Origin of the sequence: Pantoea sp. BL1, from assembly GCF_000963985.1 — a bacterium.
Lineage (GTDB): Bacteria > Pseudomonadota > Gammaproteobacteria > Enterobacterales > Enterobacteriaceae > Pantoea > Pantoea rwandensis_B.
Map to the genome: position 1 here is coordinate 1 of NZ_JZRH01000015.1, position 57,671 is coordinate 57,671.

Annotated in this window: 53 protein-coding genes and 1 pseudogene (1 of these 54 running past the window's edge); 27 read left to right on the forward strand and 27 right to left on the reverse strand. The window is 51.7% G+C overall.

Annotated features, from left to right (window positions below; genetic code table 11):
* Positions 1 to 29 precede the first annotated feature (29 nt).
* Complete coding sequence (locus VH86_RS08725; RefSeq protein ID WP_045832637.1) at positions 30 to 1,049, reverse strand: LacI family DNA-binding transcriptional regulator; 1,020 nt, start codon at positions 1,047 to 1,049, stop codon at positions 30 to 32.
* Between the two features lie 424 nt (positions 1,050 to 1,473).
* Between VH86_RS08725 and VH86_RS08730 the strand changes: the two genes are divergently transcribed.
* The 3 genes from VH86_RS08730 to VH86_RS08740 are packed head-to-tail and all read left to right on the forward strand — an operon-like array spanning position 1,474 to position 5,300.
* The gene (locus tag VH86_RS08730; protein WP_045832638.1) at positions 1,474 to 2,193 is read left to right on the forward strand and encodes a gluconate 2-dehydrogenase subunit 3 family protein; all 720 of its coding nucleotides are present in this window, start codon (positions 1,474 to 1,476) and stop codon (positions 2,191 to 2,193) included.
* A 22-nt stretch (positions 2,194 to 2,215) separates the two neighbouring features.
* Complete coding sequence (locus VH86_RS08735) at positions 2,216 to 3,988, forward strand: GMC family oxidoreductase (protein WP_045832639.1); 1,773 nt, start codon at positions 2,216 to 2,218, stop codon at positions 3,986 to 3,988.
* 1 nt (position 3,989) lies between these two features.
* A complete protein-coding gene (locus VH86_RS08740) occupies positions 3,990 to 5,300 on the forward strand; it encodes a c-type cytochrome (protein ID WP_045832640.1) in 1,311 nt (436 codons plus the stop codon).
* 448 nt (positions 5,301 to 5,748) lie between these two features.
* Here the strand turns inward: VH86_RS08740 and VH86_RS08745 are convergent, their stop codons facing one another.
* Positions 5,749 to 5,952, reverse strand: a complete 204-nt coding sequence (locus VH86_RS08745; RefSeq protein WP_034822638.1) for a general stress protein — start codon at positions 5,950 to 5,952, stop codon at positions 5,749 to 5,751.
* A gap of 453 nt (positions 5,953 to 6,405) precedes the next feature.
* Between VH86_RS08745 and VH86_RS08750 the strand changes: the two genes are divergently transcribed.
* Together VH86_RS08750 and VH86_RS08755 are read left to right on the forward strand one after the other, a co-directional pair.
* Positions 6,406 to 6,912: a DUF892 family protein gene (locus tag VH86_RS08750; RefSeq protein ID WP_045832641.1), complete on the forward strand. Its 507-nt coding sequence runs from the start codon at positions 6,406 to 6,408 to the stop codon at positions 6,910 to 6,912.
* A gap of 410 nt (positions 6,913 to 7,322) precedes the next feature.
* Entirely contained in the window at positions 7,323 to 8,888 is a 1,566-nt protein-coding gene (locus VH86_RS08755) for a methyl-accepting chemotaxis protein (protein ID WP_045832642.1), read from the forward strand.
* Between the two features lie 31 nt (positions 8,889 to 8,919).
* On the opposite strand, the gene VH86_RS08760 is transcribed toward VH86_RS08755, so the two are convergent.
* Positions 8,920 to 9,816, reverse strand: a complete 897-nt coding sequence (locus VH86_RS08760; protein ID WP_045832643.1) for a LysR substrate-binding domain-containing protein — start codon at positions 9,814 to 9,816, stop codon at positions 8,920 to 8,922.
* A 114-nt stretch (positions 9,817 to 9,930) separates the two neighbouring features.
* Here VH86_RS08760 and VH86_RS08765 point away from each other — a divergent pair, with 114 nt between their 5' ends.
* The 3 genes and pseudogenes from VH86_RS08765 to VH86_RS26110 form a co-directional block, all read left to right on the forward strand.
* On the forward strand, positions 9,931 to 10,539 hold the full coding sequence (locus VH86_RS08765; RefSeq protein WP_045832736.1) for a LysE family translocator: 609 nt from the start codon (positions 9,931 to 9,933) through the stop codon (positions 10,537 to 10,539).
* Between the two features lie 78 nt (positions 10,540 to 10,617).
* Entirely contained in the window at positions 10,618 to 11,025 is a 408-nt protein-coding gene (locus tag VH86_RS08770) for a hypothetical protein (protein ID WP_045832644.1), read from the forward strand.
* A gap of 71 nt (positions 11,026 to 11,096) precedes the next feature.
* Positions 11,097 to 11,240: pseudogene (locus VH86_RS26110) on the forward strand (LysR family transcriptional regulator); the annotation flags it as partial.
* Here VH86_RS26110 and msrA read toward each other — a convergent pair.
* From msrA to VH86_RS08785, 3 genes are all read right to left on the reverse strand, one after another.
* On the reverse strand, positions 11,237 to 11,773 hold the full coding sequence (gene msrA / locus VH86_RS08775) for a peptide-methionine (S)-S-oxide reductase MsrA (protein ID WP_082082846.1): 537 nt from the start codon (positions 11,771 to 11,773) through the stop codon (positions 11,237 to 11,239). The pseudogene VH86_RS26110 and the gene msrA sit on opposite strands and share 4 nt — an antisense overlap.
* 102 nt (positions 11,774 to 11,875) lie before the next feature.
* Entirely contained in the window at positions 11,876 to 12,664 is a 789-nt protein-coding gene (map, locus tag VH86_RS08780; protein WP_045832645.1) for a type I methionyl aminopeptidase, read from the reverse strand.
* Positions 12,661 to 12,906 (reverse strand): ParD-like family protein, encoded by a 246-nt coding sequence (locus VH86_RS08785; RefSeq protein ID WP_045832646.1) that lies wholly within the window; start codon positions 12,904 to 12,906, stop codon positions 12,661 to 12,663. Before VH86_RS08785 ends, map begins: the two co-directional genes overlap by 4 nt.
* 779 nt (positions 12,907 to 13,685) lie before the next feature.
* Between VH86_RS08785 and VH86_RS08790 the strand changes: the two genes are divergently transcribed.
* Entirely contained in the window at positions 13,686 to 15,458 is a 1,773-nt protein-coding gene (locus VH86_RS08790) for a sensor domain-containing phosphodiesterase (RefSeq protein WP_045832647.1), read from the forward strand.
* Here VH86_RS08790 and VH86_RS08795 read toward each other — a convergent pair.
* Both VH86_RS08795 and VH86_RS08800 read right to left on the reverse strand, forming a co-directional pair.
* Positions 15,450 to 16,238 (reverse strand): hypothetical protein, encoded by a 789-nt coding sequence (locus VH86_RS08795; RefSeq protein ID WP_045814534.1) that lies wholly within the window; start codon positions 16,236 to 16,238, stop codon positions 15,450 to 15,452. The genes VH86_RS08790 and VH86_RS08795 overlap by 9 nt on opposite strands.
* Positions 16,239 to 16,436 (reverse strand): hypothetical protein, encoded by a 198-nt coding sequence (locus VH86_RS08800; RefSeq protein ID WP_045832648.1) that lies wholly within the window; start codon positions 16,434 to 16,436, stop codon positions 16,239 to 16,241.
* 241 nt (positions 16,437 to 16,677) lie between these two features.
* Here VH86_RS08800 and VH86_RS08805 point away from each other — a divergent pair, with 241 nt between their 5' ends.
* Positions 16,678 to 16,878: a hypothetical protein gene (locus VH86_RS08805; protein WP_045832649.1), complete on the forward strand. Its 201-nt coding sequence runs from the start codon at positions 16,678 to 16,680 to the stop codon at positions 16,876 to 16,878.
* Between the two features lie 116 nt (positions 16,879 to 16,994).
* On the opposite strand, the gene VH86_RS08810 is transcribed toward VH86_RS08805, so the two are convergent.
* Positions 16,995 to 17,387, reverse strand: coding sequence for a YgiW/YdeI family stress tolerance OB fold protein (locus VH86_RS08810; RefSeq protein WP_045832650.1), 393 nt, complete (start codon positions 17,385 to 17,387; stop codon positions 16,995 to 16,997).
* 388 nt (positions 17,388 to 17,775) lie between these two features.
* Here VH86_RS08810 and VH86_RS26275 point away from each other — a divergent pair, with 388 nt between their 5' ends.
* A complete protein-coding gene (locus VH86_RS26275; protein WP_255352476.1) occupies positions 17,776 to 17,901 on the forward strand; it encodes a hypothetical protein in 126 nt (41 codons plus the stop codon).
* Positions 17,902 to 17,972: 71 nt separating this feature from the next.
* Here the strand turns inward: VH86_RS26275 and VH86_RS08815 are convergent, their stop codons facing one another.
* Positions 17,973 to 18,224 carry a hypothetical protein gene (locus VH86_RS08815; RefSeq protein WP_045814538.1) on the reverse strand — a complete coding sequence of 84 codons (252 nt, stop codon included), beginning with the start codon at positions 18,222 to 18,224 and terminating at the stop codon, positions 17,973 to 17,975.
* Positions 18,225 to 18,435: 211 nt separating this feature from the next.
* Between VH86_RS08815 and lepB the strand changes: the two genes are divergently transcribed.
* A complete protein-coding gene (gene lepB, locus VH86_RS08820) occupies positions 18,436 to 19,371 on the forward strand; it encodes a signal peptidase I (protein ID WP_045832651.1) in 936 nt (311 codons plus the stop codon).
* 41 nt (positions 19,372 to 19,412) lie between these two features.
* Here lepB and VH86_RS25040 read toward each other — a convergent pair whose 3' ends face one another.
* Positions 19,413 to 19,598, reverse strand: a complete 186-nt coding sequence (locus VH86_RS25040) for a general stress protein (RefSeq protein ID WP_072016973.1) — start codon at positions 19,596 to 19,598, stop codon at positions 19,413 to 19,415.
* A 199-nt stretch (positions 19,599 to 19,797) separates the two neighbouring features.
* Between VH86_RS25040 and VH86_RS08825 the strand changes: the two genes are divergently transcribed.
* The 4 genes from VH86_RS08825 (at position 19,798) to VH86_RS08840 (ending at position 24,734) form a co-directional block, all read left to right on the forward strand.
* A complete protein-coding gene (locus tag VH86_RS08825) occupies positions 19,798 to 20,400 on the forward strand; it encodes a LuxR C-terminal-related transcriptional regulator (RefSeq protein ID WP_045832652.1) in 603 nt (200 codons plus the stop codon).
* Between the two features lie 133 nt (positions 20,401 to 20,533).
* Complete coding sequence (locus tag VH86_RS08830) at positions 20,534 to 21,256, forward strand: YoaK family protein (protein ID WP_045832653.1); 723 nt, start codon at positions 20,534 to 20,536, stop codon at positions 21,254 to 21,256.
* A 205-nt stretch (positions 21,257 to 21,461) separates the two neighbouring features.
* Positions 21,462 to 23,324, forward strand: a complete 1,863-nt coding sequence (gene bglF, locus VH86_RS08835) for a PTS beta-glucoside transporter subunit IIABC (RefSeq protein ID WP_045832654.1) — start codon at positions 21,462 to 21,464, stop codon at positions 23,322 to 23,324.
* Positions 23,325 to 23,339: 15 nt separating this feature from the next.
* Positions 23,340 to 24,734: a glycoside hydrolase family 1 protein gene (locus tag VH86_RS08840; protein WP_045832655.1), complete on the forward strand. Its 1,395-nt coding sequence runs from the start codon at positions 23,340 to 23,342 to the stop codon at positions 24,732 to 24,734.
* 30 nt (positions 24,735 to 24,764) lie between these two features.
* On the opposite strand, the gene licT is transcribed toward VH86_RS08840, so the two are convergent.
* Complete coding sequence (licT, locus tag VH86_RS08845) at positions 24,765 to 25,628, reverse strand: BglG family transcription antiterminator LicT (protein ID WP_045832656.1); 864 nt, start codon at positions 25,626 to 25,628, stop codon at positions 24,765 to 24,767.
* Positions 25,629 to 26,075: 447 nt separating this feature from the next.
* On the opposite strand from licT, the gene fliD reads away from it, so the two are divergent.
* From fliD to VH86_RS08865, 4 genes are all read left to right on the forward strand, one after another.
* Complete coding sequence (fliD, locus tag VH86_RS08850) at positions 26,076 to 27,485, forward strand: flagellar filament capping protein FliD (protein ID WP_045832657.1); 1,410 nt, start codon at positions 26,076 to 26,078, stop codon at positions 27,483 to 27,485.
* Between the two features lie 153 nt (positions 27,486 to 27,638).
* Entirely contained in the window at positions 27,639 to 28,250 is a 612-nt protein-coding gene (locus VH86_RS08855; protein WP_045832658.1) for an ATP-dependent Clp protease proteolytic subunit, read from the forward strand.
* Positions 28,251 to 28,275: 25 nt separating this feature from the next.
* Positions 28,276 to 28,590 carry a helix-turn-helix transcriptional regulator gene (locus tag VH86_RS08860; RefSeq protein ID WP_045832659.1) on the forward strand — a complete coding sequence of 105 codons (315 nt, stop codon included), beginning with the start codon at positions 28,276 to 28,278 and terminating at the stop codon, positions 28,588 to 28,590.
* Positions 28,587 to 28,922 carry an SRPBCC domain-containing protein gene (locus tag VH86_RS08865; RefSeq protein ID WP_045832660.1) on the forward strand — a complete coding sequence of 112 codons (336 nt, stop codon included), beginning with the start codon at positions 28,587 to 28,589 and terminating at the stop codon, positions 28,920 to 28,922. Before VH86_RS08860 ends, VH86_RS08865 begins: the two co-directional genes overlap by 4 nt.
* On the opposite strand, the gene VH86_RS08870 is transcribed toward VH86_RS08865, so the two are convergent.
* Positions 28,919 to 29,326: a MarR family winged helix-turn-helix transcriptional regulator gene (locus VH86_RS08870; RefSeq protein ID WP_082082842.1), complete on the reverse strand. Its 408-nt coding sequence runs from the start codon at positions 29,324 to 29,326 to the stop codon at positions 28,919 to 28,921. The genes VH86_RS08865 and VH86_RS08870 overlap by 4 nt on opposite strands.
* Positions 29,327 to 29,407: 81 nt before the next feature.
* Between VH86_RS08870 and VH86_RS08875 the strand changes: the two genes are divergently transcribed.
* Complete coding sequence (locus VH86_RS08875; protein ID WP_082082843.1) at positions 29,408 to 31,183, forward strand: chloride channel protein; 1,776 nt, start codon at positions 29,408 to 29,410, stop codon at positions 31,181 to 31,183.
* 36 nt (positions 31,184 to 31,219) lie between these two features.
* Here VH86_RS08875 and VH86_RS08880 read toward each other — a convergent pair whose 3' ends face one another.
* From VH86_RS08880 to VH86_RS08910, 7 genes are all read right to left on the reverse strand, one after another.
* A complete protein-coding gene (locus tag VH86_RS08880) occupies positions 31,220 to 32,416 on the reverse strand; it encodes an MFS transporter (protein WP_045832661.1) in 1,197 nt (398 codons plus the stop codon).
* Positions 32,417 to 32,504: 88 nt separating this feature from the next.
* The gene (locus VH86_RS08885) at positions 32,505 to 34,142 is read right to left on the reverse strand and encodes a methyl-accepting chemotaxis protein (RefSeq protein WP_045832662.1); all 1,638 of its coding nucleotides are present in this window, start codon (positions 34,140 to 34,142) and stop codon (positions 32,505 to 32,507) included.
* A 255-nt stretch (positions 34,143 to 34,397) separates the two neighbouring features.
* Positions 34,398 to 36,473 (reverse strand): glycogen debranching protein GlgX, encoded by a 2,076-nt coding sequence (gene glgX, locus VH86_RS08890; RefSeq protein WP_045832663.1) that lies wholly within the window; start codon positions 36,471 to 36,473, stop codon positions 34,398 to 34,400.
* Positions 36,474 to 36,514: 41 nt separating this feature from the next.
* Positions 36,515 to 39,010, reverse strand: a complete 2,496-nt coding sequence (gene treY / locus VH86_RS08895; protein ID WP_045832664.1) for a malto-oligosyltrehalose synthase — start codon at positions 39,008 to 39,010, stop codon at positions 36,515 to 36,517.
* Positions 39,007 to 40,791 carry a malto-oligosyltrehalose trehalohydrolase gene (gene treZ, locus VH86_RS08900; RefSeq protein WP_045832665.1) on the reverse strand — a complete coding sequence of 595 codons (1,785 nt, stop codon included), beginning with the start codon at positions 40,789 to 40,791 and terminating at the stop codon, positions 39,007 to 39,009. The genes treY and treZ overlap by 4 nt, the downstream gene beginning before the upstream one ends.
* 247 nt (positions 40,792 to 41,038) lie before the next feature.
* Entirely contained in the window at positions 41,039 to 42,478 is a 1,440-nt protein-coding gene (gene proP / locus VH86_RS08905) for a glycine betaine/L-proline transporter ProP (RefSeq protein ID WP_045832666.1), read from the reverse strand.
* A gap of 334 nt (positions 42,479 to 42,812) precedes the next feature.
* The gene (locus VH86_RS08910; RefSeq protein ID WP_045832667.1) at positions 42,813 to 43,055 is read right to left on the reverse strand and encodes a hypothetical protein; all 243 of its coding nucleotides are present in this window, start codon (positions 43,053 to 43,055) and stop codon (positions 42,813 to 42,815) included.
* Between the two features lie 199 nt (positions 43,056 to 43,254).
* Between VH86_RS08910 and VH86_RS08915 the strand changes: the two genes are divergently transcribed.
* Positions 43,255 to 43,728, forward strand: a complete 474-nt coding sequence (locus VH86_RS08915; protein ID WP_045832668.1) for a DUF1203 domain-containing protein — start codon at positions 43,255 to 43,257, stop codon at positions 43,726 to 43,728.
* A 1,386-nt stretch (positions 43,729 to 45,114) separates the two neighbouring features.
* Here the strand turns inward: VH86_RS08915 and VH86_RS08920 are convergent.
* The 7 genes from VH86_RS08920 to VH86_RS08950 form a co-directional block, all read right to left on the reverse strand.
* Positions 45,115 to 45,843 carry a fimbrial assembly chaperone gene (locus VH86_RS08920; RefSeq protein ID WP_045832669.1) on the reverse strand — a complete coding sequence of 243 codons (729 nt, stop codon included), beginning with the start codon at positions 45,841 to 45,843 and terminating at the stop codon, positions 45,115 to 45,117.
* Entirely contained in the window at positions 45,809 to 47,095 is a 1,287-nt protein-coding gene (gene stbD, locus VH86_RS08925; RefSeq protein ID WP_045814645.1) for a fimbrial usher protein StbD, read from the reverse strand. The genes VH86_RS08920 and stbD overlap by 35 nt, the downstream gene beginning before the upstream one ends.
* 36 nt (positions 47,096 to 47,131) lie before the next feature.
* On the reverse strand, positions 47,132 to 49,693 hold the full coding sequence (locus VH86_RS08930; protein WP_052696589.1) for a fimbrial outer membrane usher protein: 2,562 nt from the start codon (positions 49,691 to 49,693) through the stop codon (positions 47,132 to 47,134).
* Entirely contained in the window at positions 49,665 to 50,402 is a 738-nt protein-coding gene (locus tag VH86_RS08935) for a fimbria/pilus periplasmic chaperone (protein ID WP_045832671.1), read from the reverse strand. The genes VH86_RS08930 and VH86_RS08935 overlap by 29 nt, the downstream gene beginning before the upstream one ends.
* A 60-nt stretch (positions 50,403 to 50,462) precedes the next feature.
* The gene (locus tag VH86_RS08940; protein WP_045832672.1) at positions 50,463 to 51,005 is read right to left on the reverse strand and encodes a fimbrial protein; all 543 of its coding nucleotides are present in this window, start codon (positions 51,003 to 51,005) and stop codon (positions 50,463 to 50,465) included.
* A gap of 18 nt (positions 51,006 to 51,023) precedes the next feature.
* Entirely contained in the window at positions 51,024 to 51,722 is a 699-nt protein-coding gene (locus tag VH86_RS26115; protein ID WP_231638474.1) for a LuxR family transcriptional regulator, read from the reverse strand.
* A gap of 649 nt (positions 51,723 to 52,371) precedes the next feature.
* Positions 52,372 to 53,271 carry a LysR family transcriptional regulator gene (locus VH86_RS08950; protein ID WP_045832673.1) on the reverse strand — a complete coding sequence of 300 codons (900 nt, stop codon included), beginning with the start codon at positions 53,269 to 53,271 and terminating at the stop codon, positions 52,372 to 52,374.
* A gap of 146 nt (positions 53,272 to 53,417) precedes the next feature.
* Here VH86_RS08950 and VH86_RS08955 point away from each other — a divergent pair, with 146 nt between their 5' ends.
* The 5 genes from VH86_RS08955 to VH86_RS08975 all read left to right on the forward strand — a co-directional run.
* Positions 53,418 to 54,137 carry a CoA transferase subunit A gene (locus tag VH86_RS08955; RefSeq protein ID WP_045832674.1) on the forward strand — a complete coding sequence of 240 codons (720 nt, stop codon included), beginning with the start codon at positions 53,418 to 53,420 and terminating at the stop codon, positions 54,135 to 54,137.
* Entirely contained in the window at positions 54,124 to 54,792 is a 669-nt protein-coding gene (locus tag VH86_RS08960) for a CoA transferase subunit B (protein ID WP_045832675.1), read from the forward strand. Before VH86_RS08955 ends, VH86_RS08960 begins: the two co-directional genes overlap by 14 nt.
* Positions 54,789 to 55,973: an acetyl-CoA C-acetyltransferase gene (locus VH86_RS08965; protein WP_045832676.1), complete on the forward strand. Its 1,185-nt coding sequence runs from the start codon at positions 54,789 to 54,791 to the stop codon at positions 55,971 to 55,973. The genes VH86_RS08960 and VH86_RS08965 overlap by 4 nt, the downstream gene beginning before the upstream one ends.
* Before the next feature lie 66 nt (positions 55,974 to 56,039).
* Entirely contained in the window at positions 56,040 to 57,431 is a 1,392-nt protein-coding gene (locus VH86_RS08970; RefSeq protein ID WP_045832677.1) for a GntP family permease, read from the forward strand.
* Positions 57,432 to 57,445: 14 nt separating this feature from the next.
* Positions 57,446 to 57,671, forward strand: partial view of a 3-hydroxybutyrate dehydrogenase gene (locus tag VH86_RS08975; protein WP_045832678.1) — the start only. It continues 545 nt past the right edge of the window; 226 of the gene's 771 nt are visible here — the first part of the coding sequence; its start codon is at positions 57,446 to 57,448; the stop codon falls past the right edge of the window.

A 57,671-nucleotide genomic window follows, 5' to 3' on the forward strand; every position in this document is an offset into this window, starting at 1 on the left:
ACAGACTCACAGACTCACAGCCTCCCTGGCTAATCCATATTCTCTGCTGTCACAATTCGCAGTTCTACGCGGCCGTCCCGATACAGATCGGGTTCAAATCCCTGTTCCAGATGTCTTATCAACAGGTCGGTGGCCAGCACGGCATGCTGGCGAGCATTCTGATCCAGCGTGTAGGAGAGCGCGCCAGTTTGCAGCAGGTCTTTCGTCACATCATACAATTCGTGTGTGATGTAGCAGCAGCGGCCGAGCAACTGGTGTTGCTGCAATACAGCACTGATATCGCTGTTGTTGTCGCCAGAGTTATACAAACCGACCACATTGCTTGATTGCTGTAACGTGTGATTCAGCAGCGAACGGATTTTGTGCCGTTCATCTTCCCCCGCTAATACTTCACGCAACTGTAACCAGGGAGCACGTTGGGTGATGGCATCACGAAAACCTGAAATACGTTGGATATGTGCGCTGAAATCAAAACGCCCGCTAACCATGATCACATCCCCCTTGTGAGGCATAGTCTGGCTCATTAATAAGCCTGCGGTACGTCCTGCCTGATATTGATTTATTCCAACATGACAGAATCGATGTGAATTGGGTAAATCTGAAACCAGCGAAACCACCGGGACACCTTTATCTTTACACCGGGATAAGGCGTCATGAATAACGGGATAGTCATGCCCATAAACAATAATACCGTCGCGCAACTCACCGCTTTTTTTTATCTTTTCCGCCAGTTTTTCCGGTGGATTTTCCGTCACCAATGTACGAAATAATTTTATTTTACGATAACCCAGTCGATCGGCAATGTTGGCAAATTCATCGGCTAATTGCTGAAAAAACCAGGTGCCATTACTGCTCAGGAATACCTCAATCTGCCAGGGATGCTGTGTATCATCCGGCAGTAAACGCTGCAACCCAGCCTGACGTGCGGCACGCAAGACTTTGCGCACCGTTTCAGGACGAACGCCGCCACGCTCATTCAGTACGCGGTCAACCGTTGCGATCCCAACCCCGGCCAGTTCAGCCACTTTAATCAGGGTGAGTTTTTTCATGATGCTTCAATGCCCCAGTAAAATTCATGTCCAATATTTCAACAACGCAGAGTGCGCTTCAGGTCACAACTGGGCGTCTATTTTCGCCGTATTATGCGCAACATCTCGTGACTGGCAAGATGTTAAATGTTGCGGGACGAAACCATACTCTACATCTTCCAGCGCGGCTTATTAAAAACTTCAATGATGGGAAACCATCAAAAAAAACCTTTCAAAGCGAAGGGGGAGTCATTACTCTTTGCTGCGTTGTTAATATTTAATTAATTACGTAATTTGAATGTAAAAACTTACCTCAGTATTTATCTAATAAAAGCCCACAGGGCAACGTCAGTATTTATCCAATAAACCTTATTTATATGGCTCAATGCCAGGCACAAATACGTCTGTTATTTGACCTGGTTTGCAATGTGAAAGCAGGGAAAACATGAAACGCAGAGAATTTCTCACTTCCATCACCGCATTGGGAGTGGCTTCCACGATCCCGACATTGGCACAAGCCGATGTGGTGACGGGTGGCCAGCCCTGGGAACCCGGCAAAGTCCAAACGCCGCCCGCACCGCCGAGAAAAGGGGGGCTGCAATATCTCACTCAGCATGAATTTGACACGGTAGGCGCCATCGCTGAACGATTTATTCCAGCCGATGAAACCAGCCTGAGTGGCAAAGAGGCAGGGTGCGCCATTTTTATTGATCGGCAACTCGCGGGCGATTACGGCAACGCAGTGGCGATCTACCGTTTAGGCAAATTCGTCAAAGGCACCGCTGAGCAGGGGCCGCAATCTCCGCTGACGCCTGCACAACGCTATCGTCTGGGCATTGCTGCGCTGGATAAAGCCCTCCAGCAACAATATGGCAAAGACTTCCTCTCACTCAGTGGTGATCAGCAGGATCAGGTGCTGACCGCAATGGAGCAGAACAGCCTCGATCTCGGTGAGGAAGTTGAAACCAAAGTGTTCTTTGAACTGTTGCTGCAGAACGTGCGTGAGGGCTTCCTGTCTGACCCGATTTATGGCGGCAACAAAGACATGACCAGTTGGAAAATGATTGGCTTCCCTGGCGCTCGCTACGACTTCCGCGATCTGCTGCCGAAAAAAGGACAGAAGCTCAACATCATTCCTACCAGCCTGATTGATAACACCCTTTAATTTGTTTGCTGAGCAATAAACTATGAATAACGTCCGTCCAAAAGCTGATGTCGCCATCGTCGGCCTGGGGTGGTGCGGCTCTTTGATCGCCGAAGAGCTGACCCGCGCAGGTCTGAATGTCGTTGCCATTGAACGTGGCCCGTGGTTTGAAACCGCGACAGATTTTCCCCCCTCGGTTGATACCGATGAACTGCGTTGGGATACGCGCCGCAGTATGCTGCTGCCGCCCGCCGTCGAAACCACCACTTTCCGTAATAACATCACGCAAACGGCCCTGCCAACGCGCGAGTGGAACCTGAATGAACTGGGTTACAACGTGGGAGGCTCGGGCACTCACTGGGCTGGGATGGCATGGCGTTTTACGCCGTTCGATTTCGAGCCTTACAGCCAGACAGTGAAGCGTTACGGAAAGCAGCAGATTGCCAAAGGGGTGATTCTGCAAGACTGGGGAGTGACTTACGACGAGCTGGAACCGTTTTACGATCGCTTTGAAAAGATCGCCGGCGTGTCAGGCAAGGCCGGTAAGCTGAACGGCGAAGTCATTGAAGGCGGCAACCCTTACGAGGGTAACCGTTCAAGCGAATACCCTTTGCCTGCGCTGGAGAGTATGCGTCTGACGGATATTTTTGCTGAAGGCGCGAAGAAGATCGGCTTGAAACCCTTCATGGTTCCCGCTGGCCAGGCGTCACGCGCTTACGTTAACCCACTGGGTGTGCGTATGGGGCCTTGCACCTATTGCGGTTACTGCCTCTACTACGGCTGCGGTAACTTCTCAAAATCCAGCCCTAACGCCTGTGTCATCCCAGCGTTAATGCAACGTGATAACTTCACGGTGTTAACGGACTCCGCGGTGGTTCGCGTCAATAAAGCGGAAGACGGTAAAACCGCCACCGGCGTGACCTACCTCGATAAGAACAAGAAAGAGTGGGTACAGCCTGCAGACATCGTGATCTTGTCCGCCTTCCAGATGCAAAACGTGCGCCTGCTGCTGCTGTCCAAAATTGGCGTGCCTTACAATCCGGTGACCAAAACCGGCGTGGTAGGGCGTGCCTATAGCTTCCAGACGGTATCGGGTGCAGCGATCCACTTCAAAGATGAAAATCTGAATCAGTATATCGGTGCCGGAGCCCTCTCTTCGCAGGTGGACGACTGGAACGGCGATAACTTTGACCATAGCGGTCTGGGCTTTATCGGTGGCGCAGGGATCCTGGTGGTGGCGCGTGGCGCGCGTCCTATCGGCAATGCCGATGCACTGCCACCGGGCTCGCCACGCTGGGGTAAAGATTGGAAGAAGGCTTATACCCACGCGTTCCAAAACACGACCTTTATCTTCGGCCAGGGCACCAGCTTCTCGCACGAAGATTACTATCTTGACCTCGATCCTGAGTACAAAGATGACAACGGCAATGCATTGTTGCGTGTCACTTTTGACTACAACGACAATGACCGCCGCTCGGCGAAATTTATCGAAGAGAAGAGTGTGGAGATCGGTAAGGCCATGGGCGCTGAAATCGTCATTGGCACTAACTCTGCCTCGGGCGCGTACTCACCGTACAACTTTGCCAGCGACCACACCATTGGCGGAGCGGTCATGGGCAGCGATCCAAAAACCTCGGTGCTTAACCGCTACCAACAGTGCTGGGATGCACACAACGTGTTTGTACTGGGGGCTTCCTCTTTCCCAAACAACGCCGGTTATAACCCAACAGGCACCATTGGGGCGCTGAGTCTGTGGACGGCGAAAGCCATTATTGAACAGTACCTGAAAAACCCAGGTCCGTTGGTGAAGGTGTGAGATGAAGAAAACCAAACTGATTGCGGGCGTAGCAGTGATCGCTGCGGCCGTGGCAGCGGGCATGCTGTGGATGAACGGCGACACCTCTGCGGATGATGTCGCCAGCAACAACGTACTCACCAGCCAACCGCCAACTGCGACAGACAGTGCCGCGATTGAACGTGGACGTTATGTGGCGATTGCCAGTGACTGCACGGCTTGTCATACCATGCCGGAAAGCAAACTGCCGCTGGCCGGGGGCTACTCCATCAGCACCCCCTTCGGCGGCATTTATGCCAGCAACATCACGCCGGATAGCGAAACCGGCATCGGTAGCTGGACGGAGCGTGATTTCTTCCGCGCAGTGCGTCACGGTAAGGGTAAAGAAGGGGAGCACCTTTATCCTGCGATGCCCTACAACGCTTATGTGAAGCTGACGGATCAGGATATGCACGATCTGTGGATGTACCTGCGCTCGGTGAAGCCGATTCACTATCAGGTGCCGGAAACCAACCTGGGCTTCCCGTATAACATTCGTCTGGCGATGATGGGCTGGAACCTGCTGTTTTTCCGCAACGCAGGTTTCCAGATAGACAGCAGTAAAAGTGCTGAATGGAACCGAGGCGCTTATTTGGTGGAAGGGCCAGAACACTGTGCCGCCTGCCATACCGCGAAGAATCTTATTGGCGGTGACAGCAGTGATTATCTGCAAGGCGGCAATCTGGGTGAATGGCATGCCCCCGATATCACACCAAACCCGCACACCGGTATCGGAAGTTGGTCTGAGCAGCAGGTGGTGGATTACCTCAAGCTCGGCAGTAACCATGTGGCGGTCGCTTCAGGCCCGATGGCGGAAGCTGTGACTAACTCCACACAACACTTAACCGACGCTGATTTGCGCGCAATTGCGGTGTATCTCAAGCAAGTGCCGGCATCGACCACGGCGTTGCCGCAACCGTTACCGATGGATAATGGGCAAATGAAGATGGGTGAAAATGTCTATTCAGCCAACTGCACTGCCTGCCATAACAGCGACGGCAAAGGGATCCCCAACCTTGCCGCCAGCCTGGCAAATAACCCTGGCCTGCTAGCGGATGATGCCTCTTCCATCATCACGACGGTGTTGCAGGGCGGGCGCGGCGCGGTGACTACGGGAAATCCAACCAGTGGAGCCATGCCTTCATTTGCGTGGAAACTCTCGGACGAGCAGGTGGCCGCAGTGGCGACTTACCTGCGTAACAGTTGGGGCAATGCGGCTAAACCGGTGACAACGGATGAAGTGGCAAAAGCACGTGCGCAATTGAAGTTACCCGCGCAGATGCCAGCACGTTAAGTTAACTCACTCACCAGGGCTGCTATTTCTCAAAGAATAGCAGCCCTTTTTGTTGCCTGATGTTCAGCAGGACAGCCATTAACAACAGGGTAATTGCATCTGAGGCATGTCAAATTCAAGTTTTGTAATTAACTTAATCACGTCCGATTTTAATTTCTACTAAGGTGTACAACTTAAATTTCCGTGTACAAATATGTTGGTTAATTCGTGTTTAGTTATTTATTTTAGAATCTAAATTGATCATTAATATATAAAGGAAAAATGCCGGATAAGCGAAGCGGCAAATGGCGCACGATTGATCAAGAAGTGATCGATTTTTTGTAGTTAGCAACGAAAATAACCCTCCTGACGTAGCGAATTTTGCATTTAAGCGAAGCGCTAATACGCGTCAGGAGAGTGTTGTGATAAAGGCTAGCGAACGTAACCCTGTGTTGAATTAATGATAGTGTTATTTCCGGCGGCTGATCTTTCCTCCCTTCCGGCCTGCTTCAACGGCGCGGTTCGGATCGTTTTTAAAATTGCCGCCACTTACCTGACCGCCTTTGCGGCCTGCTTCAGCGGCACGCTCCTTGTCCTCGGCGAAGTTCCCTGTGCCCCCACGACGTTGCGTCTTTTTCTCTTCCTCTTCAGGATGCTTGTTAGGGTCCGTCATGCGTTCTCCTCATTATATTTGTACCAACATAAAGCAAAAATAAATGTAGCGTTGTTTTTACCATAATCAAGTCAGGATTAATCTTAAGTTTTATTATTTTGCAGACTGATTGTTTAAGGATAAGTCGATTTTTGTTTATAAGCAGATGAAACTCACATGAATGATGATTGTTAGCGCACTTTAGATGTTGAGTAAAGCGTGGCGTGCGGTTAAATATAAGCGAAGCGGTAAGGTCGTGATATTAATCATCCCTCTCAGTTTTGAGTTGAGCGGCTTGCGCCAGGGGGCTTACTTGCTACGTTTAATTAAGGTGATTGTTAGGTCGTTAATTAACGCTTCGCTTATTTCCAGATAATTCCATGAGCGAAGGTGTTGAATCGGTTAGCTTGCTAAGCAACTGCATACCATCCCCAAAGGTAGTTCATTAACAGCACATCAACCAGGAGTGAATGAATGACGAGGGAATCTGTTTATCTGGATTGGCTACGTGATGCACACGCGATGGAGAAACACGGTGAAATGTTATTAAAACAGGCGATGGAGCGTCTCGACAGTGATTCTGCAATCGGGAGTCACATCGCGCATTATCTTGCGCAATCACGCGCACAGCAGTTGCAGGTGAAAGACGTTCTGAAATGCCATGACGAGGGTTGGTCGGCATTAAAAGAGGCATTAGGTCGCCTGTCTGTGGTGGGGCAGGCCGCAAGCGATATGCTGCGTGTTGAGCAGGGCGCGCGGATGGCCGTCAGCGTCTATGTCTTTTGTAGTTATAAACTTGCCACTTATACCACGTTAATTGCTGCCGCCAGACAGGCTGGTGACAGTGAAGGCGTGGATATTTTTCAGCGCATCTTGCAACAGGAAGGGCAAATGGCGGACAGGCTGCTTGCAGACTTGCCTGAAGCGGCCAATGAATCGATAGACTTACTCGCGATTAGTGAAGCATCAAGCGTGGTGTAGCGTTTTCTCTGGGTGGCCTGCTGGCTGCCCGCAGAGAAAATATTTTGCCTTATTAATGTTTGCACGTTAACAGCAATTGCATAAGCTGCATTAAAAAGCCGTTACGTTTATCCAAACGTAAGATCAACCTGCCCAAAGTCAGTTTAATAAGTAAAGCACATTGATCACTCATGTGACTATTATTGCCAACAATTTAATATAACTGATCAAATTGTCTATTTTCGCTATTCCACAGGAAGTGAATTGTCTTTCACGAGTAAGTTATATTTAAGTAAAAGCATTAAGGTTAGTGAGCATGCTGACGATAACAGCAGGGATGCTGCCGATGAGAACGCGGAGCGTCTCCATTTCTTTGTTTTAATAACACCTGGATTTCATGACTCACTAATAAAAATCATTGAGGTTTCTAAATGGACATAGTTCAAGGATTTTCACGTAATATTAAATTGCGCAGCAAACTCATTATTTCTTCACTCATCAATATCGGTATGCTGCTTTTGGTTGCGGTACTGGGTTTAAATTCGCTGTTTATGGCACAAACCGGCGTCAACGGTATGATGAAAGATGATTACCCAACCATTGCGTTGGGCAATCAGTTGATCGATGAGATTAACACCACCATTCAGCGACAGGCTTTGCTGCTCAGCCCAATCAATGCGGAGCGCCGCAGCACCATCATGAATGAGCTTCAGGGGGCGACCGGGCAAATTACGGAGATTTATCGTCAACTGCATGCACTGGCAACAGATGACGATTCTATTGCTTATCTCAAAATTCTGGATGATAAACGCAAAGCTTATTTAGAGGGCCGCAATGAATTTTTGCAACTTGCGAGCCAGGACCCTAATAAAGCGCTGGATTATTATCTGACAGCATTGGCGAGTAAACAGAAGGACTACACGGGTGAAGTGCAGCGTTTTATTGCACTGCAAGAGCAGCAGATGAACGGCTCCTACACACATTTTATGGATTCCTACCACACCACTAAAATTTCAATGGTGGTGATCTTTTTTGCGGCGGTTATTCTTTCTGCATTGATTGGCTGGATTATTATCCAATCCATTACTGTGCCATTAAATAATGTGATTGCGTTTTTAGGCCGCGTTGCTGATGGCGATCTCAGTACGAATTTCTATGAAAAACGTAAAGACGAAATGGGCCAGTTAATAAACGCTATTCAGCAGATGCAGGATAAAATGTCGACCATTGTCAGTCATATTCGTATCAGCGCAGAGCAAATCTCAGGAGGTGCCAGCGAAATTATGTCGGGGACGCATGATTTGGCCGCGCGCACTGAAGAACAAGCCAGTTCGGTTGAGCAAACGGCAGCATCGGTTGAAGAATTTACCGCCACCATTAGCAACACGCGCAATAACACCCACTTTGCTGCCGATCTGTCTGAAAAGGCGGAAAGCGCCGTGGGGCAGAATGCCACCATGATGAACAATGTGTCGACCAAAATGGCTGAGATCCATGATTCCGCAGGCCGCATGGCAGACATTATCAATCTGATAGATTCGATTGCTTTCCAGACCAATATCCTGGCGCTCAATGCGGCTGTTGAGGCGGCACGAGCAGGGGAGCACGGTCGCGGTTTTGCGGTCGTCGCGCAGGAAGTGCGTGCGCTGGCACAGAAAACCGCCACCTCATCGCATGAGATTCGTCATCTGATTGAGGAGTCCTCCACGCGCATCGTTGATGGCCGTGACATGGTGGCGGATGCCAACAAACTGATGTCGGAAATGATGAACAACGTGGTGAACATGAAGGAAGTGCTGTCACAGATTAACCAGGCCAGTACCGAACAGGCCGATGGCATCAGTCAGATCAACACCGCCATCAGCCAAATCGACATCACGACACAACAAAATGCCTCGCTGGTGGAGCAATCCCTGGCCGCTTCCGCCATGCTCAGCGAGCAAGCGACAAATATGGTGAACAGCGTCAGTGTGTTTACCTTGCGTCATAGCGCATAACAACAAGTGACAGGCGGCCTGAAGGTCGCCACTACGGTAGATTCTCACTATTTAAGACGGGCGCCTGATCAAGCAACCATTGAAGCAATAGCTTGATGTTGGGCGCTTCCTGCCGGGTTTTCGGCCACACCAGATAATAACCGTCACCTGTCGCCACCGGCTGGTTAAATGGCAGCACCAGTAAGCCGTTGTTGATCGCCTGATGGCTGAGCAGCAGGTCACCTATTGAAACGCCGTGTCCGCTGATCGCCGCCATCGAGCCCTGTTCCAGAGTATCGAACAGTTTGCCTTGCCACAGATTGATAATCGGTGCATCAGCTACCCCCTGTGACCATCGCAGCCAGTCGCGGCGATCGTGTGAAGGGTGAATCAATTCACAGCTTGCCAGTTGCGTTTGTGCTTGTCGTTTCAGCGCGGGGGCGCAAATCGGAATTAACCACTCCTGAAACAGCAAATGGCACTCGGTGTCTGCACCAAAATGACCGTCACCCAACAAGATGGCGCAGTCAAAAGGTTCACGGGCAAAATCGACTTTGTCGGTGTCCATCCAAACGCTGGTAATCTGCACTTCTGGTGTTGAGTTTTGCTCACGATATGCTTGGAGTACATCCAGCAACCAACGCATGGTCAGTGTCGAAGGAGCCTTGAGACGGAGTTGATGACCCTGCTGCGCGAAGGCGGCGCAAGCTTGCTCTAAAGAGGCAAATCCGACCTGTAATTGTGCCGCGAATACGCTACCCGCAGCGCTGATTACGACCCTGGGCCCTTTACGGATAAACAATTGGCAATCGAACCACTCTTCCAGGGTACGGATGTGACGGCTAATCGCGCCAGGAGTGACGTTGAGTGCGGCGGCGGCCTGGCTAAAAGACCCCAACTGCGCCGCACTGGCAAAGGCGCGCAACGCATAAAGTGGTGGAAGCGTCATAAGGCAAACTCAATGTTGAGTAAAACTCACATTCAACGTCATTTTAAAGCGTTTTTCAACGAACAAACGAAAGGCAATACTGGCGACCTTCGCGTGCGTTTACAGGTCGATGCCATGAATCTCTCACTGCTGCTGGCATATATGCTGGCAATTTTATTGCTGTTAATGACGCCAGGCCCGGTGGTGGCGCTGGTTACGGGCACGGCCGCACGTCACGGTTATCGCCGCGCTTTTGCCACCGTGGTGGGCACTAACGCGGCATCACTGGTGTTGATCGCGCTGGCTGCGCTGATGTTGACGGGGTTGGTTTCGATCAATCCTCGGAGTTTGCAAGTCGCCGGGTTGCTGGGTTCCCTATTTATTGGCGTGATTGCATGGCAAGGCTTACGTGCTGCGACCAGTGCAATCGCCCACCGGCCCGCAGCACAGGGTGGATTGCTGAAAGGCTTTGTGGTGGGCATCTCTAATCCAAAAGATATTCTGTTCTTTGCCGCGCTGTTTCCACAGTTTATCGCCATTACGCCCGATCTTAGCAGCAGCCTGATCACTCTGGCGCTGGTGTGGATGGCCTTCGATTTTGCGGTGCTGGCGTTTTACATCATCACCGTAAAACGCTGGCTGCCGGGTGCACAACAGCTACGCATGGAGCGGGTATCAATGCTGATATTATTGCTGATCGCGCTGGCGGGCGCGTTCTACAACCTGAGGCAGCTGTTGTTGTAGCGTGGTATTGAAGATTTTACCCACAACGCCGATAACGCATAGCGAATTGCTGCATGGAGCAACTTAAAGGGAAAAATAATGAAAAAAGCATTGATAGCGTTAGCGGTTTTAACCCTGGCAGGGTGCGCCAGACCTTATGGATCAGCCGATACCATCATCAATCAGCAAATGGTGACACCGGATGCCAGCAAGAAGCAGACACCGGTTACCGTTACGCGCCTTAAGCAGTTTATTGGTAGTGCCAGCGGCGGATCCTGCAAATTCGTGGTGAACGTGGATGGTCAGGATGTCGCGATGTTGCGTCAAAACCAGTTTGTCACTGCGTATCTGGAAAATGGTCTGCACAAGTTGCGCGTCAGTAATGACTGTTCAGTGATGAGTCTGGGGATGCGCAAGTCGCTGGATATTGTGGCTGACGGCACGCCACAGGAGTACGCCACAGAAGTGGGCTTCTGGGGACAGTACCGCATGTGGCGCACTAAATAAGTTATAAAGCGGAGTGATGCCAATGCCAGCGGCCATCAGGAGCACTTTGTCTGCGGGTATTAGTTGAGCAGCAACTGTGCTTTGTGCCGCTGAAAAACAGCGTGATGCGTCCGCTGACGTAGGCTCTGTGTACTGCGCCATCCCGACAGTTATCGCGGGCGGCGCAGAGGGTGATTCAGCGCATCACTCAGGTTATCGATGAGATGGCGCGTTAAGCATCTGATGCCTGTTTCGGAAATTTATTGCGCAGTTTCTGCAATTTTGCCGGGATATTCATCATACAGAAGGCGTTTTCCTGTCCTTCTTTCTCCCAGAAGTTTTGATGATAGTCTTCGGCTGCGTACCACTCAGCTAGCGGTTCCAGCTTTGTCACCAGCGGCTTGCTGAGTTCGGCAGCGGCACGCGCTATCCCTTGTTCAGCGGCAATACGTTGTGCATCGCTGGTCGGAAACAGTGCGGAACGATAACGTGAACGCACCACGCCGTCTTTGATGTTTTCCTGCGTGGCATCATGCGTAGCGAAGTGGATGTCGAGCAGATCGTCGTAACTGACGAGCGCGGGATCGAACTCGATTTTCACCGCCTCGGCGTGACCCGTGGTGTCGCTGTAAACCTGATCGTAAGTGGGTGACGAGACATGGCCGCCGATATAACCACTTTCCACGCTCAATACACCATGGATGGATTGGAAAATCGCTTCAGTACACCAAAAGCAGCCGCCGGCAAAAATGGCTTGTTCACGCATCAGTCTAAGTTCCGGATAAAAAAGTGACGTTACCTTACACGGCGGTGAAAAGTAACGCCACTGCATTGGCGCATCCTGAATGACTATCAGCGCGGTGAGCCGCACTCAGGCTTCTATTGCTGCGTAATCCCCTGTGCCTTCGGGCCATGGCGTGAGCAAATCGAAGCCGGTCTCGGTCACAGCAATGGTGTGTTCCCACTGCGCCGACAGCGAGCGATCTTTTGTCACCACCGTCCAGCCATCAGATAAAACACTGGTGCCTGCTTTACCAGCATTGATCATGGGCTCGATGGTGAAGATCATGCCTGCCTGCAGCGCAATCCCTGTGCCCGGCGTACCGTAGTGCAGAATCTGAGGCTCGCCGTGATAAATCTCACCGACACCGTGACCGCAATATTCACGCACCACTGAAAATCCGGCTTTCTCCGCCACCTGTTGGATCGCGGCGCCGATATCACCCAAAGTTGCACCGGGTTTGACGACTTTAATGCCCGCCACCATGGATTCGTAGGTGATATCGACCAGACGTTTAGCGCGCACCGACGGCTCACCCACGTAATACATGCGGCTGGTATCACCGTACCAGCCATCTTTGATGATGCCGATGTCGATGTTGACGATATCGCCATTCTTGAGCTTTTTCTCACCAGGAATCCCATGGCACACCACGTGGTTTACCGACGTACAGGTGGTGCGCGTATAGCCGTGATAGCCAATATTGGCGGGAACAACCTTCAGTTCATTGACAATATAGTCATGGCAAATGGCGTCCAGTTCATCTGTGGTCACGCCGGGTTTGACGTAAGGGGTGATGATTTCCAGCACTTTTGCCGCGGCGTGTCCGGCAGCGCGTGCCAGTTCGATTTCTTCAGCAGTATGCAGTTTGATGGTCATTGCGCGATTCCCTGCGTGGTTAATGTAGGCTGGTCAAGCAGCTGCGCTAAATCTGCGCCGCCGTCACGTTCGACACGCATCAACAGGCGTGTTAGTTCCTGAAGGTTGAGGTCAGGATAAAGCTCAGCCAGCATGCCAATCTTCATCCAGTGTTCTGCCTGCGCATTGATGGAACGGCTTAATGCCGTGCTCGCGATACGCAGATTCTCATGCATCAGATCAGAAATTTTTACGATACCCATTATGCGATCCGTATATGAAACATAGACGTTTTGCATATAGGTTACGCTGCGTCCGGATAAGATGGAAGGGGAAATATTGGGAAGTTTGCCGTGACCATGAACAGCATCCCTACCTTTTAGCCGTCTAAGCCTGCTACGGCGTGACAGGATGGCGTGATGTGTGGAGGAAAAGAGGGCAGAGGAAAATAGGGCAGAGGAAAAGATAGACTAAAGGAAAATACCCTGCGAAGCGGCTTAACACTCGTTGCAGAGTAATATCTCTGGATTTCCCCAGAGCAGGGTGCTGAATGTTCGGGATTTGAAACCTTAGCTAAAATAAAATAATCCACGATAGAGGGATTAAGCTAATAATCGAGTCGTATCATTAAGAGAAAATCGGCAGCAACTTAGCGATACGGCAGAAATATATTTTCCGTGACGCATCGCTTATTTGATGGTTTTCTGTGTTTGTTGAAGTTCTGGCAACAGACTGAATTTAATACGCTAATTATTAAACCCTATTAATGAGTGTGCCATTGATAAGATGTCTGGGCAGCCGTAATCCTTGTTTTCAATTAACGCTTCGCTTGAATCAGGTGAAAGATCCCTTTACTCAGTTTTCATGTAAGCTTTTTGTAAAGATATTTCAGCATGACAAAACGTGATGGCGGGCATAGTATGGTGATATTCACCGGTAAATAATGAGCAAAATAGACGCAAAATGGCGGATATTCTCCTTAATGATAATGAAGTTATTCTTTTGAGTTCAGCATTGCTATCCGTACCAATGGAATGGGCGAGTGCAAATGAGCATAACTAACGAATTTAAGCCAGACTGCATCACGCTCCAGGCACTTCGGACGCCGGATATCTGCCGTGACGATGTACTGAGCAAATTCACTGATTTGGTCAGTAAAACGCTGGATGTTCCCAGCAGTTTCATCTCAGTCCTTGACGATGATTTCCAATACATCAAAGCTGCTCACAACTTTAACGTCGGTGAAACGTTGCGTGCCGATTCTTTGTGTCAGTACGTGGTAGAAGGGGATCAACCGCTGGTGGTGCCCGATACCCAACTGGACGCCTGTTTTTCCGTCAATCCTTTTGTTATTGGCGAACCTTTTGTTCGTTTTTATGCGGGCGTGCCACTGAAGAGCCAGGAAGGGCTGGTCTTAGGCACGCTGTGCGTGGTTGATAGCAAACCACACACCTTTAGCGCTGAAAAGCTGGCGACGATGACATTGCTATCACAACTGGTGATTTCCTTTCTGGAAGCCTGGCATTCTGTCGGTTTTACCGATCTGGTTACAGGATTGCCTAACCGACAGCAACTGATTCGAGACCTGCAATCCTTGCGTAATGCGGGTGATAACACACGGTATCGATTGGTGTTGATCGACTGCATCGATATGCCGCGAGCCTATGAGTTGGCGCGTTCGTTGGGCATGGCGCCAGTCGAAGGGCTGCTCAAAGATATGGCAACGTTACTGCCGCTACGTTTGCGTCCCGGCAAAAATGAACTGCTCTATACCGTGGCAACCGGGCGGTTCGCGCTATTAACCCAACAAGAAAGTCCATTGTGCGCCGAGTGGATTGCGCGACGCATGGAAGGCGTACGCGCCGAGATTGGCGAAGGTTTATCGGTCGATTTAGCGACGCATACCGGTGAAACCCTCTTTTCGCCGTCAGAAATTTCCGCTCAGGAAGCGCTGCGTCGAGCCGTTAGTGCCTTGCATGAAGCCATTTGTCGCGGGATCCCGTGTATGAGCTTCAGTGAGAAAAACGATGAGCGGCGTACGGATGACTTTACTCTCGTCAACGATTTGGCCACTGCTGTACGGCACAATCATGGCTTGTATCTGGTGTTCCAGCCGAAAATCTGTCTGAGCAGCGGTTTACCGATTGGTCTTGAAGCGCTGATTCGATGGCGCCATCCCACCCGAGGCGAGCTTTCTCCTTCAGTCTTCATCCCGCTCGCGGAACAAACCACTCTGCTGCAAGAGATCACCGAATGGGTCATTGATAAAACCATTGAGCGTTTGAAGCGGCTCAACGGACAAGGTATCCAGTTGCCTGTCACGGTGAATGTTAGCGTACGCGACTTTAGTCAAGAAAGTTTTGCCGACAGACTCGAAAGTAAGATGATCAAGGCACGCCTGCCGACGAACCTGCTCGGCATTGAGTGCCTGGAAACCGAGCGCATCATCGAAAGCACGGCAGCAATCATTGGCCTGGAAATGTTGAAACTGCGCGGTTTCGGTATTGCGCTGGACGATTTCGGCACCGGCTATAGCAATATCAGTTATCTGCGAAAAATGCCTTTGGATGTGGTCAAACTCGACCGTTCGATTGTCGGCGGACTTGCCACGGACACCGCGTCACGCATCATCACTCGCAGTATCATCGCCATGCTTAAAGAACTGGATTACGTGGTGTTAGCTGAAGGCGTGGAAAATCTTGAGACGCTTGAAGCGTTAAAAGAATTCGGTTGCGATCAGGCGCAGGGGTTCTTTCATTCCCGCCCATTACCTGAAAGCGAACTGGATAATTGGTTGCGCTGGAAATTAGGGTGATACCTCTGTCCTGACGTCATCGGTTCCTGCTTCACCCATTGCCAGTGCACTGGCGCTGGCGGGGTCAAACAGCGACAGACTCTCGATTTGATCAACCATAATGACTTTGCGAAACTCTAAAGCCGATTTGGGTTTTGACATAAAATCAATATCGTGTTCGTGGTACCAGCGGCTGTAATTGTGTTCAACAGCGAGGTTGAGCGTGCGCGCATCGCGATAACCGCTGAGCATCGGTATTAATACAATGTTAGCCGTGCTGGCATATTCGAAAGTGGCGGCATGAATCATGCCAATGTAGATGCGTCGGGATTTTAGCGTTACCCAGGCTAACTCACCTTCTTCCATACACTGCAACAACATCTGCTCAATGCCGTTCGAACGCGACAATCGCTGATAGAGGTCGCGGCGGCTGCTGGCGGTTAATCGCGCGCTACCAGCCCAGTTAGAACGATACACACAAAACAGCAGGGCAAAGGCGAGCATAATCACTACCGGTGCCTGAATACCCAGAAAGCTCCATGTCATAAAATCCACATGCCAGCGGGCGTGTACGAGACTGCTAAGTGCAAACGTGTTGTTGAGTGCTGAAGCGGCGAGTAAGATCAGCCAAACGATCCCCGTTGCAAGCACACCCTGCAAGACGAAAATACAGCCATAAAGCGCAATGAGAAAATAGACATCCCAGCCAAATGACCGTTTTATTTTTAAGCGACTCGACATGTCGCGGCTGGTATACCAATAACCACACACCATCAGCACCATAAATATTGCCGTTCCCATTTAAATACCCTTCAACGTTTTGACATGATGGGAAAAATCGCGTTGCACCTTTGGGCTTAAAGGATTAACCGAAGCGTTACCATCTTCATCAATAATGATTCTGTCGCCTTCCTGAATAGATTCTTTCATATCTTCCTGACTCATGACCTGGAGCAATGACTCTGGGCTGCTAAAGAGGGAAGTAACAAAGTTAATCATGTTAATTTCCATTTTTCTGGGATGAAAACAGTATGGCACAGAGCCAGTTGTTGTTCTGGCTTCTCTCATCATCAAAGGGGATGTTTTTGAGCTTTACAGATTAATCCGGTCATCTAATGTATTTAAGCGAGGCCGCAATCTGGGAAGAGATATTATTACCTGATGTTAATCCCTGATAAAAATTGATTTGTATTGCAAATAATAGACTATAGTTATTAAGAAACTATTAATGAGGTAATTTATGAAAAATCATAACGAAAATGAGCAACGTAATAGTGAAGGTAATACGCACAAAAAGCTACCTGAGGCGGACCTTTATGCAGTGAATGCTCATGAAAAAGCTGATCATCCTGCCAAAGATAATCCTAAAGATCATGGAGAGATCCCTCGTACACGCGATGACAGTAAAGATCACAAACATGATCCTTTTCAGGACAAATAACATGTTTGAAACGGGATTGGATGTTTGCGTACAGCAATAAACCACAGAGTATTAAATAATGTGAGAGGGAGTTACCTCAGCCAGTATGGCATGGCTGAGGTGTGCCTATGATCGGATCAAGGTTCATCTATTCTTGAGACTTTTAGATGAGCATTATCTCCTTTACCAAAGACTTTACCGCTGACTCGCACTTTATCCTCAGCATTGAAGGTTTTTCCCTTAAAAGTAGTGATCGGTGCATCGATATTTACCGTGCCGGAACTGTCTCGGAATTGATAGGTATCGCCTTTAATCTTATGGGTGATGTAGCCTTCAAGCGTGACATACCCACCCTGACGAAAGTCTTTTATCAGCGTCACTGGGGTTTCTGCCGTATCTTCAGAGCCTTTATAACCGGCATCCTCCTTATTTTGTGGCGGTGGCGTTTTACCGGGCTCAAAACCTCCCTTTTCAGCGTGAGCCCCGAAACTCAATGACAACATTAATGCAACCCATGCAGCTTTATGCATATCTCATCTCCTGAGATGAATGTCTAATACTTAAGCCTGGCACAAATGAGGGAGAGTAAACGCAGCCGCAGAGTAATAATTTCATTTTTAAATCTTCTTTAAACGGCGAAAACTGTGGATAAGCAGTAGCTTGAAAGAAAATACCTCGTTTTAATGTGAGGGACATTGTGCACTAAGATTTTAAAACGAGCGATTGATTAGATTTCGTTTTTCAAACTGAGGGCCAGTGATAAACGAAGCATGTAGTTTAGAAAACTCACTTTACTAGTCGCGGTTAGTTTTTAAAAAATATTTTACGCTTGTTTCACATAATCGGTTATTTAGTGCATCGCTTTAATCATCACCTAACTAAACTACCTATACCCAATCAGGGTGAATGGAGGTATGTATGTCAGAACGTCCAGATCCAGATGATGTGAAGCCACTGCCTGGCGACGATTTGCCTTTACCCGATGAAGAAGACGATGAGACTGACGATCGTGGCTTACCTGATGATCAAAAACCCATTATCTGATTCTCAATACAGAGCCGCTGCTGCGGCTCTTTCGTTCTATCTGAAGGTAAGTTTTGTTACAGAACAAAGGTTCAATCATTGGATGATGTATCATCTTTGATGTATTGCCGCATCGCTTCATGCATAGCACGATTACGATCTACCTCAAGTCCGCGCTCTTCATACTCTTTAGCCATGTTAATAATGACTTCATCGTACTTACCTTTGAAGCTAATGTTATTCAACGCAACCTGTTTAATCATCAGTTCGCGCAATACATCGGTTTCAATTTTTAACCGCTGCACGGTTTCCTCAAGTTCCTTTATTCTCTCTTCAGCTGACATCATCGCTCCCTATTAAAGTATGTTGATTAAGCAAGCCACGGTATTGAAATGAATATCGCATTGAAATGCTTATAACTCAAGCCTCTGCTCCTCAGTTTGAATAAGCGAGCCGTAAAGCACAGATGGGAGAGCAATAGCTTATTGTTTGGTTTATATTCACGGCGCATATTTACGACCCGCCTTGATGACGCTGTAGCGCTGGAACCTTTTTATGATGAACATCTTCGCCCTGATTCTGGCCATTGCTGTGATTTTTAGCGGCCTGAGTTGGGCATATAGGCTTTGCGTTGTCTCTCGCGTCAACGTTGAGAAGAAAAAAGCAGAGTCCTCGCTCATGCAGCAGAGCCTATCCAAACGTCTTCCGGGCTGGCTGGATACGCCCGCATCGCTCTTTCCGTTGCTTGTCATCGTGTTACTGGTTCGGGCTTTTGGCTGGGAGCCTTTTCGCATTCCTTCTGGCTCCATGATGCCAACCCTACTCACCGGCGACTGGGTGCTGGCAGACAAGTATTCATACGGGCTGCGAAATCCATTCAATCAGAAAACGCTGCTTTCCACCGGACACCCTCAACGCGGTGACATTGCGATATTTACGTTTCCTCAGGACGAAACGCAGTTGTTCATTAAAAGAGTCATCGGTTTGCCCGGCGACAAAGTGATATTCAATCCAGCCACACAACAGCTCACTGTTTTCCCTTTTTACGAGGACAATCAATCTTGTGCACCTGCGCTAGCCATTGACTATAGTGCGCTCAAAGCGGGCGAATTCGTCGAGACTGCCGGAGCGCATCCGGGCTTCTATGCCAGGCCCATTGGCAAGGAAAAGCCCTCTGAACAGCGTTTACTGATGGGCACTGAAACGCTGGCGGGGGTGACGCATCGCATTTTGCAGAAACCTGAATTTACTGTTTCAGCATCGACGTTTTTCCATCAATCAGGCCATCAGCCTGGAGAGTGGGTGGTGCCGGCGGATAGCTATTTTATGATGGGTGATAATCGTAACAACAGCTATGACAGCCGCTATTGGGGTTTTGTCCCTGAGCCTAATCTGGTGGGCAAAGCGGTGGCGATTGGATTCAGCATGGAAAAACAGGAAGGGCAGTGGCCGACAGGGTTGCGGTTAGCTCGCATCGGGCGGATCCATTAAGAGGAGATGCCAGTCCCTGGCAGAACAAATCCTAAAGCGCTTTACTCAGACTTTGTTGGAGGACGGCGACTTATCTTGCCTCCTTTCCGACCCGCTTCAACGGCGCGTTCAGGATCGTTTCTGAAGTTGCCTCCACTGGCTTTGCCTCCCGCTTTGCCAGCTTCTCTTGCCCGTGCCGGATCGTTAGCAAAATTCCCTGCACCGCCTCTGTAGCTCTGTTGTTTCATAGGAAGACCTCATATCAATGTTCCGTGAGAGATAAGGACTAGCTAGTCACTCCATAATTTTAGTGCGCGACTGCGGCTTCGCCAGCGCGGGATAATTAATATTTTGTAGTCTTTATCGCACAAAAAAAGAAATGTTATCCGATTTAAAATAGCCACTAATCACGATTAAATGATTTTTTAAATTGTTTAAGTAATAAATATGAAAATATTAAATGTTGAAGCCAATTTCTGGGCCGCGCTTGGCTTAGAAAAGCTATTGATATCTGCTGGTTACCAATTCTTATCCTGCACATCTTTATGTGATGCAAAAAAAATATTAATCGATCAATCAATCGAAGTGATGATTATTGAGTTAAAAACCGAAGCGGATGATATTGAATCTTCCTATACGTTTTTACGCCTGTTGCAGGCACTTTATCCTTGTATCCGCGTGTTGGTATTGACTGACATTAAAGATGCCGCGCTGCTTAATTTTCTTGCCCATGAATTTCATTCGGTTTTATTTCTGACAAAAAAAGCCTCATTAGCCAGCATTGTTCAAAACGTCAATATACTCGCTGAGAAGAGACCTCATACCTCAACACGAAGCCGTGTGCCTTCGCTCTCGCTGCAGGAATTTCACATGCTGAAATGGCTTGCCCGATACAGCAGTCAGCAGGACATTGCCTTGCGTGTCAGACTGAATAACAAAACCATCAGTCACTATAAGCGATCGATTTACGCTAAACTGAATTGTGAGAATAATGTTGAGTTTCATCATCGGCTTACGCAATACGGGTTTAATCGAACTCATGTCGATTAATACTTCCACTGACGTTGTCCCTCTCTCATGACACCTGTTATGCCCGGTCAGTAAATGGCGTCTTTTGCCTGAGGCTTGAGAATTCCGGCCCGCAGGAGGAAGATATTCCCCTTTGCCAGGGCCGGGAATAGCCATGCTGATCACTTCCGAAAACACGCGCACTTTTAATACGGATACCCGACTCGCCTGTACGCTGGCGGCCGTGGCGGGCGCGCTGAACACTGCTGCATTTGAAACCGTCGGTTTTTTCTCAGCCAACATGACGGGCAACGTCTCGTCACTGTCCGACCATTTGGCGAAAGCGAATCTGCACGTTGGATTGTTCTTCCTGCTGATCGTGCTGCTTTTTATCGCCGGTTCTTCAGTTTCGACCCTGATCATCAACTCCGGCCGCAGACGACAAATTCGCGGGATTTATGCCATCAATATCCTGCTGGAAGGCGTGGCATTATTAGCGCTAGGCGTCATTGAGAGTTGGTTCAGCTTTAGTGAATCGGGAGTACTGCTGGTTCTCAGTTTGAGTTTTTTGATGGGATTACAAAACGCCGTGGTGACAAGAATTTCCAACGCACGCGTGCGCACCACCCATGTCTCCGGTACCGCCACCGATATTGGTATTGAACTGGCCATGTTGTTTGATGTGCTACGCCGTAAAGAGTCCCCGAAAGATGCACCGCTCTATATCGAACGTTTAAAACTGCATTTCTTCACGGTGATGGCATTTCTGTTCGGCGGCGTGCTGGGTATTCTGCTGCTCAACGCACTGAGCTATAAACTATTAATTTTGATTGGCGTGATGCTATCTGCACTCGCTTTGTCTGCATTACAACGTGCCGGACATCTACTGCACTCCTGAACAATAATTGACGTCCCTCACATTTCTCAGCGTGTTTTTAGAAAACTGCTTGCTACTTTTTGGCAATGCTCAGCATGATAACCGGCGTTAAGGATTGTTACTGTTCGGCAGGCAAAACCTGAGGCGCGCCCTTTCTCGATAGCAGAGGGCGCGCCTCAGGTTTTTTTTTGCGCGAAATTCGGGGCGTTTTGCAGGAGAAAGGAAGATGCAATATCAGGAACTGGCAGATGACATTGTGGCAGGCGTGGGGGGAAAAGAGAACATTATCAGCGTGATGCATTGCGCAACGCGCCTGCGCTTCAAATTAAAAGAGCGTCAAAAAGCGCATACCGCCGAGTTAAAAAATAATCCTGGCGTCATTATGGTGGTAGAAAGCGGTGGACAATATCAGGTCGTCATCGGCAACCAGGTTGCGGAGGTCTATCGCGCGTTAACGGCACGCTATGCACTCGATCGTGCCGACAACGTGGAGGACACTACGCCACAAAACCTGTTTGCCCGTTTTATCGATCTGGTTTCCGGCATTTTTACACCGTTTATTGGTGTGATGATTGCGACAGGCATCATCAAGGGACTGCTGGCGTTGGCGCTGGTGCTCGGTGTGATGGAATCGAGCAGCGGTAGCTACAAAGTGTTGTTTGTCGCCAGCGATGGCCTGTTCTATTTCTTGCCAATTCTGCTCGGCTATAGCGCCGGGAAAAAATTTGGCGGTAACCCCTTTGTCAGCATGGCGATTGCCGCAGCGCTGGTGCATCCATTAATTCTGGAAGCGATGCAACAGCAGCAGGCAGGAAAGCCACTGACCTTTGTGGGTATCCCGCTGGAAATCCTCAATTACAGCTCCTCGGTGATCCCGATTATCTTTGCTGCGTGGGTCTCAAGCCTGATTGAGCGTTGGGTACATCCGCGTTCACCCGGCGCGGTGCGCAACTTCACGACGCCGCTGGTGTGCTTGTTAATCACCGTGCCGCTCACCTTTCTGGCCATTGGCCCAGCCGCGACCTGGCTCAGCCGCTTGCTGGCAGAAGGCTATCTGTGGATTTACAGCCTCAGTCCGATGATGGCGGGGGCGGTGATGGGCGCGATCTGGCAAATCTGTGTGATATTCGGCTTGCACTGGGGCCTGGTGCCGATCATGCTTAACAATCTGGCTAACTTCGGTCACGACACCTTACTGCCATTACTGATGCCGGCGGTATTAGGGCAGGCGGGCGCGACATTAGGGATCTTCCTGCGCACGCGTGATATCAAACTGAAAGCGATGGCGGGTTCGGCGTTCACCGCCAGTATTTTTGGCATCACCGAACCGGCGGTGTATGGCGTCACGCTGCCGCGTCGTCGTCCGTTTATTTTCGGCTGTATCGGTGGCGCGCTGGGTGCCGCCATTCTGGGCTTCTGGCACACCACCATTTACTCCTTTGGTTTCCCCAGCATTTTCACCTTCATCCAGGTTGTGCCCTCGACAGGTCTTGATGCCAGTGTGATGGCATCCTTTGCCGGTGCCCTGGTGGCGCTGATTTTTGCCTGTGTCATGACCTATGTGTTTGGGTTGCAGGAGTCCGCGCCTCCGTCCGCTGTGGCGGAACCCGTAGCCGCACCCGCAACATTGACGCGTCGTGAAAGCGTCGTCAGCCCGATGGCGGGGGAAGTGTTATCACTGGAAAAAGTCAAAGATGAGACCTTCGCGAGCGGTTTACTCGGCAAAGGCGCGGCCATTCTGCCGCAAGTGGGCCGCGTGGTGTCGCCGGTCAATGGCGTGGTTTCTTCGATGTTCCGCACCGGACATGCCATTGGACTGACGTCAGATCAAGGCGCGGAAGTGCTGATCCATGTTGGACTCGATACCGTAAAACTCGATGGGCAATATTTCCATCCTCAGGTGCAAAACGATCAGCCGGTGAAAATAGGTGACGTGCTGCTGGAGTTTGATATTGAGGCGATCAAAAGCGCTGGGTTTGACCTCACCACACCGGTGCTGGTGAGTAACAGTGATGATTTTATTGATGTGTTAACCCTGAATAACAGCGTGGTGAGTGAAGGCTCGCCGCTGCTGGCCGTGCTGAAATAACCAAGGAGCAAGTAAATGACTACACGTTTCCCGGATGCATTTTTATGGGGTGGCGCCGTTGCCGCCAATCAGGTGGAAGGTGCCTGGCAGGAGGGCGGTAAAGGGTTATCGACCTCGGATCTGCAACCTAAAGGGATTTTCGGCGCGCGCGTTGAACGCAGCGGCGACGATTTTGGCATCAAAGACACGGCGATAGATTTCTATCATCGCTTCCCGGAAGACATCAAGCTGTTCGCGGAAATGGGCTTTACCGTGCTGCGCACCTCGATTGCCTGGACGCGTATCTTCCCGCAGGGCGACGAAGCACAACCCAACGAAGAGGGGCTGGCCTTTTACGATCGTTTATTCGATGAGATGGCAAAGTACAACATTACGCCATTAGTGACATTGTCACATTACGAAATGCCGTATGGCTTGATAAAAAAATACGGTGGCTGGGGCAATCGCATCACTATTGATTGTTTCGAACGCTATGCGCGCGCGGTGTTAACTCGCTTTCAGCATAAAGTGAAGCTGTGGCTGACGTTCAATGAAATCAACATGTCGTTACACGCGCCCTTTACCGGCGTCGGCTTGCCGGAAGAGAGCGATCAACAGGCGATCTATCAGGCCATCCACCATCAGTTGGTGGCGAGCGGTCGCGCCGTGCGAGCCTGCCATGAGATTGTGCAGGACGGTAAGATCGGCAACATGCTGCTGGGGGCGCTGCTCTATCCGCTCAGCTGCCGTCCGGCCGATGTGCTGGAAACCCTGCAGCAGAATCGTGAGTGGTTATTCTTTGGTGATGTGCAGGTGCGCGGCGCCTATCCGGCATACATGAAACGCTTCTTTGCCGATCGCGGAATCACGGTCTCCATCATCGATGAAGACAAACGTGACCTGCAGAACACCGTGGATTACATCTCCTTCAGTTATTATATGACCGGTTGCGTCACCACAAATGAAGAAGAGAACCAGAAAGCGCAGGGCAATATCTTGTCGATGGTGCCTAATCCGCATCTGGCCAGTTCAGAATGGGGCTGGCAGATTGATCCAGAAGGGCTGCGTATCCTGCTTAACATCTTGTATGACCGCTATCAGAAGCCACTGTTTATTGTGGAAAACGGATTGGGTGCCAAAGATGTGGTTGAGGCCGATGGCAGTATTAATGACGATTACCGTATCCAGTATCTGAATGATCACTTAGTCCAGGTGCGGGAAGCCATTGAGGATGGTGTGGAAGTAATGGGCTACACCTGCTGGGGACCGATTGACCTGGTCAGCGCCTCCAAAGCCGAGTTCTCTAAACGTTACGGATTTATCCATGTTGATCGCGATGATGCAGGCAACGGTACGCTAGAGCGTTCGCGTAAAAAGAGCTTTTTCTGGTATCAGGACGTCATTCGCAGCCACGGCGCGGTCTTGAAATAACTTCTTTAACGGGCGCGCAGGCGCCCGTTTTCACGCCTCGTCGGCATCTTCCTGCAACGCTAAGGTCTCTTTGCGTACCCGCTCAATATGGATGGTGAGAAACATGCGCTCTTCAGCAGACAGGGCATAGCGGTATTTTTGCTGGATGTGGCTGTCGATCTTCAGCGCGCATTGATAGGCAATGGGATATTTATCGCGCACCACATCGTGCAAAGACTCATCTTCACTGCATACGCCGCGTTTTCCGAGCATGCGCTGGGCAAAAAACTTCAGGTGGTTGACGAAGCGGTTGTAGCTCAGGCTGTCGGTGCGGTAATCCAGCTGCAACCGGTACTTCACGATATGCAAAATCTCCTGCATAAATTGCGTCACGTGAGAGACATCGGCAAAATCACTGCCCAATTGTGCATTGACCAAATGCAGGGCGATAAAGCCCGCTTCATCGTCAGGCAAGGCCACATTGAGACGTTTGTCTATCAATGCCAGTGCTTCCATGCCAATCGCGAACTCTTTTGGATAGAGCGTTTTGATCTCCCACTTCAGTACATTGCGAATCGGCATGCCCTGCTGATGGCGCTCAATGGCGAAATGACAGTGGTCGCAAAGCGCAATCGAAAGGCTCTCATGCAGCGGCTGACCCAGCTGTTGACGTGCATTGGCGATGATTAACTCGCTGGTGGTGATGACTTCCAGCGGGATGTCGGAAAGCAGTTCGCTGAGCCTGCCTGTCAGAGTGTCACTTTGCAGAGCGAAGACTTTCTCAATCTGTTGCGTATCCAGCGCATCACCCACGCGCTTCTGAAAAGCCAGCCCGCGCCCCATGACGACCTGTTCTTTGCCTTTTTCGCCCAGTACGACCACGACGTTGTTATTGAGGATCTTCGCGATTTTCATGTTTTATCTGCCCTGAAAAAGAAAAAACCTGACCCACCGGGAGGGCGGCGTGTCAGGTTTTGCCTGCGTTTGCACGCAGTAACAATCTGGCGAGATCATAAGCGGCTGCGTGATTCCGACAAGCGAGAGAGCGGTGATATGTGAGTTACGTCATGTTTTTGCGCCGCTGGAGACTCGTCACACGGGAGACCCTTCCGTCGCTATCTCGGTTTTTGCCAAAACGCGCCGATTGATGATGCGCAAAAGCCTGTGCGAAAGCGAAACGTAAAGAAACAATCGGCATCGCTGATCCTCTGGAACGGGCGCTGGATGGGCGTTTTGCACCAATTCCGGGCGCCAGGTAAGGATATTCGTAAGGATAGCGTAAAGAAATGATCTGGTTTTCATTAAAGGTTTGCCTTAAGTCGCCGATAGTACCGTAACGTCAAAATAACAGGAGTGAGTGGGATGACCGGGATATCAAGTTTAGGCGTCGGTTCTGGCATGAAGTTGAGTGACACGCTAACGGCCCTGAGCAGCGCAGAAAAGCAAGCTTTGGTGCCGATTTCAAAACAGCAATCGGCCGCAACAGCAAAGCTTTCTGCTTACGGCACGCTGAAAACAGCCATTCAAGCTTTCCAGACGGCGAACACCAAATTAAAAGACGCCGCCTTGTATACCGCCACCAGCACCACGGCGAGTTCGACCGCTTTCAGTGCCGATACCAATGGCAAAGCGTTAACCGGCAAATACACCATCGCTGTCGATCATTTGGCGCAGTCGCAGACGTTAACCAGTGCGGCCAAAACCGATATCAAAGCGGCCATCGGCAGCGATGACGCCTCACGGACCCTGAAATTTGTCACGGCGGAGGGGAAAGAGAAAAGCATTACACTGACCAAAGATCAGACCTCTTTGTCCGCGATTCGCGACACGATTAACAAATCGGATGCAGGTATCAGTGCCAGCCTGATCAAGGTTTCCAGTACCGAGTACCGACTGTCATTAACGTCCACGGCGACGGGCACCGACCATGCCCTGAAATCCCTGAGCGTGACCGGCGATGACACGCTGCACAGCTTCATCGGTTTCGATGCGGCAGATAAAGACCACAGCGGCATGACACAGAGTGTGGAAGCCCAGAATGCCAGTTTGACGGTTAACAATGTGGCGATTGTCAGCAGCAGCAATACCATTACCGATGCGGTGGAAGGGATTACGCTCAAGCTGAATGATCAAACCAGCGGCAACCAAACGCTGACGGTGAGCAGTGATACCAGCAAAGCGAAGACGGCGATTACCGAATGGGTAACCGCCTATAACTCGCTGCAGGACACCATGGCGAGCCTGACCAAATACACTGCGGTCGATGCAGGTGCGGATCCGGACAGCAAAAACGGCGCATTGCTGGGCGATGGCACCTTACGCAACATTCAGACGCAGCTGAAAAGCATTCTGGCGAATGCCTCAGGGTCGGCAGTGTATAAGACGCTGAGCCAGGCGGGTATCACCACTGACCCAACCAATGGTCAGTTAAAGCTGGATGCGACGAAGCTGGCGAATGCGCTGCAGGTAAAACCAGAAGCAATCCGGGATATGTACACTGGTGATGGTAAGAAAACCGGTGTCACTACGGTGCTGGATACCACACTCAGTACTTTCCTGAGCAGCAAAGGGGTCTTGCAGGGGGCGACTGATACCATCAGTAAAAAGCTCAATCACCTGACCGAGCAATACAACACGGCGAGTAAGCGTATTGATGACAAGATTGCGCGTTACAAAACCCAGTTCACTAATCTGGATAAGATGGTCAGCGTGTTGAACAACACCAGTAATTACCTCACCCAGCAGTTTGATAACACCAGCAGCAAGAAGTAATTAGCCAGCTAATCTGCCTAAGTCAGGGCGCACTCTGCGCCCTGAAACTCTTTTTCATCTCTGCAAAACGCCTCTGCTAACACCTGTTTTCTCGCCAAATAGATAAGTGAGTGCTAATGTATTTGGTGTCTATTCCTTTTGCGGAGCTACGCTATGCGCTACAGCGATACCGAAACCCCTCAGCCGCCTTCTGCTGCGCCGCTGAATCCCTCGTTGATGGAACATCTGATCAACGCCCGTAAGATCTTCATTACCGGCACCGTGGATGAAAAGATGGCGAAAGAGGTGGTGCAGCACTTACACATCCTGGCAGCGATTAATCACCAGCCGATTACCGTATTTATTAACTCTCCTGGCGGACATGCGGAATCCGGCGACATGATCTTTGATGCCATCCGATTTATCGCGCCGGAGGTCATCATGATCGGTTCGGGGTGCGTCGCCAGCGCCGGTGCGCTCATCTATGCGGCGGCCAAAAAGGCGCATCGTTACGCGTTGCCCAACACGCGTTTCCTGCTGCATCAGCCGTCTGGTGGCATGCAAGGCCCCGCCAGCAATATGCAAATCTACAGCAATGAGATCGTGCGTATGAAAAACCGTCTTAACCTCATCTTCGCTGATGCCACCGGGCAGCCAATCGAAAAAATCGAGCAGGATACCCAGCGCGATTTCTGGTTGAGTGCGGAGCAGGCGCTGGAATACGGTTTGGTAAACAAAGTGATCATCACCGAGCAGGAAATTGCGGCAGATTATCTTGCTGCTTAAATAAGCCAGTGCTAATGTCATCGACATGATTGAAAATGCGATATTCAAAGCACTGGCGGATCCGACCCGTCGTGCCATATTTGAAAAGCTGTCGGTGGGGCGCATGAATGCCACGACGTTGCGCGACGGGATGGAGATCAGCCAATCGGCGATGTCTCAGCATCTCGCGGTGTTACGGGGTGCGGGGCTGGTGCGTGAAGAGCGGCAAGGGCGCTTTGTGAACTATGAAGTCGACCCGGTTGGCATGACGTTTCTGGTCAACTGGATAGCCAGGTATCGTGCGTTTTGGCCGACACGCATTGATGCCTTGAAAAGTTTGCTGAAGGAAATGGACCAATGAGTGAAGCCGAGACAGCGATCGAACGTGTTGAAGAGTATCAACTGGACGCGCCACCGGAGAAAGTGTGGCGCGCCATCAGTATCGCCGAATACCGGGAAGCCTGGCTGCCCGATGCGGTATTAGCTGACGCTGAACCCCTTGCCTGTGAACCTGGCAAAGCGGTTCATTATCGTATGCGCGATGACACGTCCCCCTATCTGGAGAGCGAGGTGTCGTTTATGATCGCGCCAGATAATGCCGGTGGCACCTTGTTGACCATTGTGCATCGCCTGAGCGACCCGCGCCTGCAAGCAGCCAACGATGGATTCAGTCCACTCATGCTGGCCGCCTAGCAAAATTGGTTAATCATCGACAGCAGCATCGGTTTTAAGTTGCTTAACTCCTCCAGATGCGCCAGCGAGAGCGACTCCAGAAGTTGCTCCGCTTCCGCCGTCAACCGCAAAAAGGTTTTGCGCTGGTCAGCTTGATCCGGCTCGCGTAACACCAGTCCCGCCTCTTCTAAACGACTTAATAAACCTGAAGCACTGTGCGGTTTTAACATCAAACGCTCTGCCACATAACCTACAGTGGCGTTACCCAACGCGGTACCGCGAATGGTCAGCAGGGCCTGGTGCTGTTGCGGCGTTAACCCTACGCTGCGTGCCTGCGTTTCACTGAAGGCCATAAAGGTGCGCAAGGTGGCGCGGAAGTCCGCCAGCAGCGCGTAATCGGCATCTTTCATTTTGGGTTGTGACATGTTGAAAACCTTTCTGCATTGAATTTATATCGTATTGCGATGTAAATTGCGCGTTTCGATAACGTAACCAGGAGCAACAAGATGCGGGACACGTTGTCCGATTCCCCACATCGGCCCAAACTTTCTGACCACACCGTGACGAAGCGAGTGATTATACTCGCGCTGATGGGCATTCTGATAGGAACCGGCGGCGCGTTCGGTGCCATTGTGCTGCTGCACCTGATCGCCTTGATGACCAATCTGTTCTGGTATCACCAATTTTCGTTCGCCGAGCACGTGATGCCGGGCAACGCTGGCGCGCTTCACATTCTTGCGGCGCCGGTGCTGGGCAGCTTAATCATTGGCATCATGGCGCGTTTTGGTTCGGAGAAAATTCGCGGCCACGGTATTCCAGAAGCGATTGAGGCAATTCTCTACAGCGAAAGCCGCATGTCACCCAAGGTGGCGGTGCTTAAGCCGCTCTCCTCGGCGGTGTCGATTGGTAGCGGTGGCCCGTTTGGTGCTGAAGGGCCGATTATCATGACCGGTGGCGCAATCGGTTCTTTGTTTGCTCAGTTATTTCATCTCAGTGCAGCCGAACGTAAAACCCTGCTGGTGGCGGGCGCGGCTGCGGGCATGACCGCCATCTTCAATGCTCCTGTTGCGGCAGTTCTGCTGGCGCTGGAAGTGCTGTTGTTTGAGTGGAAGCCACGCAGCTTTATTCCGGTGGTCAGTGCGGTGTTGGTTTCCTGGTGTTGGCGCAACGCGCTGATTGGCACCGGCGCGATTTTCCCTTTCCAGTGGCTGGCTCATCTGCAACCGATGCAACTCATCGTGGCGGTAGGGATTGGCGCTCTGACTGGCGTGATCGCCGTTGTGCTGTCGAAAAGCCTGTATCGGCTGGAAGAGTGGTTCCATCAGTTGCCCTTCCACTGGATGTGGTGGCCCGCGCTGGGTTCCGTGGCGGTGGGTATTGGGGGCATTCTTCAGCCACGCGTTCTGGGTGCGGGTTATGTCAGTATCCAGAATTTGTTAGAGGGCTCGCTGGCAATCAACATCATCATTTCGCTGCTGCTGGTAAAAAGTATCGTGTGGCTGATCTCGCTGGGTTCGGGGACTTCTGGAGGCGTAGTCGCTCCGTTGCTGATTATTGGTGGTGCGGTGGGCGCGGTGGTGGCGCATCTGCTGCCCGGCTACGGCGGGATGTTGGTGATGGCGGGTATGGCCGGTATTCTCAGCGGTGCTATGCGAGCACCGCTAACGGGCACACTGTTCGCGGTGGAAGTGACAGGGCATTTTGACCTGCTGCCCGTGGCATTAGGGGCGGCAGTGGCCTCTTATGCGGTGAGCGTCTTGATGATGCCGCGATCCATCTTCACGGAACGACTGGCGCGCCGTGGACATCACATCGTGCAGGAGTATGCCACCGACACGCTGGAGACCACCAAAGCGCGACAAATTATGACCGCCGCTCCAGCGACGCTATCGGGCTCAATGCCTTTGCAAGAGGTGATTGCTGTGATGAGCGATTTACATGCGCATCACCATTATCCGGTGGTGGATGCGCAGGGCAGATTTGTTGCGGTGGTGTCACGTAAGGAGATGATCCACTGGCAGCTCCAGCAGCGTGCGATGGATATCAGCTTGCAGGCGTTGCTCTGCGACCCACCACAAATGAGCGCCCATCCCGACACCTTGTGCAGCCATATCGCGGATCACTTATTCAGCGAAGAGGTGGGCATGGTGGTGGTCACCGATGTTGATTCAGGTGAGGTGAAAGGGGTGATCACCCGCCATGATATTTTCCGCGTGCGCTATCTGGCGCAAAAAGCGGATAACTTTAAGGTGCGCTATTTAGGTTTGCGCAAGTCAGCTTAGTGCCAGCGACGTAAGGCGGCCTGAGGGCCGCCGGATCTAAACGGATTGCTCAGCCTTTTTGAGGTCTCGGGAACCCGCCGCACCTGCACACACCAACGCCAGCAGCACCATGATCAGTACCGGCAACATCGCCATGCGCAGACCCGCGTGTTCACCAATAAAGCCCAGGCCTGGCGGTCCCACCAGAAAGGCCAGATAGCCAAGCGTGGCGGCGATGGTCACGCGAACCGCGCTGTTTTGGCCGTCGCCCGCAGCGGAGACGGTCAGTGGGAAGCCAAGCGATGCGCCAATTCCCCAGAACAACACCGCCGCTGCCGCCAGCCATTGGTTGTTGGAGAAAATGACCATCGCCAGACCCAGGGCAGCTGAGAATGCGCTGGCACGTAATACCAGCACACGGCCCACGCGATCCACGACATATCCGCCAAGGAAACGTCCCACCGTCATCCCCGCGGTGAAACCTGCGTACACCAGGGTGCTTTGCGTGTGATTGAGATGATGACCATCGATCATCAATAACGGCAGCCAGTCATTGGCAGAGCCTTCCGCCAGCGCCATGGCCAAAATCACCACCCCAAGGATGAGCAGTTGGCGGTCGCGCAGCTCTCGTCCAACTTGCGCCAGAAACCCCCCGCTGTGAGCCTGATCATGTCGTTCGCTGTCGCTGGTGGCGGGTAAATGACGCAGTGCAGTGGCGACGATCAGCAGGTTCACCAGCACCACGGCGGCAAAGTGCCAGCTAATGCTGATATCCGCTGCCGTCATCGCAAGACCTGACAGAGCACCAATCAGCGTACCAAAGCTGAAGAAGCCGTGAATGGTGGTCATAATTGACTTGCCGATCAGCCGCTCAAAGGCTGCGCCTTCAACATTTATTACCACATCGATTAGCGCTGTCCCTCCGCCCAGTAACACCAGGCTGGCGAACACCCCGTAAGCGTTATGCAGCAGTAGGGCAGCTAACATGACGGCGACGCCACTCAGCAGCAGCACAAAGCCATAGCGCATGACACGGCTGGTGCCACATTGCGCGATGAATTTTCCTGCCAGCAACACGCACAGCATGGAACCACAGGAAAAGCCGAACAGGATAAGGCCCATCATCTCGGTGGAGGCATGCAAAATATCGCGCATAAAGGGCGTGCGACTAACCCATGAAGCCCAGGTGAAACCGGGTAAAAACATCAGGCCGTAAATCGCCCATTTGCCGCGTAGCTGTTGCTGTAAATTCATCACTGTCCCTTAAGTGCCTGCAGGCATTGCCTGCGGCCAAGGGTAACAGAAAGCCTTCCTGCGCGCGCGGCGCAGGAAGGGGCAGGGCTTAAAAACTCTGCCAATCGGCGTCGTTCACCACGGTTAAACGCTGAGGTTTTGGCTGAGCGATTTTACGCAGAACAGGCTGTGGCTCATCCATCGCATCGCTGACATGGAATTTGCCCACCAGTTGATTTAGAGTTCCCGCTTGTTCCTGCAGTGACTGCGAGGCTGACGCGGCTTGCTCGACCAGCGCGGCGTTTTGCTGGGTGACATCATCCATCTGATTCACGGCTTGTTGAACCTGCACAATGCCTTGACTCTGCTCAACAGCCGCCGCTGCAATTTCACCGACCAACTGGCTGACCTGATGAATGGCCTCGTTCATGACTTCCATATTGCGGCCTACATCGGCAGCTTGTGTGGCACCCGATTCGGTCAATCGGTGCGACGCTTCAATCAACACTTTGATCTCGCGTGCCGCATTGCTTGAACGCTGCGACAGGCTGCGCACTTCACCCGCGACCACGGCAAAGCCTTTACCGTGCTCCCCGGCACGAGCTGCCTCAACGGCTGCGTTGAGCGCCAGAATGTTGGTCTGGAAGGCGATACCTTCAATAATTGAGACGATCTCCGTGACTTTGCGCGAGCTGCCACGGATGTCATCCATCGTCGATAACATGGTGGTGAGCGATGTACCGCTCTTCTCTGATAAATCGCTGGCGTTGGCCGCTAACTGGCTCGCCTGGCGGGTGTTGTCCGCTGTCTGACGCACGGTCTCACTCAGCTCCGTCATACTGGCAGCGGTTTGCTCCAGCGATGCCGCTTGTTGTTCGGTGCGCGAAGAGAGATCTTCGTTGCCAGCCGAGATCTGCACCGACGCGCTGCTCACCGACTGCGACGCTTTACGCACGGAAGAGAGCGCCTCTGACACGCGCTGCATCAGAATATTGAACGCGTGCGCCATGTTACCCACTTCATCGCGGCGACTTTCATCGGCGCTCAGTGTCAGGTCGAGATTTTCACTGGCGGTCATCATCACCTGGCCCACCGCGCTCAAACTGCGACGAATACGCATCACGGTAAATAGGGAGAACAGACCGAAGATCACCACCGTTGCTGCTACACCCGCAACGGTGGTCCAGAAGACAAAATGGAAGGTGCTTTGATTGGTGGCGCGCAATACGTCGCCTGCACGAATGTTAAGTGCCAGCTGGGTCTGGTAATCACTGATTAACTGACGAATGGCGGCACCTACACCACTGTTACCTTCCAGCAAACCCAGGCTCACTTCATTCTGGTGTGCACGTGAAGCCGCGAGGAAAGCAGGTAACTGCGACACAACGCGCTGAATGTTATCCAAAGCGACATTCGTCAGGCGCTTGTCCTCTTCATTCGAAATATCGTTTGCCATGTAGTCATCGGTCAGCGCTTTCAGTCCATTGATTTGCTCATCGATTTGCTTCTCAACTGCGGGCATGTTGCTGTCATGCAGTTGGCTTTGGTGTTTGTACAGCGTAATGGCTAACTGGTTACTTTGGTCGATCAGTTTACCAATGTCTTTAATCGAAGGAATGGCGTTGGTTTGCACAAATTCAAATCGGTCCTGAAATCCTGACAGCAGCGAGAGCGCAAGAATGGCCTGCAGGATGATGGCGCCAAACAACATGGAAAGGGTCAGCAGGAGACGCTGGGAGATGTTCATCTAATTATCCTTAATCTAAAAGCACCCCTGGTTCAGGAAAATCAGGGAATAGGGCAGATTAATAACCATCGGCAGATTGCGAGATTTAGTTAATTATTTTTTAGCGAGGAGTGATGGGGATCGGAAAATCCGCGGTGAAAGTGCAACATTTCTAACCGGTTCGGCACTATTAAATAGAACCAGTGAAAAGTAGTTAAAATTGCTAACCTCATCATCGTGCCGCTGTGAGGACTTCACAGCGGCACCAGATGGATCTTAAGGCCTTCTAAACAGCGCCATGCTGCGGCCTTCCAGTTCGAAATCCTTCTCTTTGGTGATCACCAACCCCTTGTTAGCCGTATCGGAGGTAGTGAGTTCCAGCACCCAACCGCCTTCGCCAAATTGCGGGATGCGGAAGGGCACATTGCCTTCAAACGGATTGAACAGCATCAGCACATCGTGCCAGATGCCCTCTTCGGTTTGCAGATCGGGACGACCAATATAGACGCCAAGCGTGCTGCCCTCATCCCATTGATCTTCCTGCTGGAAGCCGCCTCCGGCGTTAAACCACTTAATATCCATGCCGTCACGCCAGTTTTCACGGCGCAGCAACGGCTGTTTCGCCCTTAACGCCAGCAAATGACGGGTGAATTCGCGTAAGGCATCCGCCGATTCCGGCAGATTTTCCCAATGCAGCCAGGAAATTTCACTGTCCTGACAGTAACCGTTGTTGTTGCCCATCTGGCTGCGGCCAAACTCGTCACCGGCTAGCAGCATCGGGGTGCCGTGTGAGAACAGCAGCGTCGCGAGGAAGTTACGCTTTTGCCGTTCGCGAACCGCGTTGATGCCTTCATCATCAGTCGGACCTTCTGCACCGTAATTGTACGAACGATTATCGTTATGACCGTCATTGTTATCTTCACCGTTCGCGTCGTTGTGCTTCTCGTTGTACGACACCAAATCATTTAGCGTGAAGCCATCATGCGCGGTGAGGAAATTGATGCTGGCCCATGGACGACGGCCGCGTTGATCATAGAGATCGCCGGAGCCGAGCAGACGCGCGGCAAAGTCGGTGGAGACGTTGTCGCCTTTCCAGTATTCGCGCACCGTATCGCGGTATTTATCGTTCCATTCTGCCCAGCCTGGCGGGAAGCCCCCGACCTGATAGCCGCCCGGGCCGATATCCCAGGGTTCGCCAATCAGTTTCAATTTCGACAGCACCGGATCCTGCGTCATGGCATCAAAAAAGCCGCCACGCTGGTCGAAACCCTCCGGTTCGCGCCCGAGAATGGTGCCCAAATCAAAGCGAAAACCGTCGATATGCATCGATTCCGCCCAGTAACGCAAAGAATCCATGACCATCTGCAATACGCGCGGATGCGAGGTGTTCACCGTATTACCGGTACCGGTATCGTTAATGTAGTAGCGATGCTGATCCGGCAAAGTGCGGTAATAGGAGAAGTTATCAATGCCTTTGAACGACAGCGTCGGACCCAGTTCATTGCCTTCAGCCGTGTGGTTGTAAACCACATCAAGGATCACCTCGATACCGGCATCGTGGAAGGCGCGGACCATATCACGGAAGCCCTGAATGCCACGTGGGCCAAAGTAGCGCGAGGCCGGAGCAAAAAACGCCAGTGAGTTATAGCCCCAAAAGTTTTTCAGCCCTTTATCGAGCAAATGCTGATCGTCCGGGAACCAGTGCACCGGTAGCAACTCAACCGACGTGACACCGAGACTTTTGATGTATTCGACGGTGGCTTTGTTGCTCATGCCATCGTAAGTGCCGCGCATTTCAGGGGGCACTGCCGGGTTCAACTGGCTGAAGCCCTTAACGTGTGTCTCATAGATGACGGTCTGTGACCACGGGATAACCGGACGATTGCGGTCCTGCCAGTCAAATTCATTGGGATCGATCACCCGGCATTTTGGTGTAAAGGGCGCGCTGTCACGTTCATCGAAAGTCAGGTCTTTATCTTCATGCAGCAGGTCATAGGCAAAATGCGCATCGTTCCACTGGATATCACCCCGCAGCTCACGCGCATACGGGTCGAGCAACAGTTTGTTGGCGTTAAATCGGTGGCCGTTTTCTGGCTCAAACGGGCCATGCACCCGATAGCCGTAAAGTGCGCCGGGCTGCAGACCGGGAATGTAGCCATGCCAGACTTCATGAGTATTTTCCGGCAGATCAAAACGCGCGATTTCGTGCTGACCGCTCTCATCGTAAAGACACAATTCCACACGCTCGGCGAACGCTGAAAACAGGGCAAAATTGACGCCCTCGCCATCATAATTTGCGCCAAGCGTTTGACCCGAACCCGCGATAATTTCTAAAGGCTTTGCGTTAGACATTCATTCCTCTCCATCCCATGAACAGAAATACAGGCTTGTTATTAAGTGGCAATCAGCACCAGTGGCGCGTAAGGCGGTAAGTTATCTAAAGAAAGTTGTTCGTTAAGCGCTAAGGTTGCACCACTTAACAGATTGCGATAGTGCCGGTGGGCCAGTGACTCAGGTAAGGGAATGGACGTTTCAGCCCAGGAAGTGCCCTCCAGCATTAAACGAGGCGCCACAACGATGAGGCTGTTTTCACTGTCCTGTCGCGCATAGGCAATCAGGTGCTCTGGATGCGCGCCTGTGGCGTACAACGGTTGATAATCGCCGAAACGGAATAGCTGCGGCTTATCCAGGCGCAGGTGTAATAAGCATGCGATGACCTGCTGTTTGAGTTTGCCGCTGCGCCAGTCAGAGGGCTGAGTGAAATCAGGACGGCTGCGATCAACAAGTTGCGCCTCCAGCACGGCGTAATCGGGCTCACGGCGGTTATCGGGATCGACGAGGCTGAAATCCAGCGCTTCGCTGCCCTGATAAATATCCGGGACGCCTGGTGCGGTGAGCTTAATCACGGTCTGTGACAGGCTGTTAACCAGGCCGGCATCAACGAAAGGTTGAATGGCTGTGACGAAGTCCGTCAGGAATGCTGGGTTTTCTGCGGATAGCAGATGTTTTGCATATTCCAGCACCGCCTGTTCGTAAGTTTCGTCGCCATCCGCCCAGTCAGTACGAAGCTTGGCTTCACGCAGCGCTTTCTCCACAAACGGTATAAAGCGTGCCTCAAGGGTACGCAACCCGTCGTGGTCATCTGGTCGTAAGGTCGTGGGCCACGCACCGGCCAGCGCCTGATACAGCATCCATTCTACCGCCGGTTCGGGGGCCGGGCCTTCGTTCATAGTGAGCACTTTGGATTGATTCAGCTCCCGCCAGCGCGTGACGTTCTCTGCCCAGAGTGCGGGTGCTTCGCTCAGTGAATAGAGTCGGGCACGGGCATCTTCCCCACGTTTGGTATCGTGGGTTGACGTCGTCGAAAGTGCGTCGGGTTGATGATGTAACCGGGTTTGCATCTGCTGGTGGAAGTGTTCCACCGAGAAGGGATGCGGCAGCGGTTCCGCGCCGACTTCGTTGATGGCAAGGATGGCGTGATTGCGGAAGAACAGGGTGTCTTCCACCGATTTCGCCATCAACGGGCCGGTGAGCTGCTGGAAGCGCGTGCGGAAATCAGCGGCATCCGGTTCGCTTTGTTCCGAGACCGCACCGAGTAATATGGCCTGCAGGAAACTGAGTGCAGACGGGGACGCACTAAACTTCACCGTTTCCAGCACTTGCTGGAGAAGTGCTTCACCGGCCAGCGGCATGCCTGCCGGGCGACCATAGGTGCGGTAAACCGGGAAGGCGATCAGCATCTCGCGCAGGGCGACATGCAACTCCGCTTCGCCAAAATTGCGCTGTTCTAAATGTGCCACCCCGGTCGCTATCGCCAGCAGACGTGAAAATTCACCGGCGAAGTTACGGTCAACCATCAATTCACGGGCGGCGCGCAGACCAGCACTGACATCATTCCGCTCTTCGGTGACGGCTTCATAGGCCAGATGCAATGCATCAATCTGGCTATCGTCGATCAACGCATGTGAAAGCGCAGCAATAAACTCATAGCCGGTGGTGCCGGAAATGGGCCATTCAGCCGGAATCTGCTCTTCTTCTGCCAGAATCTTCTCTACCGTGATGTAGCAATCCGCACCCGCAGCCTGGCGCAAGCGCTGAAGATAACCCTGCGGATCGGCCAGACCATCAACGTGATCGACACGCAAACCACTCACAGCACCGCTATGAACCAGCTCCAGAATCAGTCCGTGTGAGGCGTTGAACACGGCTTCATCCTCGACCCGCACGCCGACCAGCCCGGTGATTTCAAAGAAGCGTCGGTAGGAGAGATCTTTTCGTGCGTCACGCCAGTTAATCAGCTGCCAGGGCTGCTGCTGATGCAACTCGGCAATGGCTGCGCGATCGTTGATGGCCAGCACCTCGTCGGCGCGACCTTGCCAGCTGGCGGGCGTCAGGGGATAAAAGCTGTCGTAATAAGCCAGCGCCGGATGGCCGGTTTGCGGATGAGGTTGAATGCTCAATTCGTCGTTTTGCAGAACGCGTTCAAAATCTTCGCCGAGGAAGGGTAGCGTCAGGCGGCGCGACCAATCGATATCAAAATAGCGCGCATACTGGCTGTTTTCGCCATGCTCAATCACATCGCGCCACCAGGCATTTTCCAGTGATGCCGCCATATGGTTTGGCACGATATCCAGAATTAAGCCGAGGCCTGCCTGCTGTAGCGCCGCCGACAGTCGATTAAAGCCGTCACGTCCGCCCAGAACGGGATCGATCTCATTGGCATCGGTAACATCATAGCCGTGCGTGGAATCGGTGGTGGCAGTGAAGATAGGTGAGGCGTAAAGATGGCTGATACCGAGCCGCTGCAAATAAGGCAGCAGGGTAATGGCGCGATCGAAGGTCATGCCGTTGCGGAACTGAAGACGGTAGGTTGCTGAAGGAATCATCATGCTTTTTCTCCCTGTGCCAGGCGCACCACAATGGCATGTTGCGGCAACACATCATTCTCCTGCGGCCAGGCAAAAAGGGTTTTGCCTGCCATGGTCGGTAAGGGTTGTGCCTGCTTACTGATATTCAGCGCCAATGAGAGCTCGCCCTGCGGGAACTGCCAGCTCACCGCGATAAAACCTTTGGCCGTTTTCAGCACCTTGCCACTGTGACCGCCCGCTTTATCCAGCAGCGGCACAATGTGGCGCTGACGCAATGCCAGCAATTGCCGGGTGAATGCCAGCCAGGCTTTGCCTTTTTCACTCTCCAGCTTGCTCCAGTCGAGTTTTGACCGATTGAAAGTCTCTTGCGCATTGGGATCGGGCACGCTGTCGTCATGCCCCGCATGGCCGGTAAACTCGCGCGCGCGTCCTTCACGCACTGCTTTGGCCAGATCGCCGTGGAAATCGGTGAAGAACAGGAATGGGTTGGTTTCCCCATACTCCTCGCCCATAAACATCAGAGGGATATGCGGTGACAATAACAGCGTGGCCAGCAGCACTTTGGTGCGATCGGCGCCGGCCAGCGTAATCAAGCGATCACCCTGCGCACGGTTGCCAACTTGATCGTGGTTTTGAATGAAGTCAACGAAGGCAACCGGGGGCTGTGCCGCACTGGGTACGCCGCGCCGTTGACCACTCTGCGGCGAGATTTCTCCCTGATAGGCAAAACCTTCCGTCAAAATGCGCGCGATCTGCTTTTCAGGTACGTCGGCGAAATCCTGGTAGTAGGCATGGGTTTCACCGGTGGCAAATACATGGATGGCATTGTGGAAATCGTCATTCCATTCACCGGTAAACAGCGGTGCATGGCCTTGCTTGTCGCGTGGATGCAGGAAGGTGACATTGCGTGAATCTTCAGTGGTGAGGTGGATAGGGCGGTCCGTTATCTCACGACGAATGCGTTCAGCGATCTCGATCAACGCATGTTGGCTGGAGTTATCTTCGATCTGATCGATGGCATCAAAGCGCAGGCCATCGAGGTGATACTCCTGCAACCAGTACAGTGGCGCTTCAACGATGTAACGACGTGCGGCATCAACATCATAAGCGATGCCTGCGCCCCAGGGTGTCATGCGTTCTTTGTGGAAGAAATCAGGGGCCAGCAGCGGCAGATAATTCCCTTCAGGGCCAAAGTGATTGAGCACAATGTCGAGCACCACCGACAGGCCGTGTCCATGTGCGGCATCTACGAAGGCTTTGAAATCATCCGGCGAGCCGTAAGCGGAATGCGGCGCATACAACAGCACGCCGTCGTAACCCCAACCGCGATTACCACCGAACTGCGATACCGGCAGCACCTCGATCATGGTGATGCCGAGCGTTTGCAAATAGGGCAAGCGGGCAATGGCGGCCTGAAAGGTACCTTCGGGTGTGAAAGTCCCGATATGCAGTTCATACACCACCGTTTCTTGCCAGGCGTGTCCGCGCCAATCGGTGTGTTGCCACGCATAGTGACGAGGGTCGATCACCACTGAAGGGCCATTCACCTCGGATTGCTGTGCGCGCGCGGCAGGATCGGGCACCTCCGTGCCATCCGCCAGGACAAAGTGGTAAGTCGCACCGGGTTGTATGCCACTCAGTTGCCGTTGATACCAGCCGTCGTCGGAGGCTGACATAGGGTGATCGCCATCGGCGAGACGCAAGGTAATCTGTTGCTGACCCGGTGCCCACAAGCGAAATAGCACGCTGCCATCTGCCTGAATCTCAGCTCCCCAGGATTTTTCAAATGATCTGAATTCCATTCAATTGCCTCGTTTAACCCTCGCAAGGGCAATGTACGACATCAGCGGTCTACGTTCCGTTTAAAGATGCTGGCTGAGTACGATTTACAGCGGGACGACACGAAATGACTGAGAACAGATCATAGTCGATATTTTGCGCTTTTCTGGCGCGAACAGATGGGTTTAGGAAATTATCGACGCCTTGCGCTTCGCTAATCGGGGGGGAGATAAAGAAGAAAAAAAGGCGACCTGATGGTCGCCCTGACGTTTACGCCGGTTTATGTTGCTGGACTTTACGACCGCGCTGCTGACGCAATTTATCAATCAGCTTATGGGCTTCCGCTTTGGTGGCGACAGCGGGTGATGAACCTTTAAGCGGTTTACGTGCGGTTTCACTCAGCGTTAATACCGTTATCAGGCCGACAATCCCGGCTCCCATCATGTAATAAGCGGGCATCATTGCATTATGCGTGGTGTCCACCAGCCAGGCGGTAATCAACGGTGTGGTGCCGCCAAACAGTGACACGGACAAGTTAAAGCCAATGGCTAATGCGCTATAGCGAATGTCGGTAACAAACAGTGCCGGTAGCGTCGCGGGCATCGTGCCGCTAAAACAGGTATGTAATAAACCTAATATGGCCAGGCCGGCAAATACCAGCATCATATTACCTGAGCCAATCAGCATATAGCTGGGAATAGCCAGCAGGATTAATCCCAATGCCCCTAAGCCAATGACCGGCTTACGGCCCATGCGGTCGGTTAAATGTCCCCACATCAACGTTAAGGGCATCATAATAAACATAATGACCATCACCAGCATCAGCCCGGATAATTCACTCATACCCAATACGCCGGTTAAATAGCTAGGCATATAGGCAGTTAACATATAATTGGACACGTTAAATAACAGTACCAGACCAATACATTTCAATAACGGTTTACTCTGTACACGCAGCATCTGCAACAAGCTCATTTGTGGCTTATTGTGCTCAAGCTCTTCGCGCTTATCCATATGCTCTTTAAATGCCGGCGTCTCTTCCAGTTTCAGGCGAATATAGAGACCAAATAAGCCTAAAGGTGCGGCGAGGAAAAACGGAATACGCCAGCCCCAATCCATCATGGCCTGATGAGGTAATAGTGCAATCATGCCGGTGACCAGGCTTGCACCGAGCAGATAACCCGCCAGTGTGCCGAATTCCAGGAAGCTGCCCATAAAACCACGGCGCTTATCGGTGGAGTATTCCGCGATAAAGGTCGCTGCGCCACCGTATTCGCCGCCGGTGGAGAAACCCTGCACCAGACGCGCCACCAGCAACAGAATCGGCGCGGCAATACCAATACTGGCATAGCTGGGAATCAGGCCGATGCAGAAGGTGCCGATCGACATCATGATCATGGTGAAGGCGAGGACTTTCTGCCGCCCAAAGCGATCGCCCAACGGCCCAAATACCATGCCTCCGATCGGACGGACTAAAAACGCGGCGGCAAAGGTACCGAAAGAGGCGATTAACTGCGCAGTGTTACTGGCACCGGGAAAAAAGACCTGGCCAATAATCACGGCAAGATAGCTATATACGCCAAAATCGAACCATTCCATGGTATTGCCTAGCGCAGCAGCGCTCACAGCGCGTTTGAGTAATTTGTTATCAATAACCGTAATATCATCTACGGTTAAGTCAGATTGTTTAGAAATCGTTCCGGTGCTCATAAACCTCCATGAGTAAAATTAGAGCGATCTTATAGCTTTCGCAGCCGAATAATTCACCAATGGAAATGAAAGCTATAAGAGGCTGAAAGGCGGACACCTTAGGAAAATTTTTTAAGATGTGCAAGTTTGAGAAATGTGTCCTTTCATAAAAGCGTAGCGATGAAGGTATATTCTGTCAAAGTTCTCTCGGGATGAAATAATTGATTGTGTTGTGGATGAAGGTGTGGGTTTTATTCTGCACTATATTATGCGGTGACACTATGCTAGTGAGTTAATTATGCTGCAGTTATTCACGTCGCATAAGATTCAGCGGCACAAAGCAGGTGAAGGAAAATCATTTGAACAGCGCATTTACGATGTAGGTAAATACTGACCCTGTAACGAAAGCATGATGAGTAATATTGTCTTGGTTTTGGACATCCGCTAACCGCTTTAACGCCGCTTCTGGCGTCGCTGCTTCGATCTCTTCATCTAACTTTTTATAGCCTTGTGAAATGAGTAAGACGGCGCTCTCAACATCGGATCTCTCGACGGTGGCTACGACCTCATCTTTTTTATAGAAGATGTAATCTGGCATGGTCAAATTCCCGTGTAAACATGCAAATGCAGCGTTTTCATGATTGATGTCGACTACTTTAGCAAACACAGGCTGATTGAGCTAAGTCGGTTAATGCAGTTGCGGGTGTAATCAATAATTCTCTGACCGTTTCCAGCGAGCAAGAGAGGGCTCGATAACGTTTACTGCTGATGAACCCATGTTATGAGCAGGAGGCAGTATGCATTACATTATCAGCGGATTGAATAGCAGCGATTTCGCCCATTTATACGGGCAGGATGATGAATATCTGGCGCAGTACAACGCACGCAGAGTGTTAGCTAGCCACAACTCGGCTTTGCCAGACCGTATTGGCTTGAAGGATGTTCCATCGGGCGAGAATGCAATCTTACTCAATCACACATATCAACCCGCACAATCACCCTATCAGGGGAAGCACGCTATTTTTATTCATGAAGGCTGTACTCATTCTGGTCTATTCCATAACGAGATCCCGGAATATCTTGCTAAGCGTCAACTCTCATTGCGAGCCTTCAATCATGAGCACTGTATTATCGCCGCAGAGTTGGTGACGGACGATGCAGTGGAGCAAACAGTTTTAGCGTTGCTGCAGCGGCCTGAAACCGTTTATGTCCACGCCCATAGTGCGCGATTCGGCTGCTATCTGGCGGCAATTCATCAGCAGCAAGGTTAACTCACTCTCTTACGGCCTGCACCAAAGCGATAGCGCTGACCCTGGTACGCTGGTGTGGTGTAGCCGACAGCAAATAGCGTCTTACCACTCATCCCGCAGTGCCGACCTGCTGAGCATCTTGATGGAGCGAAGCAGGTTTTTTCGTTTTAAAGACCCGCCTGCGATCACAATTCAATTCAATTCAATTCAATTCAATTCAATTCAATTCAATTCACCTTCACCTTCACCATCAGCATTTACACTACTGCGAGCGGCCAACGAAATATTAGCCGCGTGTCTTCGTAACAAGTGCAATGGGCTGCGGACTAACCAATGAGGTGGTACTCGCTGATGCACTGCGTTATTTTCCTGTGACGACTATCAAGCTCAATTAACAACTTCATTAAAATATTGTCGTAACGCCCACATAAATGAGCGCTGCTAATAGGGTGATTGAAATATAAAAATGAATTTCATTCGGCTATTGCAATCGCCGCTTATTACATTGAAAGGGTTTCGCAATACCAGATATTCTTACTGATGCCTGTAAGGGTAATCGGTAAATATAATGTGGAATTTCTTACATTGAACTGTTTTCGTGAAATATTGCGTCGTCATTGAGCAGAAGGTTTTGTGATATGATTCCAAAAAACGGAAAAATCACCCCAGTGAACAGTTAATAATAAAATCAATTTAAAACAATGAATTGACAATTTTATTGTAAGGTCTTCGGTGGCATTTCATACAAAATGGAAGCATTGTGTAAAATATGAATTTGCAAGAGCTTATTAAATGATGTTTTACTGTTGCTGCTGAATCTTTCTCACTGAGAATGATGGAAGTGACAACTCGTCTGGAAACTGTCATTCCAGCGAATTGGACGATTCCTGTTATCGATAGCTGTTATTTGCCCACTCATTAGCCTTGAGTGGGTGCTGATAGGTGAACTATGTATATATTAACAAAATGCTTTATTTTATCTGTGCTTATTATGATTGGGAATTGGTTTTTGAGTGGGGCCTGCATTGTTCCTGGCTTTATTGATTACACGCCACAATATGAACTCTCTAAGATGATTGTCATGATAACATCGTTAACGACATTTATTACGCTAGGTCTTAAGTTGAATAAATATATCGCGCGTAAATTTGATCTGACACGCTGATTGATTACCACTATGGATGATGGCTTGATGAACACGGCCAAACCTTTGGCATGTAGTCGTAAATATATCCCTTTTCGTACTAATGTTTTTATCTACAGCTTTACCGCTAGATTTCCCCGATCGTGTCGAATGATAAACGAAGCAAGTGTGAACCGTGCAATTCGGGCACTCAACATCACGCGCATCATTGTTGCGCACCGAAAAAGCACGATAGAGTCTGCGGACAGAATTATTACCCTTGATTAATGGTCCTGTTCAAATGTGCGGGTAGTGAAACTCACTGGATTGCCCCTATCGTCAATAACTTCATACTGGACCGTCTCGCTGGGAAGTAAGGCGTGTGCTGATAATAGGGTTTGCTTTGTAAAAGGCGCCACCAGCACATCATCCACTTTGAGCTTATTGGTAATCTGTAAGCGTAAGCTCATATACCACGCGGTTGGATTTTCAAGTGTTAGCTGACGATCGTGCACGACAAATCGCAGCTTCTGCACATCTTCAGGCTGAGGCGCACCTAGCGCCGCCGGTCGGATAAAAACCTTAAGCCGCAATCGCAACGGCAACAGGATTTTTTGTTCGGCGCTGCCGGTTTGCCTGCTCAGCGCGGGAATCTGATAAATATTCAGCCAGTAAAGGCTCTCACGATCCTCCGGCAGTGACTGGCGTGAAGTAAGCACCAGACGAATCGCACGCTGCTCATCGGGTGCGAGTTTCATCATCGGCGGCATGGCAAAAATGGGCGCAGTACTCAATTCCGGGGACTGCATCACATCACCGTCATCGCTCCAGATCTGCACCACGGAGGGGGTATCAGCACCGTTTTTTATATTTAGCGTCTGGCTGCTCTCATCGGCATTAAAAATGATGCGTGTTCTATCCACATTCACCACGGCTATGGCGTGAACGGCGAATAACAGGCTGCTCAACGCCAATGTGTTACTGAAAACTGACCACCACTTGCAACTGCGCATTGACTGTCCCTGCTGTCACTGTTTGTCCACTTAAGGCTTCGAGCGAAGCCAAAAAATCACCGCTGTAAATATTGCTGCTGCCGGAAGAGACCAGCGAGGTGAGATCGGTATAGGCATACCAGCCGCGCGTATTCCCGCTGCCAGTGCTGGCGAGGTTGGGCAATAAATTAATGGCAGAACCACTGGCGTTATAAATTTTAATGCCCACACCCGAGGCCACGCCGCTGCTGCCATATTGATTATCCAGCAGCCAGGTTAATCCGCCGCCGCTGGTGGTCAAACCTAACTGTGTCGCCTGTGTCACCGCATTGGGCTGATTCACCAGCAAGCCCATCGCGACATTGGCGGCAGTGCTGGTGGAGGTACTGGTGCTGGATCGCGCGCCCGTTTCGCACTGCAATGAGATGGAAAACGGTACCTGGCTGCTGCCGCCCGCCTTGAGCGCATTCACGCTGATGGTCGGCAACAGCACTACAGAAGGGTAGTTTTGTACTTCACACAGCGCGCCACGCACATAGGTCACGTTGCGATAAGTGCTCCAGGCGGCGGGCCAGTTGCCGTAAAATCCGTACCAATAGCTGGCGCTGTCCTGGCCTACCGCCAGACTGTTGGTGTCCAGACCTGGGCCTTTAAACGCAATGTAGCCGCGCGGCTGCGTCCACAGATCGCTATAGCGGTTATCGCCATTGGCGTAATAGCTGGTTGAACTGATTTTGAACATCTCGTACAGCACGTTGCTAAACGCACTGGCCGGAATGTAAATGTAGGTGCCGTCGGAGTACCAACTGTCAGCGGTAAACTGGCGTGACTTCCAGTAACGACTGTAGTACTCGCCGGTGGTCAGATTGGTCATGCGCACCGCCACGTTTTTCGCCACGTCGTAATAAGCCCCGCTGACCTCGCTGCTGGCGTACATGCCGGCATAGGCGCTGTCGCCGTTGGTGGCGTACATCTCATACAGACTGCCTGCATCCGCCACCGCACAGCGGTAGAGGATTTGATTGGGGCTGTAAGCGGTGTTGCTGGCGGCGCTGAGAAACGAGCCCACTGAACTCGCCAGCAATGCCCCTGCGGGCTGAAATGAGGTGCCGCTGTTAATACTGATTACTGAAGGCAATCCTACGTTGCCAGAGCAGGTGTCACAGGCACCTGTCCAGGAGGCTGCGGTATAGCCCGCAGCTTTAGCGGCGGCAGAGAGTGATGAAGCACTGGTGACTTTGATGCAATTAGCCCATGACGTCAGGGGCAGCATCAGCAGCACAACCAGGAGGGAGTTAATTTTCACTTGTTATAGCGTCCTGCAAATACCATTGAGAAGGATAAGCGCCTGTTGCGCCTTTCCGGTGATTTGATAATTGACGGCGCAGCGTTGAGTTTTGCCATCCCAGCTGATTTGCAGACTGCCGGAGTCATGCGGTACGCGCGCGTAAAGTTGGCTTCCCTGACCGACAACGCCAATCACGGTGTTGGAGGCATCACGCACTTCGGCGCCCATCGGCGGTGCCATCCCCTCGGTGGTATTCAGTGAAATCAACACTGCGGTGCCGCGTAAGGTGGCAAAACTAACCTGACTCACGGCACCAGCGTAAGGAACCACACGCTGGCTTCCGCCGTTTAACTCGGCATCGGCGCGCATGTGCAACGTATCAAGGCTGACCGTGTTTTCACGATAAGGAGTGAGTGAAGGCAACAGCGCATATCCGTTGCGGTCGATAATTGCACCTTGCCCGTTTTGAACCGCCGCACCTTGCGCGCCCTCTGCTTGGATCAACGCGAACGTATCGCTGGTGTAAGGCCCAGCGGTGAGACCGCCACGATGCAGCAGTAAAGTGCCAGACGTACCCAAACCGACCTGGCGATAGTGATCACCCTGGCCGTAATTGGCGCGGACTGCGCCAAAACGGGTGTTTTGCTGCAGGTTGCCCCCAAAAGAGCTTGCTTCTCCGTTGACGCCATTGCGGTAATGCTCAGTTCCTCCGTAGAGCGAATAGGAGAAATCGCGCTGTTCGCCTGCTGAACCGGTCAGTGACACCATCGAAGACTGGCTCTGTTTTGACTGGTTGTAGTTGTAGGCCACAGACGAAAGCCCCGCGCCCCAGTTAAGCGGCACTGAAATATTCACTGACAGGGTATTTTCGCTGTATCGCTGCTGGCGGCTGCTGTCGAGGTTATCGTTGACGCTCACGTTGAATTGCTGGGTATTCCACCAGGTGCGTTGACGCGCCACGTTGATACCGTAACTGATATTGCGCCAGCTGTTGCTATAGCCGAACTGCAACTGGGTAATGCGTGACTGATTGTTATAATAGTCGGCCGTGCTGGCGCTTAAACTGACCAGGCCATACGCATCCATTGACTGGCTGAGTGTCGCCGATAAGCGATTACGCTGGTTAAGCGAGTCTGAGTAGTAGCTGATGTCCGCTTGTTGCTGGCGCCGAACCCCTAGCACATCCTGCAAATCGCGAAATCCTCGAGTCGAATATCGATAGGCGGCGAGTACCAGGTTAGTGCCAGTTTGAAAGGTTTTGCTGTAGCTCAACTCTGCACGCCAGCCCGAGGTGCGCTGGTCATTTTCTGCCTTTGCCTGGGAAAACGTGGTGTTGAGACCTAATGCACCGGCGCCGGTTGCCCAGACACCGCCCAGAAGCCACGCCTGGTAATCTTCCGCCAGCCGTGAACCGAACGTTGCCGTCAAACTATTGCTCACGCCGTGCTGCATCACGCCTTCAAAGAAAGCATTATTAACGGCGTAATATTGGCGGACACGGCCCAGGGCCAGCGAGTAATGCCAGTTGCCCGGACGCACCGAATCAGGAACCGAGGAGTAGGGCACCGTGAAGGTGGCGATTTTACCGTTGGCTTCAATCACCTCAACCTCAAAATCTCCCTGGCTGCGAGTGTTGTTGAGATCATCAATAATAAACGGGCCAGGCGGCACCACCGTCTCATAGATCACTTTGTTCAACTGTTTCACGACCACCCGGGCGTTAGTGGTGGCGATGCCGCGGATTTCAGGAGCGTAACCGCGCCTGCCTTGCGGCCACATACGTTCGTCAGTGGCGAGTTTCAGGCCATTAAATGGCAGACTGCCAAACAGCGAACTGTCAGTGTAACTATCGCCAAGGGAGATCTGGCTATTGATCGACGCTAACGGCCGTTGTACCCAGGTTCGCACCTTGTTGTAGCGATAGCTGCTGCCACCCAGACTGCTGCTGAGGTAGCGAAGATTGCCCTGATGACGCAACTGCCAGGTGGCGATGTTGGTGCCTGCGGTGATCCCGCTCCACAGGTATTGATAGCGGTAGGCGGCAGCACTGTTTTCTGTCCAGGTGTAATTGGTGTTATGGCGCAGGAACAACGCCGTCATCCCGGCATCCCACTGTTCGGGTGGAATATAGCCACGTGGCGTGCGGTTAAGCGCTGACAGGGGCAAGGTGATATTCAGGCGTAATGCGGCGGCATCAAAATCCCAGTTGCCTTGCGGCGTCCAGTCGCTAAGGGGAGCGCATTGATGAGCTATTTGCCGCGTGCTGTTTTTTAACTGCATCTGCTTAATCAACGCAAAGGGCAAGCACGGCTCTACCGCTTTCCCTGGTGCGGAGGGCAAAAATTCCAGCTTCACGCTGGATGACACGAGTCTATTATTTAAATAAACGTCGACCAGATAATGGCCCGCTGGCAACTCGCTTTGGTTGAATTGCGCGATGTTTTGACCGAAAGCCGAGCCTTTAAACAGCGACGGGTCAAAATAATATTCATCGCTATAGACGGGCGTTGAACAATAGAATGAAACGGTCAGCACGAATAAGGGGAGTTTCAATTCACTGGGAGTTGATGGGGTAACTTTCACTTATTCTGGCTCCCTGATCGTTAATCGCGTCGAGTTTGACGCTGCCTACACCTTGTAAGCGTTGTTTGGTATGACTGAACCAGCAGGTATGTGTGGAAAAGGGGGCAACCATCACGGGTTCGCACTCAACGTTTTTCCCCATCATGCGTATCGAAATAGCGACGAATGAAGCATGCCAGGGCTGCGCATTATCGATCTGCAGTCCGCTGCCTTTATGAGGATCAGAAAGAGCACGGACTTTTATGCCGTTTAAAATATTTCCCGGTTTGCCTATAGCCGCAGGGCGATAAAAAAATTTCACCCGATTGCGCAGCATCACCGTCATGGCATTTTTATCTGCGGCAGCCTGTGATGTGGGCGGAATTTGCAGCATGTTAAACCAGTAAACGGACTCTCTGTCCTGCGGCAGTTTCTCTGACTGGCTCAGGACAATACGCGCGACCTGCCCTGATTTCGGCTGAATACGAAATACCGGTGGAGTGGTAATAAAGGGTACGCGATTAATCTGCTGTGGTTCGGCATCCATATCGCCATCATCAAACCAGGTCTGAATAACATAGGGAATGTTATCGTCATTTTTAAATTGAATATTGATGGAGCTGGCTGGCGCCGGATAAATAATCCGACTGCCCAACAGCGTGACGCTTGCAGTCGCCGTCGCTGACATTGTGCTAAGCAATAAAGCACCAAAAATATTTCGTAAATACATACGCAGGGTCTCGTGGAAATCTACGTACGCCCGAATAGCCGGGCGCACGCTGAGGATTTATTATTGGTAAGTCACCGCGTATTGTAATGAAGCAGCCACGGTACCCGCGGCCGCGACGCCATTGGCATAATATTGTGCGTTATAGGTCGCTGAAGATTCGGTTTCATCGGCGGCAAGGGTCAGGTCGCCATCGCCGGTATAGCCTCCCGTCAGGTTGATCACGGCGTCTTTGCTATCCACCAGCTGGACTTCAACATTCTGCGCAGTACCGGTGTTCGCCAGGTTGCCATTGGCCGTCACGTTATTACCGACAAATACTGTTGAAATTTTTGTCGATGAAGCGGAGTTAGCGGTGCATCCGGTCAAACCGACGGTGAAGGCCGTCTGTCCGGCAACATTGCCACTGGCCGCCAGATCGGATTTGCTCACGGTGGGCATCAGCACCACCGGTGAGGCCGCATTGCCATTCACCGATATGGAACAGGTTTCATCAGAGACTTCACCCTGGAAGTTAATGGTGTTATCGGAAGCTGCACCCGCAGAGGCCGAGAACAGTACACTGGTGATAACCAGTGAAAGCAGTGTTTTATGTGTTTGCGTCATTTCGTTTAATCCTTTTACTTAGTGACCCGAGATCAGCTGATTAAGGCTGGTACCGGTCTTCCGTCGAATCGAATCTTTGATGTTGTAGATCTTTTTCATCTCATGGTTCATTGCTATCGAAATGGCAGAAAGTGAATTCCCTTTTAAGGCTAAATCCAGAAAGGTGACTTCCTCATTCGACAGTGCATTAACTCTCCTTGTTGTGCCTCCTTTTAAACCATAATAGGTACTGTTAATCACCTTCTTGATATCCTCTAACCGATCTTCACAATAAATAACCGAGTGGATTCCCTCTCTCTTTATCCAATGTGCAGCCAGAGCAGCCAGTGGACGATCGGAGACTAAAATGATTGTGAGTCCGGTGGATTTCAAATAATCAATCCAGTTTTTATTGGTGAGATAACGTAAGTTTTCTCGCGAAAAATCAACGAATATACATCCCCGGCAAAACACACTTTCATAGCGACCGGCCACTAATGACAACACACCTTTAATCAGGTAATGGTTGTTCCCCGGCCAAATCGCAATTTTCTGTATCGGGCAGCGATTAAGAATATCGTTGTTTCGGTTCGTCAGCTGGCAGCCATATTTACAACTGGCACAGCGTAAGTCCTCTCGTGTTGTATTTTTCATAACAAACTCATCCGCTCCTGTAAGAGCTGCGGATATCCTGGCAGGATAGTTGTTCTTATTCAACGAGTTAAGAAATTCAGTCATTTCCTGTCCTCAGAAAAGTCTTAGGTTGTACGGGATAGCGTTTCTTTAAAATGTCATTGTCTTTTCTTCACTTGGCATGCAAGTCATCGCTTCATACCTCTATCGAGTTAAGAACTTTCTAATTCCTCCAGGATTAATGGAGAAAATCAGTGGTTAAGATCAAAAATCAGATAGCATTAATTGCTAAATAATTTAATCTTCGGCAGTGATTAACCGAGGCATTTTCAATGTGATAAGTGGTTTTTTAGGGCTTTTAATTGGTGTTTAAGTAATGGAAACTGCCTCAAATCTATGAAGTGTGATGCAGCGAGGTAATGGAGTAATGAAGTTCACCTTGCGGAAGGGGATATTTATCTCTATTAAGAATATTCTTACACCTAATGCGTGGCGGATTTGATCCTAAAATGTCCAGATGGATGTATTCTTTGACATGCGATTAGCAGACCTGCGACTGCTTTGGTTAATGTAATTAATCAAAGCGGATGAATGCTCTGACCCTTAACCCTGATTTATCGATGAATTATTTTGCTTTTTTAAATCAATTGTTAATCGCGGGTGTTCATATCAATCATAATGAATAACCTGTTTTCCTGGCAGGAAAACGAAACAAATATTGTCTGGTTGAGGCTATGTTGTGAATTAAACGACATTACAAGTCGGGCCAGCGACATTCGTCACGCATGGTTTGCGCTAATGCGGAGGCAGCGTGGGAAAGCTGGTGTTGCTTCAATCGCAAAATACCTACTCGTCGCTCAATGTGTGGCGCGACCAGCGGTACACAAACCGCGCCGAGTTCTCGCATCTGCTGAATGCAGAGTGCAGGTACGGCGCTGGCCCCCAAACCATTGGCGACCATTTTTCCCACGGTGACCAATTGATGACTCTCGTAAGCAACGTCGAGTCTTCTGCCTGCCTGAGCCAGTGACTGCTCAAGCAGCAGACGCACCGCTGAAGGGCGTTGCAACGTAATGAAATCCAGATGCAGCAGTTCACGCCAGCTCAGCTGTGGCTTATCCGCTAACGGGCTATCAGCGGGCACCACGGCAACAAAGCGGTCGCTGCCCAGCGGGGTGAAGTGCAGCGCATCGGCCAGTTCGGGTTCAAAGGCGACGCCCATCTCTACACGCCCCTCCTGCACCATCTCCAGCACTGTCTCATTTATTACGTCATGCACCGAGATATTGACGCCTGGATAGCGCTGACGAAAGGCCTTCAGCACCGCAGGCAGCAAGTTGCCAGCGAACGAGGGCATGGCGGCAATCGACACTTTTCCCAGCTGCAGCGTGAAACGCAGATGCATTGCCTCTTCGGCGTTTTCCCAGTCTGCCAGCAGTCGTCGCGCCATCGGGAAAAAAATCTCACCTTCCGGGGTCAACGAAACATGGCGCGTGGTACGCATAAATAACGGTCCGCCCAACGCTTCTTCAAGTCCGCTGATCGCCAGGCTTAACGCCGGTTGCGAAATCGCCAGGCGTTCGCTGGCTTGGGCAAAACTCAAAGTGTGAGCGACCGCTAAGAATGCACGTAACTGCTTGATAGTCATTTTCATTTTTTAATTTGTTAACTTTATGTAAAACAACGATTAATGGAATATTAATAAAAAAAATAAATGAAAGGCCAATAAAAACAAAATTAACAAATCATTATTGTGACGCGAGGATGGCTTTATTCAGTGAGCTGAGGAGATGTACAGCAATGGCAGGATTGGATAAACGCGTCACCAGTTATCAGCAGGCGCTGGCCGGATTGCAAGATGGCATGACACTGCTGGCGGGGGGATTTGGCCTGTGCGGTATTCCAGAAAATCTCATCGCCCAGATCCGCCAGCAGGGGATAACGGGACTGACCGTGGTCTCGAACAACTGTGGTGTCGATGGATTTGGCCTCGGCCTGTTGCTGGAAAATCAGCAGATTAAAACCATGATCGCCTCTTACGTCGGCGAAAACGCGCTGTTTGAACAGCAGATGCTCAGTGGTGAGCTGGAGGTGATTCTCACGCCGCAGGGCACGCTGGCAGAAAAAGTGCGCGCAGGCGGCGCCGGGATACCGGCATTTTACACCGCCACCGGCTACGGCACGCCCGTGGCGGAAGGCAAAGAAGTCAGAGAATTCGATGGACGACATTACATCCTTGAGCAGGCAATTCGCGGAGATTTCGCCATTGTGAAAGGTTGGAAAGCGGATTGGTATGGCAATGTCATCTATCGTCACACCGCGCAGAATTTCAACCCACTGATGGCGATGGCCGCTCGCGTCACCGTGGTTGAAGTTGAAGAGATTGTGGCGCCGGGTGAGCTGGACCCGGCCGCGATCCATACGCCGGGCATTTATGTTGATCGCCTGATTCAGGGCAGCTTCGAAAAACGCATCGAGAAACGCACCCTGAGTGAAGGAGGCGCACATGCTCACGCGTGAACAAATGGCGCAGCGCGTGGCTCAGGAGCTGCGCGATGGCGATTACGTCAATCTTGGTATTGGGATGCCGACGCTGGTCGCCAACTACGTACCTGAGGGGATGGACGTGATGATGCAGTCGGAAAACGGTTTATTGGGCATGGGGGCGTTTCCCACTGAAGCTGAGCTGGATGCCGACATGATCAACGCGGGCAAACAAACCCTGACCGCACGCAAAGGTGCGGCAATCTTCGATTCTGCACAGTCCTTCGCCATGATTCGTGGGGGGCATGTTGATCTGACGGTGCTGGGTGCGCTGGAAGTGGACGTCAACGGCAATATCGCGTCGTGGATGATCCCCGGAAAAATGGTCAAGGGCATGGGCGGTGCAATGGATCTGGTGGCGGGTGCGGAAAACATCATCGTGATGATGACGCACGCTTCTAAGCATGGCGAATCAAAGCTGCTGTCCGAATGCACCTTGCCGCTCACCGGCGTCGGTTGCATTCGAAAAGTCATTACTGAACTGGGCTGGCTGGAAATCGAAGAGGGCGCTTTTGTGCTGCGTGAGTATGCGCCGGGCGTCTCGATCGATGAAATCCGTGCAAAGACGGCCGGGCAATTACGCATCGCTGATGATGTCCGTGAAATGCGTTTATCCCAGGAGGCACTATGAACGAATGTGTGATTGTCGCAGCCACCCGTACGCCAATCGGCCGTTTTCATGGTGCTCTCGTGTCTCTTACCGCGGCGTCGCTGGGCCAGCAGGTGATCGCAGCCCTGCTGAATCAGACCGCGCTCGATCCCGCGCTGATCGATGAGGTGATGATGGGGCAGGTGCTCACCGCCGGATGCGGGCAAAACCCCGCGCGCCAGGCGGCCATAGCGGCGGGTGTGCCTTATAGCGTCCCTGCCAGCACGCTGAACATGGTGTGTGGCTCGGGATTAAAAGCGGTGATTCTGGCGGCGCAGGCGATTCAAAGCGGTGCCGCTGACATCATCATTGCGGGCGGTCAGGAGAGCATGAGCCAGTCGCCTTATTTGCTACCTGACGCGCGTGGCGGCTGCCGTCTGGGGCACAGTCAGCTGATGGACAGCGTGATCCACGATGGTCTGTGGGATGCGTTCAACGATTATCACATGGGGATCACCGCCGAGAATCTGGCCGAAGAATATGGCATCAGCCGTGCCGATCAGGATGCCTTTGCCTTGCAATCCCAGCAGAAAGCGGTGGCGGCACAACAACAAGGCGTTTTTCGTGCCGAAATCACGCCTGTCACGGTGGAACAGGGCAAAGGTGAAACGCGGGTGATCAGTGAAGATGAACAACCACGCGCGGACAGTTCAATTGAGCGACTGGCGCGCCTGCATCCGGCGTTTAAAAAGGACGGCAGCGTCACCGCTGGCAATGCTTCAAGCCTGAATGATGGTGCAGCCGCCGTGCTGCTGATGTCCGCATCGCGCGCTGCCGCATTAGGGTTGCCGGTGCTGGCGCGATTAACCGGAAGCGGCATTGCCGGAGTGGATCCGGCAGTGATGGGCATTGGCCCGGTGGCCGCCAGCCGCAAAGCCCTTGAGCAGGCGGCATGGACGCTGGATCAAGTGGATTTAATCGAAGCGAACGAAGCGTTTGCCGCGCAGGCACTGGCGGTGGGCAAAGCGCTCGACTGGCAGCCGGAGCGTGTCAATGTCAACGGCGGTGCGATTGCGCTGGGCCATCCGATTGGTGCCTCCGGCTGCCGCATTCTGGTGACGCTCATTCATGCCTTGCAGCAGCGTGAGCTGAAGCGCGGTCTGGCAACGCTGTGTGTGGGTGGCGGCATGGGCGTCGCTCTGGCAGTTGAACGTCCGGATTGAGGCGGACCGGTTCCCATTTTTGGCAATGTTTTTACCTTCAACCCGACAAAATAATAAGGAAGCAACATGAGTGTCGTTATTGCCCTCGCTGCGCTTGGGTTGCTGATGTTAGCCGCCTATCGCGGCTATAGCGTAATTTTGTTCGCCCCGATTGCCGCGCTGTTAGCGGTGCTGTTAACCGAGCCGGCTGCGGTCGCACCGGTGTTCAGCGGCCTGTTTATGGAAAAGATGGTGGGCTTTGTGAAGCTCTACTTCCCGGTGTTTCTGCTGGGCGCCATCTTTGGCAAATTGATTGAGCTATCCGGATTCTCACGCTCAATTGTCACGGCGGCGATTACGCTGCTGGGGCGTCGCCATGCCATCCCGGTGATTGTGCTGGTGTGCGCACTATTGACGTACGGCGGCGTATCGCTGTTTGTGGTGGCGTTCGCCGTTTATCCGTTTGCCGCAGAACTGTTCCGTCAGAGCAATATCCCTAAGCGCTTGATTCCGGCAACGGTGGCACTGGGTGCGTTCTCCTTCACCATGGATGCACTGCCCGGCACGCCACAAATCCAGAACATCATACCTGGTAGTTTCTTAGGCACTAATGCCTGGGCTGCGCCATGGTTGGGGTTGATCGGTTCACTCTTCATTATTGTGGTGGGCTTGCTGTGGCTGGATCGGCAACGCCGTAAGGCGCAAGCGAACAACGAGCAGTACGGAACCAACCTGAAGAATGAGCCGGAAACCGCTGAGAATGTGCAACTGCCGCATCCAGCGATTGCCATTCTGCCGCTGATTTTGGTTGGGGTACTCAATCTCTGCTTCACCTGGTGGATTCCTGCCTGGTACGGTGCGCACAGCAGTGTCACGCTTCCGGGTAATCCCACGCCCATTGTGACTGATATCGTCAAAAGTACTGCGATCTGGGCCGTGCAGGCTGCATTGCTGAGCGGCATTCTGGTGGTATTGATCTTCGGCTGGCGCAATATTCGCGGTCGTCTGGCGGAAGGCAGCCGCACCGCGGTGGCGGGTGCATTGCTGGCGGCGATGAATACCGCCTCCGAATACGGTTTTGGTGCGGTGATCGCCGCGTTACCGGGCTTTGTGGTGTTGTCTGGCGTACTGCAGGCGATTCCCAACCCGCTGCTCAATGAAGCGATCAGCATTACCGTACTGGCGGGGATCACCGGTTCGGCGTCGGGCGGGATGAGTATTGCGCTGGCGGCAATGGCTGAACACTTCGTGCAGGCGGCACAGGCCACGGGTATTCCAATGGAAGTGTTGCACCGTGTGGCGGCCATGGCCAGCGGCGGGATGGATACACTGCCACACAATGGCGCCGTCATCACGCTGTTAGCGATCACCGGTCTAAGCCATAAAGAAGCCTATGGTGGCATCTTCGCCATCACCATTATCAAAAGTCTGGCAGTGCTATTTGTGATTGGGGTGTTTTACCTCACCGGCATTGTCTGAAGGAGGATAAATCGATGCAATTAGCAGGAAAAGTGGCACTAGTGACCGGTTCAACCAGCGGAATTGGATTAGGTATTGCTGAGCAACTGGCACTGGCCGGCGCCACGGTAATACTCAACTGCTTTGGCGAAGTGGAACACGCGAAAGCGCTTATCGCTGCCACCGGGGCAACAGTGGATTATCACGCGGCAGACATGTCCGATCCGCAGCAAATCGCCGCGATGATAGCGTGGGCAGAAG

Coding starts and splice junctions, on each gene's coding strand:
- VH86_RS08840 (WP_045832655.1), top strand. CDS start 23,340: ATGACTACACGTTTCCCGGATGCATTTTTATGGGGTGGCGCCGTTGCC.
- VH86_RS08965 (WP_045832676.1), top strand. CDS start 54,789: ATGAACGAATGTGTGATTGTCGCAGCCACCCGTACGCCAATCGGCCGT.
- licT (WP_045832656.1), bottom strand. CDS start 25,628: ATGAAAATCGCGAAGATCCTCAATAACAACGTCGTGGTCGTACTGGGC.
- VH86_RS08810 (WP_045832650.1), bottom strand. CDS start 17,387: ATGCATAAAGCTGCATGGGTTGCATTAATGTTGTCATTGAGTTTCGGG.
- VH86_RS08935 (WP_045832671.1), bottom strand. CDS start 50,402: ATGTATTTACGAAATATTTTTGGTGCTTTATTGCTTAGCACAATGTCA.
- VH86_RS08785 (WP_045832646.1), bottom strand. CDS start 12,906: ATGGGTATCGTAAAAATTTCTGATCTGATGCATGAGAATCTGCGTATC.
- proP (WP_045832666.1), bottom strand. CDS start 42,478: ATGAGCACCGGAACGATTTCTAAACAATCTGACTTAACCGTAGATGAT.
- treY (WP_045832664.1), bottom strand. CDS start 39,010: ATGATGATTCCTTCAGCAACCTACCGTCTTCAGTTCCGCAACGGCATG.
- VH86_RS08755 (WP_045832642.1), top strand. CDS start 7,323: ATGGACATAGTTCAAGGATTTTCACGTAATATTAAATTGCGCAGCAAA.
- VH86_RS08760 (WP_045832643.1), bottom strand. CDS start 9,816: ATGACGCTTCCACCACTTTATGCGTTGCGCGCCTTTGCCAGTGCGGCG.
- VH86_RS08950 (WP_045832673.1), bottom strand. CDS start 53,271: ATGAAAATGACTATCAAGCAGTTACGTGCATTCTTAGCGGTCGCTCAC.
- VH86_RS08815 (WP_045814538.1), bottom strand. CDS start 18,224: ATGTCAGCTGAAGAGAGAATAAAGGAACTTGAGGAAACCGTGCAGCGG.
- VH86_RS08915 (WP_045832668.1), top strand. CDS start 43,255: ATGCATTACATTATCAGCGGATTGAATAGCAGCGATTTCGCCCATTTA.
- VH86_RS08920 (WP_045832669.1), bottom strand. CDS start 45,843: ATGCGCAGTTGCAAGTGGTGGTCAGTTTTCAGTAACACATTGGCGTTG.
- VH86_RS08735 (WP_045832639.1), top strand. CDS start 2,216: ATGAATAACGTCCGTCCAAAAGCTGATGTCGCCATCGTCGGCCTGGGG.
- VH86_RS08960 (WP_045832675.1), top strand. CDS start 54,124: ATGCTCACGCGTGAACAAATGGCGCAGCGCGTGGCTCAGGAGCTGCGC.
- VH86_RS08740 (WP_045832640.1), top strand. CDS start 3,990: ATGAAGAAAACCAAACTGATTGCGGGCGTAGCAGTGATCGCTGCGGCC.
- VH86_RS08885 (WP_045832662.1), bottom strand. CDS start 34,142: ATGAACATCTCCCAGCGTCTCCTGCTGACCCTTTCCATGTTGTTTGGC.
- VH86_RS08750 (WP_045832641.1), top strand. CDS start 6,406: ATGACGAGGGAATCTGTTTATCTGGATTGGCTACGTGATGCACACGCG.
- VH86_RS08880 (WP_045832661.1), bottom strand. CDS start 32,416: ATGAATTTACAGCAACAGCTACGCGGCAAATGGGCGATTTACGGCCTG.
- VH86_RS08865 (WP_045832660.1), top strand. CDS start 28,587: ATGAGTGAAGCCGAGACAGCGATCGAACGTGTTGAAGAGTATCAACTG.
- VH86_RS08855 (WP_045832658.1), top strand. CDS start 27,639: ATGCGCTACAGCGATACCGAAACCCCTCAGCCGCCTTCTGCTGCGCCG.
- VH86_RS08730 (WP_045832638.1), top strand. CDS start 1,474: ATGAAACGCAGAGAATTTCTCACTTCCATCACCGCATTGGGAGTGGCT.
- VH86_RS08795 (WP_045814534.1), bottom strand. CDS start 16,238: ATGGGAACGGCAATATTTATGGTGCTGATGGTGTGTGGTTATTGGTAT.
- VH86_RS26275 (WP_255352476.1), top strand. CDS start 17,776: ATGTCAGAACGTCCAGATCCAGATGATGTGAAGCCACTGCCTGGCGAC.
- VH86_RS08745 (WP_034822638.1), bottom strand. CDS start 5,952: ATGACGGACCCTAACAAGCATCCTGAAGAGGAAGAGAAAAAGACGCAA.
- VH86_RS08770 (WP_045832644.1), top strand. CDS start 10,618: ATGAAAAAAGCATTGATAGCGTTAGCGGTTTTAACCCTGGCAGGGTGC.
- VH86_RS08910 (WP_045832667.1), bottom strand. CDS start 43,055: ATGCCAGATTACATCTTCTATAAAAAAGATGAGGTCGTAGCCACCGTC.
- map (WP_045832645.1), bottom strand. CDS start 12,664: ATGACCATCAAACTGCATACTGCTGAAGAAATCGAACTGGCACGCGCT.
- VH86_RS08725 (WP_045832637.1), bottom strand. CDS start 1,049: ATGAAAAAACTCACCCTGATTAAAGTGGCTGAACTGGCCGGGGTTGGG.
- lepB (WP_045832651.1), top strand. CDS start 18,436: ATGATGAACATCTTCGCCCTGATTCTGGCCATTGCTGTGATTTTTAGC.
- stbD (WP_045814645.1), bottom strand. CDS start 47,095: ATGCTGCCCCTGACGTCATGGGCTAATTGCATCAAAGTCACCAGTGCT.
- VH86_RS25040 (WP_072016973.1), bottom strand. CDS start 19,598: ATGAAACAACAGAGCTACAGAGGCGGTGCAGGGAATTTTGCTAACGAT.
- VH86_RS08805 (WP_045832649.1), top strand. CDS start 16,678: ATGAAAAATCATAACGAAAATGAGCAACGTAATAGTGAAGGTAATACG.
- bglF (WP_045832654.1), top strand. CDS start 21,462: ATGCAATATCAGGAACTGGCAGATGACATTGTGGCAGGCGTGGGGGGA.
- VH86_RS08830 (WP_045832653.1), top strand. CDS start 20,534: ATGCTGATCACTTCCGAAAACACGCGCACTTTTAATACGGATACCCGA.
- VH86_RS08940 (WP_045832672.1), bottom strand. CDS start 51,005: ATGACGCAAACACATAAAACACTGCTTTCACTGGTTATCACCAGTGTA.
- VH86_RS26115 (WP_231638474.1), bottom strand. CDS start 51,722: ATGACTGAATTTCTTAACTCGTTGAATAAGAACAACTATCCTGCCAGG.
- VH86_RS08955 (WP_045832674.1), top strand. CDS start 53,418: ATGGCAGGATTGGATAAACGCGTCACCAGTTATCAGCAGGCGCTGGCC.
- VH86_RS08825 (WP_045832652.1), top strand. CDS start 19,798: ATGAAAATATTAAATGTTGAAGCCAATTTCTGGGCCGCGCTTGGCTTA.
- VH86_RS08800 (WP_045832648.1), bottom strand. CDS start 16,436: ATGATTAACTTTGTTACTTCCCTCTTTAGCAGCCCAGAGTCATTGCTC.
- VH86_RS08860 (WP_045832659.1), top strand. CDS start 28,276: ATGATTGAAAATGCGATATTCAAAGCACTGGCGGATCCGACCCGTCGT.
- treZ (WP_045832665.1), bottom strand. CDS start 40,791: ATGGAATTCAGATCATTTGAAAAATCCTGGGGAGCTGAGATTCAGGCA.
- VH86_RS08970 (WP_045832677.1), top strand. CDS start 56,040: ATGAGTGTCGTTATTGCCCTCGCTGCGCTTGGGTTGCTGATGTTAGCC.
- VH86_RS08870 (WP_082082842.1), bottom strand. CDS start 29,326: ATGTCACAACCCAAAATGAAAGATGCCGATTACGCGCTGCTGGCGGAC.
- VH86_RS08875 (WP_082082843.1), top strand. CDS start 29,408: ATGCGGGACACGTTGTCCGATTCCCCACATCGGCCCAAACTTTCTGAC.
- fliD (WP_045832657.1), top strand. CDS start 26,076: ATGACCGGGATATCAAGTTTAGGCGTCGGTTCTGGCATGAAGTTGAGT.
- VH86_RS08765 (WP_045832736.1), top strand. CDS start 9,931: ATGAATCTCTCACTGCTGCTGGCATATATGCTGGCAATTTTATTGCTG.
- glgX (WP_045832663.1), bottom strand. CDS start 36,473: ATGTCTAACGCAAAGCCTTTAGAAATTATCGCGGGTTCGGGTCAAACG.